A 57671-nucleotide genomic window follows, 5' to 3' on the forward strand; every position below is an offset into this window, starting at 1 on the left:
GATTTTCCTTGGGGTTACTTCTCTCATTTTATCCACCGTATTAAATTGTTAAGAACGGTAATTAACGGTTTCGACGGTTAGTTTTTATATCCTTAAACATGACCTCTTTCGGTGAGAAGAGTGGAGTGGGAAATGGGTCTCCAAGAGGAATATCTCGAGCTAATAAAGGCAGGAAAAAAGAAAATTGAAGGGAGACTGTATGACGAGAAGAGGAGACAGATAAAACCCGGAGACATAATTTCCTTTGAGGGAGGAAGACTTAAGGTTAGGGTAAAGGCAATTAGGGTTTACAAGACCTTCAGAGAAATGCTCGAAAAGGAGGGGATAGAAAACGTTTTACCTGGAGTCGAGAGCATAGAAGAGGGCGTTCAAATATATAGAAAGTTCTATGATGAGGAAAGAGAGAAAAAGTATGGGGTTGTTGCAATAGAAATTGAACCAATGGACTAGACATGCTCCTTTATATCGCTCTTATTCTTTCTCAAGAACTCAAGTGTTGTTTTTATTGCTATCTTAACGGCTTTGACCTCGAGCTCATAACACATGCTTGGAGTGCTCCTTCCAGCCAAAAACGTTTTGTTGACAACTTGATCTGGAGTGTAGGGGACATGGATAAAGCCCGCTTTCTTAGGAAATCCATTGATTTTTGAAAAATGTAACGTTAGAAACATTACATAATTGCAGAGGTATGTTCCAGCACTGTAAGAAAGTCTTGCTGGAATACCATTTTGCCTAAGTTCCTTGACTATAGCTCTAACTGGTAAGGTTGCCATATATGCTAGGGGAGCACCTTCTACGATGGGTTCATCTATAGGCTGATAGCCATCGTTGTCTGGAATTCTTGCATCGAGGATGTTCACAGCTATTCTTTCCACGGCTATATTGCTATAAGTCGGGGCTAATCCGAGGTTTATCACGATATCTGGCTTTATCTCCCTCAAAAGTTCTTCAAGAATTGGTCTAGCTCTCTTCACGGAAACTGGAAGAACTCTTCCAACTATTTCAGCTCCGTCAATAACATTTCCATCGAGCTCCTGGGCAATTCTTTGGGTTGGATTTTTATCATCCCCTCCAAAGGGTTCGAAGCCAGTTATCAAAACCCTCATTAAGATCACCATCGAAATTAAGAAAAGCTATCCAATAAATTAGTTTCTGTTAGCTTTCCTGGACCTCCTCCCTGCCCTGAAGGGCGAGGCTTGAAAAATAAAAAGAGTCATGCTACATATACCTCTAACAGTTCTCCCTCCTTAACACTCCCAAGTGAACCTTCTAGCATTAGGGCAACTTCATCTCCAGGTATTGCAAACTCTACTTTTTCCCTATTTTTCTCTATTTCCATTATGATGCCCGTTCCTTTGCCCTTAATTTTGTAGCCTACTTTTATTATCCCACTCTCCACAGTTCCTATAATGACTTCCCTTCCTAAGATTTTCATCTTCTTCTGGAACTTAACTACAGCAACTGGTTTTTTAGAGACTATCGTAATTTTTTCATTTTTGCCCTCCTTCTTTCTTTTAAAGAACTCAAATATCCCCATTACCATCACCTCATCCTCCAGAGTAAGATTAAAGTCGTGAGAAGGTATGTTGCTCCCAAGAGAATTGTGCTAATTGGGAGTGGTATGAGAAAGAAAACTATGCCAGCTATAACAACAGGAACGAAGACCATTATTAGCAACGCTATTCCATCATATATCCTAAGTTCCGGAATCTCGACTCCCTCTATCTTAAACCCAACATAACTAACCCCAATGCTTGACGTGAGAAAGGGTGTTGAAAGTAAGGGCAGTAGGTATAGAGCACTTAGACCGTTAGACCATGAGGCTAATACAATGAAGACAATTGAGAACGTGAGTGGGCTTAGGGATATTGTGAGTGCTTTGGCAAGTAGGAATTGTCTCTTTGTTATTGGGAGATTTAGGAGAATATCCAACCCCTCCATTTCCATTTTAAAGACAATGTCAAGGAGAATAACACCCAAGGATGAGATAACAACGATCATTAATCCTGTTTCCTCCAGGGGGAAGCCATCCTTGAAGAGGTTCCATATGAAGTATAGACTCATGCCAATTGGAGACAAAAATGCTCCAAGGTAAGAGTTTCTTCGGAATATCATTTTGTAATCCCTTTGGACAAAGGCTAGAATTGGAGATGTTATTGACAATGAATATTCCATTGGAGCTTTCCCGTAAACCTTTATCCCTTCGAGGATCTCGTTTATCTTTTTTATGCTGTATACATACGAAAATGCCGTAGGGATTGCATACAGCATGAACATAATAAATCCTCTTAGGGGCTCTACAACAGTTGCCGCCGCCATCGGGAATATAATCGGGTACTTTTGGAATACTGGAGCGAAGTACTCAACGTTTTTCAGAACGAACCTTGAAACCAGTTGCAGAACAAAAAATATTGCAATGAAGAACATTTGTCCTATTGTCTTTGCAATAGCCTTTATTATACCTCCTTTCCCAACGTGAACACCGCCAAACTTGACTTGAAGAAGCACCCCAATTGCGTGACCAAGTAATATCGCAACTAAAACCCATCCTATGCCCAGCAGGATTGATAGGGGTTTCTTTAAGGCTAAGGCAGATGGAAGGAGAAGGAAAAATGCAGGAAGACATTCCAAAAGCAACGTGGCCGAAACTATTGAGTTGAAGTTTCTTAAGGGTAGTGGTTTGAGAGGGTCAATTGCCCTACTTGAGAGCAAATACCCAGAAGAGAGGGAGGTCGTGTAGAGGGCCATTATAAAGGCCACTATCAAGTAGGAGGAGAACACTATACCCCTGTACTCTTCTTTCGTCATAAATACTCCAATGCCGAACATTGCGCCAAATAGGAGATATGCAAGAGACTGAAGGCCAACTCCGAGCTTTAAGCTCCCTGACCACTTGAGGGATTCTTCTACCTTCTTGGGATCCTTTACTGCGGACGGATTGTCTTTGATCATCTGATAGTGTATCTCTCTGTATATTATCCTGATTATATCTAGCATCATCATTATAGGGCCTCCTTTAATGCCGAAACTATGTGGATTACCTCATCCTTAGCTTGTGTTAGCTTTAGGAAGACGTCTTCAAGACTTTCTTCCTTTGCAAGCGTTTTCAGCTCATCGACCGTTCCCTCTGCCACTATTCTGCCGTTATAAATTACTCCGATTCTATCGCATATCACTTCAGCAAGGGCAAGGATATGAGTGGAGAAAACTATGCTCTTTCCTTCCCTTTTAAACTCCAGAAGTAGTTCCCTGTATATTCTTGCACTCTTTGGATCAAGCCCATTCATGGCCTCGTCCAGTATAAGAACCTTTGGGTCATGGAGAAGGGATGCTATCAAGGATATCTTCTGCCTAGTTCCAAAACTCAGCGTCCCTATAAGCTGGTTCATGTATTCTCTGATTCCAAATGCTTCAACGAATCTTTCGACTCTTTCTTCAAGGACTTCGCGAGGAATCCTTCTAATGCTACCAATGAAGCTGAAGAACTCTGCTGGGGTCAGACTTTCATAAAGGGCTGGTGTTTCAGGGACAAACCCAACTATCTTTTTGACCTCAAGCGGGGATTTGCTTACATCTATTCCCTCCACAAGCACTCTTCCGGATGTTGGAGGAATTATGCCGGCAAGTATTCTCATCGTCGTTGACTTACCACTTCCATTCGGTCCTAGGAGACCATATATCTCTCCATCATTGACACTAAATGATATTCCTTTAATTACTTCATTTGAGCCAAACTTTTTTCTTAAATTAGAGACTTCTATCAAGACCATTCACCATAAGAACTGAAGGTTGGGATATTAAAACATTTTTCATTCATTTTTATTAAACCATGATTAGCCGGGAGAGTTCCTGAAGTTTAGTTCTGAGTTTCTGGTCTAGATTACTTGCCTCTGCCCCTCCTGCAATTGGCCATATTATTGAATCTATATGGAGGGGAGGGACTCCTGATTCTTTTGCAACTTTTCTCCAGAATATTGTGGGTTTTTCTGATGTCAATTTTGATGTAATTTTCTTTATCCTCGAATCCTCTGGAATTGGGATGTCCATAGGGTAAGGGATAAAGTATCCAAATACTATTCTTGCTGCATATCCAAACATTTTTACTGAAAACACTATAGTCTTACTGTCTTCTCTAGCTCCCATTACTCTGGAGAGAGCCTTCCATAGGGATTTCATATTCATATAGTACTTCTCAAGGTCTTCCAGGGAAAGCGAAGCTAAAAATGGCTCAATTTTCCTTATTCTTCTGAGCTTTGACGTTGTTAACCTCTTGTTCGTCCTTGTTGATGGGAGGAATCTGGCATACGCTTCGCTTATGCTTTCAATTTTTCTGATCTTGGAAAAGTACTCTGAAAACTCCCACCACCACTCCTCACCTTTTCCCGTAAGCTGGTAACTAACGAGGGAGTTGGCTATTACAAGCTTTATGAAAGTCTCCCCATCATTCAAATTATCGTGTAGGTTTTTCAAGGCTTTAAACTGTTCATCGACTTTTTCCTCAATCTCTCTTGCTCCCTCTATTCCTATTTCCCTTATTAGTTCTGTGATTTTCATTTAGAGCCCCCAACAGACTTTATCAACCTTTCTAAAAACAGATTCTCTCCTACAATTTCTGCTCCTGTGTTCCTTGGAATTCCTAACTCAACCCTTGCCTTTATCCCATGATCTTCTAAGAATTCTTGAATGCTAGCTTTGATAGGTTCGTACTCACTAATTCTTATGAGTCCATAAACTGTAGGCCCCCAACTGCTTTGACCTGCCCCGTAGGTTTTTTCTTTAAGGAAGTTGACTATTATAGCTATGTCATCTCTGAACTCCCCTCCCTGAAAGGCTGAAAAGTGTCTTCCTACTAATGCCTGTATTTCTGAGAGTGCTTTTCCGAACTCTTTTATGTTCTTCTCAATCAGGGCAGGTAAAAGTTGGAGTAAAATTCTATGCGAGATTTCTTTAGCAGCCTTTTCGTCTCCAAACTTATCTTTCATTATCTCTTCCTCTTCTCTCTCACTTAACCCTCTTTTCACGTTTGGCATCACAAGGATAAATCCCCAGTCGGGGGGTAAAGTGTGTCTGACTATCAATGGAGGGATGTCCTCTTTAACTCCTCCATCGATGACGAGGCCACCATATTTGAAAACGTATAAACCTGCTCCACTTTCTTTGGCCCTTCCTAATGCCTTTGCTATATCTTCTTCTCCTATGGATAAGTGAGACAGCTTTGCAACAGCACTTCCAACTGCTAGAGACAGCTGAGTTACTGATCCAAGACCGACGTGTCTTGGTATAGATTTTCTGACTTCTATGTGATATTCAAAGCCGGTTCCGAATTTAGAATTCATAACCTCAATTACGTTCTTTATGACCTCTTTGTCTTCATCGTTTGCCTCTATCCTCAGAGAATCGGAAGGAGTTATCTTAACCTCGTAACCATCCTCTAACGCAACTCCTATACTACCGAATCTTCTACCGAATGTTCCTATTGGGTCTATGATCCCCAGGTGTAGCCTTTTGGGAGTTCTAACTATCATGACTATCCCCCCGCATTTATTCATTGGGCTCTCTAATAATCCTTTGTATTTACGGTGATGCAAGAGAAACTTTGTTTGGTTGCGAAAACTTTATAAGTGCCATTTAGAGGAAGATATCTCGGGACGGAGCGGGGGTTGCCGAGCCTGGTCAAAGGCGCGGGATTGAGGGTCCCGTCCCGTAGGGGTTCCGGGGTTCAAATCCCCGCCCCCGCACCATTTTCCTTCTGAGTTCGATGTTAAAAGAGGCTTCTCTGGTAATTGTTGCTTCATTTTAATATGCCTCTTGAACCCATCTGAACCGGAGACACTCCTATGTATGTTCTTGAAGATTGGGTAATTTCTCCCTTCACCTAGGTGATTGTGTAATTATTTAAATAATTAATTGCATTATTATGTAGACCTAAGTTTTAATGTTATCTTCCTTATAGTACCCTGTGGTGATTCTCATGAATGTTGACCTGAATTCTGATTTAGGAGAAAGCTTTGGGAGATACAAACTCGGTCTCGATGAAGAAGTTATGAAGTATATAACATCAGCAAATATAGCTTGTGGGTGGCATGCTGGAGATCCAATTGTCATGAGAAGAACTGTGAAACTCGCAAAAGAAAACGGAGTAGCGGTTGGAGCACATCCTGGGTATCCAGACTTGATGGGATTTGGAAGAAGGTATATGAAGCTTTCTCCAGAGGAGGCTAAAAACTACATCTTGTATCAGATTGGAGCCCTCTATGCCTTCGCAAAGGCAGAAGATGTTCCTTTACAACATGTAAAGCCCCATGGGGCATTATATAATGCAATGGTTAAAGAAGAAGATTTGGCAAGGGCGGTTATAGAGGGAGTGCTAGATTTTGATAAGAAGCTCATAATTGTTGCACTCGCAAACTCCAGGGTAGTTGAAATCGCTGAAGAAATGGGAGCAAGGGTTGCCAATGAAGTATTCGCCGATAGGGCATACAATCCAGATGGAACCCTAGTTCCACGAGGAAAGCCAGGGGCTGTTATAGAAGACAAATATGAGATAGCTGAAAGGGTAATATCTATGGTCAAGGACGGAGGAGTTAAGGCGATAAATGGAGAATGGGTTGAACTTAAAGCAGATACAATATGCGTTCATGGAGACAATCCAAAGGCAGTTGAGATAACAGCGTACATTAGAAGTAGACTTGAGGAAGAGGGAATTAAAGTGATTCCAATGGGGGAATTCCTGAGATGAAAGTGAGGCTTGTTGGGGAGTCGTGCATAGCAATCATACTTGGAGAAGAGATTAACGAGCATATCAATGATATGGTACACGCATTGATGGATTCATTAATGGCCAAGAATCCAGAATGGCTTCTTGAAGTTGTTCCTTCCTATTCTACCCTTTACATATATTTTGACCCTCTTAAGGCAACGTACAAGGAGGTACTCAAATTCCTGGAGAATGTTGAGATCCGGAAAGTAGAAAGAAAAGGAAAGAGAGTGGAAATACCGGTAGCATATGGTGGGGAATTTGGGCCAGATATCTCCTTCGTTGCTGAATACAATGGCCTAACGGTTGATGATGTAATAGAAATACACTCGAGGCCACTATATAGGGTTTACTTTCTGGGATTTCTTCCTGGATTCGCATACCTTGGGGGAATGGATGAAAGAATTGCTACCCCAAGACTCGAAAAGCCGAGATTAAAGGTTCCGGCAGGTAGTGTTGGGATAGCAGGAAAGCAAACGGGGTGGTATGCAATTGAAAGTCCAGGAGGGTGGAGGATAATAGGAAGAACACCGTTGAAAACCTTTAACCCAACCAAAGTTCCTCCGAGCATAGTGGAGCCAGGAGATTATGTTAAATTCGTTCCAATAACTGAGGAGGAGTTCTGGGAAATTTACAAGGAGGAGTGGGGAGATGATTGAAATAGTATCGGTGATAACTCCAGCAACGATTCAGGATTCTGGAAGATTTGGGTATCAGAGATTTGGAGTTCCTGTAAGTGGCTTTATGGATTACATCTCAGCTAGGATTGCAAACTACTTAGTTGGAAATCCTGGAGGATTTCCAGTTATAGAATTTACAGTTGGTGGGCTAATTCTTAAGTTCCACGGTTCTACAGTCTTTGCAGTAACTGGAGAGGCTGAAGTAAATTTGAATGATATATCTCTTTCCCCTTGGGAGAGTTATTGGGCCAAGAGAGGAGATGTACTCAGGGTAAGGCTCAGAGAGGGGATGTATGGTTATATTGCCTTTGCTGGAGGAATTGAATGTTCGAAGGTTCTTGACAGTTGCTCAACATATGTAAGGGCTAACTTTGGAAAAACATTAAAGCAGGGAGATATGCTAAAGACTGGTTATGCAATACTTTCTGGAAAGGCTGGGAGAAGTGTTCCTGAAGAACTAGTCCCAAGACTTTGGGGGAACAAGACCGTTAGGGTGATTTTGGGCCCTAACGTTGAAAATTTCTCTCCGGATGGCATTAGAACCTTCGTATCTTCAGAATACGAGGTAACCCCGAATTCGGATAGGATGGGATATAGGTTGGAGGGGCCAGTAATAGAGCACTCGGAGAGAGGGGCTGACATAATTACTGAACCAATAGCTAGGGGTAGTATTCAAGTTCCAGCCAACGGGAAGCCTATAGTTATGATGGCAGATGCCCAAACTACGGGTGGCTATGCTAAGATAGCTACAGTTATAAAAGTAGACCTTCCGAAGGTTGCCCAAACTAGGCCAGGAGAGAAGTTGAAGTTTAGGCCTACGAGTTATAAAAAGGCTGTAGAGGAGTTAAAGAAAGTTGAAACGATGATGAATGCACTTGAGAAGTTCCTCAATGGAAAGCTCAATCTGTTTAGGATTAAAGTAATGGGGGAGAAGTACCTCGCCTTTGCGGGTAGAGAAGACTTATAATCCAAACGATTCCTTTAAAGTTCGGGGGCAGTTATGGCCGGTAAAATGTATGTGAAGGTATACAGGGTTCAGGGTGAAGTGTTGGTTGCCGCTTGTGATGAAGAGTTGCTTGGGAAAACCTTTAGGGAGGGGGAGCTTAAGCTTGAGGTGAAAGAAAGGTTCTATAAAGGAGAACTTGTTGATGTGGATGAGCTTGAAAAATTGCTTGAGGAAGCGACGATTGCGAACCTTACTGGGGAGAGGGTTGTAAAGAAGGCGATAGAACTCGGGTATATAGACGAGCATAGAGTTCTGAAAATCCAAGGAGTTCCCCATGCTCAGATGGCAAGGATGTTCTTCTGAAGTTAAGTCTTGGGATGATCCTAAAAATTGTTCAAAAACAGATATAAGCTGAAGTCTTAGAGGTTAATTTTTATCCCTGTTTCTTCTTCAACCTCCTTAAATCCTCTCTTTATATACTCAGCCAGTTCTTTGTCAATCTCAAGCAGAGCGGCTAGAAATTCTCCAACGTGCTCTTTTTCTTCGTTGGCAACATCATAGAAGATGTGCTTTATCCTTTCATCTTCTATAAGCTCAGCTAACTGTTCGTAGAAACTTATAGCATCCAATTCAGCTTCAATAGCCCATCTTAGAGCTTGTGCAATTTCTTTTTTGGAAAGGGGCTTTTCTCTACTTAAAAGAAAAGGCTTCTCCGCGAGCATGCTTTCACCTTCAATTCTATACTCTTTGCTAAATAAATATCTTCCCCTTATTATTGTCATGGCAAATTTTGAATGAGAGCTGATTTGTTGATAATAAAATTATGACAGGTGTCATTTAATCTTCAATTCATTTAACTTCCTTTTTGTTCCCAAAATCTGGGAAAACCATAACACCTATATGTTCATGTCATAGGAATAGATTCTATGAATCTTAAGCAGGTTATCAAAAGTGGCAAGAGGATCGTAATCTGTGGGATTGGAAACGAAATTAGGGGTGATGATGGCTTTGGAGTTCTACTCGTTAAAGAGTTGAAAAAGTTGATAAAGCGAGAAAATGTTCTAATTCTTAACTGTGGCCAAGCTCCAGAGAGCTTCTTCGGAAAAATCATAAAATTCAAACCAGATTTGGTAATATTTGTGGATGCCATCCATTTTGGTGGAAATCCTGGTGAAATAGTCGTTGTAACTCCGGAGAGCGTTATTGGGGAAGCTTTTTCGACTCATGGTATGCCCTTAAAGCTGATGGCCAAGCATATTGAGAGAGATGTTGATGCCGAGATAATCCTTATAGGATGCCAGCCAAAGAACATCGGTCTCTTTGAGGAGATTAGCCCAGAGGTCAAAGAAGCATTAGAAAAGTTGCTTTCCATTATTGCGGATGCTCTTAATGATCCTTAGATCTTCTTTCCTATTGATGTTGAAAAAGCTTGAGTACCACTCCTTTGGAATTCTGGTTATGTCTATGTAGCACGGTCTTGATGACTCAACTATTGCAGAGAGCCTGTACATTCCCTTCTTAATTGCAACTTCAAGAACTTCCCTAAACTCCCTACGGTAAGCAGCGTGGAGGGGTTCGAGATATCCATTGGGCCACCTAGGGATGCACACTTTGTTACCATAATTATTGAATTGCATAATTATGTAATCAATGAATTCTGGAATTAATGCTGGCATGTCCCCACCGACGACGAAGATATCTCCAAGGGAGAGAGCAGTATAGAGACCACTTATTGGTCCTATTTCCATCTCATCAACAACAACCTCGTATCCAAGCTTTTTAGCCTTCTCAAAGTTCCTACGGGATGCCACTATTACAATCTCGTCTATCATCTGGACTTTTTCAAGAGCCTGAAGTGCATAGAGGATTAAAGGCTTACCTCCTATTTTAAAGAAAAGCTTATCCTCACCAAACCTTCTCGACTTTCCACCCGCAAGTACTGCTCCAATCATCTCTCATTTTTACCTAAATTTCCACTTTTTAGTCTTGTCGGTGAGCAAAGATCTTTAAGATTACATGCTCCCAATTTTAAGCTTAAATATTGGTATCCTTTCACTTAGTGTTCGGTGGGGAATTATGAAAATCTGTTACACTCCAATAGGAATAATCCACACTCCCTTTAAGACTCCAAGGGGAGTTCCCATTCAGCCCTCTGCTGCCCAGGGTGTTAAGGGTGTCGTTGAAGTATTTGAAGAATACTCCCAAGGACTAAAGGATATTGAAGGATTTTCTCATATCATCTTGATTTACCACTTTCATCTTGCAAAGGGAGATGACCTACTAGTAACCCCTTACATGGATGAAGAAAGACATGGTGTGTTTGCGACTAGGGCACCCAGCAGGCCAAATCCTATAGGGATATCGGTCGTTAGGTTGGTGAATGTTGAGAAAAACAGGCTGTATGTTGAGGATGTTGACATAGTTGATGGGACGCCACTGCTTGATATAAAGCCATATGTCCCAGAGTTCGATATAAGGAACGTTGAGAGGATAGGATGGCTAGAAAAGAACGTCAAGAAGCTTAAGAGTACTAGAGACGATGGAAGATTCTCGATGATTTAAATTAAAACAGATAATGGCAAAATTTTAGATGTGGAAAAATTGATTTAAAATTTAGGTCAACCTAATTCTTGGTGGTGATATGATAGCCTTCGGACCTGTTCCATCAAGGAGGCTGGGAAGAAGCTTGGGAATAAATAACATTCCAGACAAAGTCTGTACTTATGCGTGTGTGTACTGCCAGATTGGGAAAACCTTAAGGATGCAAATCGAGAGGCAAGAGTTTTATGAACCAAGGAAAGTAATTGAGGAAGTTACAAAGAAAGTTGAGGAGGCGGTTGAGAAGGGAGAGAGAATAGATTATTTAACCTTTGTTCCCGATGGTGAGCCAACACTTGATGCGAACCTTGGCAAAGAAGCCGATGCATTAAAGTCACTTGGTATCCCTCTGGCAATACTTACGAACTCTTCGCTTCTCTGGAGAAGAGATGTAAGAGAGGATTTAGCTGTATTTGAGTTAGTGTCCTTAAAGCTGGATGCAGTAACTGAAAACCTTTGGAGGAAAATTGACAGGCCTCACAAGGATTTGAAACTTGATAAGATTCTTGAAGGAATGCTTATTTTCAGGGATGAGTTTGAGGGTAAGATAATAACCGAGACTATGCTTATAAACATTGAATATGGAGATGAGCTTGAAAAGATTGCTGAATTCCTAAAAGAGCTAAAGCCGGATAAGGCGTACATAGCTGTCCCAACAAGGCCTCCTGCTGAAAAATGGGTTAGACCTGCGAGTGAGGAAATAATAGCAAAGGCTTATTCTCTGTTTAGTGATGCTCTAGGAGAAGGGAGAGTTGAGTATCTTATAGGCTATGAAGGAAATGCCTTTGCATTTACGGGGGATGTAGTTGAGGATCTTCTAAGCATAACCGCTGTTCATCCAATGAGGGAAGAGGCCGTAAAAGAGCTTCTGAAGAAGGCCAATGCATCATGGGAAATCGTTGAAAGACTAATTGAGGAAGGAAAGCTAATTGTCCTGGAATACAATGGTGTTAAGTTCTATATGAGAAAGTTGAAGAGCAGATCTTGAGCATATGCACAAAACTTAAAAATATTAGGTAAACCTAATCCTCGGAGGTGAGGGAATGCAGATCGCGATCAGTGGGGGAAAAGGGGGAACTGGAAAATCAACGGTTGCAATAAATGTTGCCGTCGAACTCGCCAAAAAGTTCAGGTTAGTTTTGGCAGATTTGGACGTTGAAGCGCCAAATGATCACCTCCTCCTTGGGGTTGAACTCCAGAACGAGAGAGAGGTAAATCAGTTCATGCCAAAGTTCGACTACTCTAAATGTATAAAATGCAGGAAGTGTGCTGAGGTTTGTGAAGAACATGCAATAATAACGCTAAAGGATGGAACGCCGTTTCTTATGCCTACACTTTGCTCTGGATGTAGGGCTTGTGAAATTGTCTGTCCAGTTCCTGGAGCAATCCAAGAGGGTTCAAGGCTTATAGGACACACGTATGTTACTCCAACGCCCTACAATTTTATCCTAGTTACGGGAAAACTGAGAGAAGGTGAGGAAAGGTCGATGCCATTAGTCGTTGCTGCCAAGAGGAGGGCTAAGGAAATTGAGAAAGAGCTTCTAATAGTTGACACAGCTGCAGGAACTGGAAACACCGTTTCAAAGGCTATAGAGGGGTCACAGTTGTTGATAGCCGTAACAGAGCCAACGCCCTTGGGTATTCATGATACTGAGTTAATCTTGCAACTTGGTAAGCTCATGGGCATCGAGACATGGGTGGTAGTTAATAGAGCCGACCTAGGAGATGTTGGAGAGGTGAGGAAACGGGCAGAAAAGTATGGGGCGAGAATCATCGCCGAAATTCCATACAGCGAGAACATAGTGAAAACTTACGTCTCTGGAAGACCTATTGTGACTACTGATTATCCAGAGGCTGAAATATTCAGGAAGATAGCCGATGAGATTTACAGATTTTTGAGGGGGTGAGGGAATGCAGATAGTTATAGCGAGCGGTAAGGGTGGTGTTGGAAAGAGCAGTGTAACGGCTTCGCTGCTTTACCTTCTTAAGGATGAATACAAGCTGATAGCGGTTGATGCAGATGCAGAGGCTCCTAATCTTGGTCTTCTCCTTGGAGTGACGGAGTGGGAGGAGGAAAGAGAGCACATTGGAGCTAAGATTGCCAGAATAAACACTGAAACGTGCATAAGATGTGGGATATGCATGCAGAGATGCCCCTATGAGTGCATTTACATTGACGATGAGGGGAACTACGTTGTTAACGAACTTACCTGTGAAGGCTGTAATGTTTGTGGACTAGTATGCCCTGTCCCGGGGACAATAACTCTAGAACAAGTGAGGTCGGGGGTTATAAGGAAAGCAACCACAAAATATGGGTTCCCAATAATTTCAGCTCAGCTCGATGTGGGGAGGCCAGAGAGTGGAAAGCTGGTAACTGAAGAGAAGGAGTGGGCAAAGCAGATAATGAAAGAACTTAACCTTGAGCATATGATAGTTGATTCCGCGGCTGGAATAGGATGTCAGGTTATAGCAAGTGTGGGAGGAGCCGATGTTGCAATATTGATAGCGGAGCCAACTCCAGCTTCTCTCAGTGACGTTCAAAGGGTATACAAGGTTGTTCAGCACTTCCATGAACCCGCTTACCTTATAATAAACAAAGCTGATATAAATCCTGGATTCACAAAACTCAGGGAGTGGGCCGAGAGTGAGGGGATTCCAATACTCGGAGAGATTCCATATGATTCTTCGATCCCAAAGAGCATGTCAATGCTTAAACCCTTTGTAGAGGCTTTTCCAGAATCAAAGGCCTCTTTAGCAATTAGGGAAATTGCTGAGAAGATCAAGGAAGAGGTCATCCAATGACGCATTTCCCCAAACTTTTTAATATTATAACCTGTTAATATTCTTGGAGGTTCCAATATTGAAGGAAGATTTGAGGGAATACATGAGAAAGGTTATAGAGAATCTTAAGAGCTTGCCTCCAAAAGATGTTCTCAGTTATGCAATCTTTAATGAGGAAGATGAAGCTGAATACTATAGAAAATTGGCTGAACATGCTAGGAGAGAAAGTATAAGAGTCCTTTTCCTCCAGATGTCTGAAGAGAGCCTTCAACATAAAGAAAAGCTGTACAAGCTTTTTAAGAAACTTTATCCTAATGAAGAGCCTAGAAAAATTGAGGCTCCTCCAGTTGAAGTTGTCCCTTTATATCCAAAGTTTGAGACTGTTGAGGATTACCTTGAGGCTCTTGAATACTGTATGAAGAGCGAGCTTTTTGCAAAAGATACCTATGAGATTCTAGCCCAGAAGGCAATAAATGAGGAGTCGAGAGTGATTTTCCTTCAACTGGCTGAAATGGAAAGAGATCACTATGAAAGGCTTAAAAAGGCATATGATTTGTTTACATCGTTGAAGTCAAGAAAAATGATGCCAGAATACCTAAAACCTGGGGGATACCTTTTCTTTGATAAATTCAAGGCCAGATATACTTTTCTGGACTTAGTCTCCAATAATAGGGATGGATTTATATTCTCAAGAGATCCCCCGAACTTAATTAAAGAGTGGATGAAAAATGAAAACTTATCAATAACTTGGATAAGCACAGCGCCACTAAAGGGATCAGTTACTCCTCGTGCCTTTTTGGATTCTAAAGAGGATCTAATAGAGATCATGAAAAGGGGGAGAATGGTTTTCTTAGTTGAGAGTATTGAATTTATAATAGCTAAAGAGGGATTTAAAGAGACATTCGAGCTTATATCAGCCCTCAGAGATGTTGCAATAGTGTCTAACTCACATCTGCTTGTTCACTCTACCAGGGATACATTGAATGAGAGAGAAAAAGCGATTTTAGAAGCTGAACTGCAAGTTATCGAATAAATTTCCTTTTTTCATTTAAAGGTTCAATGAACTCCTGATAGAACTCTCTGAGCCTTCTCGTATGCTCTTCGACCCACTCTCCCTTCACTTTTCTCCTCGCAACTCCATCCTTAACTGCCTGCTCGGCAACTGCCCTTGCCTCTCTTGGATACACATCAGGATGGAGAGGAGTCGGGATTATGTAGTCTTCATTAAGCTCATCATCCCCAACAACAGAAGCTATTGCCTCTGCTGCAGCTATGTTCATATTCATTGTTATATCCCTCGCCCTAACATCTAGTGCTCCTCTAAATATACCAGGGAACCCTAAGACGTTGTTTATTTGATTAGGAAAATCACTCCTCCCAGTAGCAACGATCTTGGCCCCACCCTTCTTGGCTTCCTCAGGCATAATCTCCGGAATTGGATTCGCCATTGCAAACACTATTGCATCATCCGCCATCTTAGACACCATATCCCTCGTAACTATTCCTCCAACGCTGACCCCAATGAATACATCCGCACCCTCCATTGCCTTTGCTAAATCCCCCTGAATTCCATGAATGTTAAACCTGGCCACTTCCTCTTTGTATGGATTCATGTTTTCCTTTCTTCCCTCATATATTATTCCAGCCCTATCAACTAGCAGAATCTCCCGGACTCCAACGTGGTGAAGTAACTTGGCTATTGCAATTCCAGCGGCTCCTGCTCCGCTTATTGCAACTTTAATCTCTCTAAACTTCTTTCCAACGAGCTTCAGAGCATTTATTAGTCCAGCCAGCGTCACCACAGCAGTTCCGTGCTGATCGTCGTGAAAGACAGGGATTTCAAGTTCCTCTTTGAGTCTCCTTTCTATCTCAAAACACCTTGGGGCAGAAATGTCCTCGAGATTTATTCCTCCAAAGCCCTTTGAAATGAGCTTAACTGTCTCAACGATCTTCTCAACGTCCTTAGTATTTATGAGAATTGGAAACGCATCCACACCCGCCAATGCTTTAAAGAGAACACACTTTCCCTCCATCACTGGCATCCCTGCAAGAACTCCTATATCTCCAAGTCCCAAAATTGCTGAACCATCCGTTACAACGGCCACAGTATTCGGAATTATCGTATACTCCTCATAACTTTCCCCACTAGCTATGGCCTTACAAGGCTCCGCAACCCCGGGCGTGTAAGCGAGGCTAAGGTCATAGAAATTTCTCAGGGGAACCTTGGGAATTACCTCAATTTTACCATTTCCAGGAAAATTGTTCCTATGATACTCCAATGCATCCTTGGGAAGCCTTCTTCTCTCTTCTTCGGTAATCTTCTCCATCGGAGCACCCAAATTCAAAAAGAAAAGTGTGGAGAATAAAAAGATTTCTCTCACTCCATAGCTTTCATGAGCTCATCAACGTTCTCAGGAGGTCTTGTGAGCAGGCTGACTATAATGGTTGCCAAAAGTGCAAATATGAATGCTGGGACAAGCTCGTATAGGCCGGTGACTTTCTTCAGATAGAGCTTCCAGACTATTGTCGTTATAGTTCCAACGATCATCCCAGCAACAACACCCCATTTAGTAGTCCTCTTCCAATAAAGCGAGAGCAGAAGTGTTGGACCTATCGAAGCTCCAAGTCCTCCCCAGGCAAAGAGGACGAACCAGAAGATTATGTCCTTTGCATAGTATGCAAGTATCGCTGCTAAGAATCCTATCACTAGAACCGTCAGTCTGCTAATCTTTAAGGCCGTCTTTTCATCGAGCTTTTCACCCTTCTTTATGACCTCCTGATAGAAGTCCTTAACTACCGTTGAGGAGACTACAAGCAACTGAGAATCCGCGGTTGATAAGATTGCGGCAAAAATTCCTCCCATAAGGATTCCGTAGAGCAGAGGTCCAAAATACTGGGCGCTGAGATATGGGTATATCATTTCAGCACTCTTATTTGGCAACATTTCAACGTTTGGAACAAGAGCCCTTCCAGCAAGACCGACGAAGACCGCACCCCAAGCTAAAACTACGTTCCAGAAAGTTCCTATAACAGTCGACTGCCTGAGCCTCTCTGGGTCATTTATTGACATGTACCTGACTATTATGTGGGGCTGTCCGGGAGAACCGAGTCCGATTCCAAGGAAGCCTATAACTACTCCAGCTCCAAAGGCCCATGGATCAACGTACTTTGGATCGAGCTGGTGAAGTATATCAAGCACCGCTCCAACACCGCCAACCTTGGCCACGGCAACGACGGGCAGAACAGTAAGGCCGATTATCATTATAACGGCTCTAATGACATCATTATAAGCAACTGCTATGAACCCTCCAAGCACCATGTAAACGACTATCATCAAAACTGCTATTATAAGGCCTGTAAAGAGGCTAATCCCGAGGGCAGCGCTCAGCGTCTTAGCACCAGCATTGAACTGTGCTCCAACGTATGATGTTAGGAATATCACTATTATTATAGAAACTACAAGCCTAACTATCTTACTACTATCCCTGAATCTTGCTTCAAAGTAGTCTGGGACGGTTATTGCGTTGAATCTCTCCGAAAACCTCCTTAGCCTCATTCCCATATACACGAACTGGAGCATTTCAACCGTTATGTACCCAACTGCAGCCCAAACGGCCGTTACTCCCATCTTGTAAGCCATCCCGCTGAGGCCCAGAACCAGCCAGCTTGATCTCCCCGATGAAACTGCTGAAAGTGCCACCGTTATCTTGTCCATTGCCCTCCCGCCGACGAAGAAGTCTTCTTCAGTTTTGGTTCTCTTCATCACTAAGAAACCAACGAGTATGGGAAGCAGAAGAGTGAAGAGGAACGCTGTGAAAGCTACTGGATTCTTTAGCATTTCATAGGCTGAGCTCATACTTTCACCTCCTTACCGGTTATGTAATAGATGGCTATCGATGCCAACACTATCAACGTTGGTAGCACGAACAGCACAAACTTTGCCCATCCGTACATCAATTCACCTCCATAGACATTGAGCATCATATATGGAGATTTTATGAATATAAACTTTACGAATGTAAAGGGTCAACCTAAAAATTTTAGGAGTATCTAACTACAGATATTTAAACACTACAACAAATATCGAAATGGTGGTCTTCATGAAAGCAGTTAAGGCAACTCTGCTATATGATGGTCTCGGGAACGTCCAGAGGAATGTATATGTTGTTTTTGATAAGGAGATAGTGGAGATTACAAAGGAGAAGCCAAAAGAGGCTGAAGTTGTTGCAGAAGGTGTAGTAACTCCTGCCTTCATAGACGGACACAGCCATATAGGGATGGATCGTTATGGAGAACCATACAGGGAGGGAGAGGCTAACGAGGAAATGGATTCAGTTTTGCCCCTTGTTGATGCCCTTTACTCAATATACATGGATGACAAGGCATTCAAGCACTCAATAGAATTCGGAGTTCTATACTCCTCAGTCCTCCCTGGTAGTGGAAACATAATAGGAGGAAAGGCTGTTTTCATAAAGAATTATGGCCGGGACATAGAGGAAGCATTCATGAAATATGTTGGTGTAAAGGCTGCTTTTGGCTACAACCCACGCTCAACCACGAATTGGAAGGGAACTAGACCAAGCACGAGAATGGGTGCGATAGGTATACTCCTTAACTGGCTGATAAAGACACAGAAAACAATGGCTCTGCTAGAGAAAGGAAAGAAAGAGCCAGAAGAAGTTGAACCAACAATTGAAGCCTTGATCCCAGTCCTTAAGGGAGAAGTTCCCTTAAGGGTTCATGTTCATAAGGAAGATGACATAGCGGCTCTCCTCATGATAAAAAGAAAATTTAACCTGAAAATAACAATCGAGCATGCAGGAGATGTACACAGCAGAGAAACGTTTGAAAAGATAAAGAGGGAAGGGGTTCCAATAATCTACGGCCCATTTGACTCACATCCATACAAAGTCGAGCTCAAGCATGAAGACTGGAAAAACGCAAGATACCTCCTTGAAGTCAAACCGCTTTTCGGCCTAATGAGTGACCACCCGGTAACGCTACAGGCCAACCTATATTTACAGCTGAGGCACTTCATAAGGCTTGGAATGAGTAAAGAAGAGGCAATAAAGATAATAACATACAACAACGCGAAGATTCTTGGAGTTGACGACAAGTTGGGAAGCATAGAGAAAGGAAAATGGGCCTCATTAGTGGTATGGAACGGAGACCCATTCTGCATGGAGAACTATCCGACACACGTCTTTGCCGAGGGTAAGCTCATCCACGAAGCCTCTTGGTGATCTTATCTCTTTTTTATCACATGGATGTCTCTAACTATCTTATGCTTCTCATCCCTGTCAAGTACAGATTCCAAAACCTCAAATCCAAGCTCCTCGAGCCACGGTCTGTTTCTTCTGTAGATACCTCTTTCAGCGAGGTTAAAAGCTGGAAAAACAAACACCACTTTTCCTCCTCTCTTGAGAACATCCCCAAAACTTTCAAATGCTTGATAGTAAAGTCTATCAAGGTTCCTTGCAATTTTTACAGCTTCCTCCCTTGTGGGTTTAGCTTTGAGTGCTTTCCCCATATAAGGTTCCGTTATTATAGCCTCGAATCTAGTCCTGAAGCATTTCTTTAGTCTCCTAACGTCGCAAACCCTCAAGCTTGCCGAGTGTTTAATTCTAAACTCCCTTCTAAGCCACTCCACGTTTTTTCTAGCGTCCCTTATCCTATCCTCACTTATATCACTACCATAAGCTGTTAACCCCTGAAGAAGGAGCTCCATAACAATAGTTCCCGTTCCGCAGAATGGATCAAGAACATTTCCTTTTCTAACCTCAGAAAGGTTAACCATTATTCTAGCGAGCCTTGGAGGGATAGATATCGTTGGCCTCACCACTGGCCTTTCAACATCAATCTTCTTCAACTCAAAGGGATCGGTAATTCTAACCGTTTCTCCCACCAAGATTTTATCATCATTCATAAACAGAAAAACTACATCCTTGGTTTCTGGGAACCCCTTTAACACTAGCTCGCTTGGCATTGCATATACTTTGGCTGGCTTAAAGAACTTACTCGAATCTTTCTCCTTGAAAACCTTCTTCACCGCAGACCCCAACTTCCGCCATAGCCTCCAGTCTTCTCTCCCGTAGAGGCTTACTGTGAAAAGCCTTGCATATTCAAGATTTTCTATTGCATCTATCCCCTCTCCAACTATCCTTACCAGCTTTAAGGAGCCACCTATAAATCTAAAGTATCTCTCGATATCTGTTTTTGCCTGAATTAAGACAAAGGACTTGTTTGGGCCAGATAGGTGCTCCTCAAGAATTCTAACTCCTAATCTAAACCTTCTTGAAAACGATCTAAGCTCAAGCAGGCTTAGCTCTGGATTCTTACCGAGGATTACGGCATACTTCTCCATACAAGATTGGGGCTGAAAGGTAAATATAAGAATTTTTCCTTCCCTTTGTTAGTTCTTTGCTCTTCTCAATACTACTAAGTTCTTCGGAAACGCACAACTGAGGCCGTGCATTTCTTCACCTACAACAACACCAGCTTTCCATACTATTTAGTTCTTCGGAAACGGAGGGCTAACAATACTAAAATATGAGACGGATGAGGAAGTTGAGCTCTTTCCATACTACTAAGTTCTTCGGAAACTTGGTTGGAGGGAGCTTAGTAGGGCGTTTGTTGAGGGCTTTCCATACTACTAAGTTCTTCGGAAACCAAAACTACCCCTTACAAGCAAAGGTGGTGGTTGTGCTTTCCATACTATTTAGTTCTTCGGAAACTTCAGAATACTGTAAGAGGGACACCGAGATTGTCCTAAGGTTCGTCTTTCCATACTATTTAGTTCTTCGGAAACCCTTTCTTTGGGGGTGTTGTTGTGCAGGTGATTTTTCCCTTTCCATACTATTTAGTTCTTCGGAAACAAGTGATGACACCGGACGTTGAGCCACCCAACAACTTCTTTCCATACTATTTAGTTCTTCGGAAACTTGATGAGCTGGGGCCGGTAGGGGCCCCAGACAGCACTTTCCATACTATTTAGTTCTTCGGAAACAAGTTCTAGGTATGAAAGAGATTGCCTTGTCTGTTTGTCTGTTTCTTTCCATACTATTTAGTTCTTCGGAAACAAGGCCAGGGAGGTCGGGAAGCGCTTGATCGGCGGTCTTTCCATACTATTTAGTTCTTCGGAAACATGAGTTATATGAAGAGTTTAATGATTACATTCAAAAGCAAATCTTTCCATACTATTTAGTTCTTCGGAAACTCTTCACTTCAACCCCAGAATACCTAACAAGGTCAGCTTTCCATACTATTTAGTTCTTCGGAAACCTAAATAGTATGGAAAGCACCAGGAGGCGGTAAACTCATAATCACTCGGCAACCCTTTCCATACTATTTAGTTCTTCGGAAACTGTAACCACATAGAATAGTAAAGTGAGCCTGGGCGTAACTTTCCATACTATTTAGTTCTTCGGAAACTTTGGGTTTTTTGGTTGTTTTCCTTCATTACTCCCTCCCCCAGGCTTAAATAATTTACCCCTTCAGGAAACCCGTGCTACTGCACTCTCTTTATAAACCCAACCCTAAAATGAAGAACTCACGAAAACCCTCACACTAACGAGTGGAGGATTGTGAATAGTTAAAACGAGAATTCAAGAAATCGAAGCATGTTAAAAATGAAAAAATTACCTAAAACCAAGAGAATTCAAAAACAATGCTTAACTAGACCTCCTAGACTATCCAATTTTGGGGCTTCTCGCCTTCACTCCCTAATTAGACTTATGAGAACCCCCAGTTTTCAAATGTGTTCAATTGGCGGGGAATTACTACTGGCGGGGTAATCTGAAAACTAAACCCGTTTTCAGGGTCTTATTCTTGTCTTACTCTCCTATCATTGCTTGTTTTTTGAATCTTGACCCCGAGCAGTGCTTTAATCCTCGAGTATTAAATGCATTAACCCCAACTCTACAAATGAAAAAACCAGCATAACACAAAATAACACCAAACAAACAAAAAATAACACAAATATTAATTACTAATTCTATTCCTTTGCTCTTTCATCGAAACCTTTAAGGCCTTGAAGTCATAACAAAAGTTCCGAAAATCAGAGGGGGGTTTTGATGGTAGGCATCTTCCGGAGAGTGTTTTCGATTGTATCTTTTATATTCCTCATGGCCTCATTCGCATATGCCACATATAATGCTGGGTACGATGTTAGAGGGCTAGTTGCGATTTCTGAAAACTCGTATTCGATTTGCGAGAGGCTTAAATATGAAGATCTCAAAGAGCTCGAAGACATTGTGAAGGAAATTAAAGGTGTTAGGGATCCTCTTAAGGCTCTATACCTGAGTTCTACCATTGGAGATTTAGCCGTTTCCTACTTAAGGCGACTTGAGCTCAAAAGGAACAGCCTTAATAAACTTAAGGTTGAGGGTGTCTCTTCCAGGATTGAGTATTATGCTTTGATTCTGGGGGATAGGGAGCTTGTAATAGAGGCTAGAAACGCTAGGAAGGCCTTTGAGAGAGGGGACCTAAATGCCAGTTTAGAGACACTTGAAATTGCAAATTCATTGCTGTTAAAAAAGATCGCTGATCTCCCAGTTTTGACTCCTCAAAGTGATCCATTGGCAAGGATTAAGTTTCTTGAGACAAAATATAATGCAACCCTCCACTATGCGATCCAGGTTGCAATAGCCCTTCCAGAGAATGGAAGTAAAGATGTGAATAATGAAGTGTACTATATTCAAGAGTTACTAGATGATGTTGCTACCCTTGAGGGAGAGGGCAGGTACTTGGAGGCTCTCACTGAGTTGGAAGAGAACGTTGAGAGGATGATAAACTTTCAGAGAAAGTTGAACTACCTGGAAGAGTCAACCTTAAGATCCTTATTTGATAAAGAAGGCAAGATGTTAGTCCTTAGGCTCAAGATAGCTCTAAAGAAATATGAAAAGACGACTTCTGAAGGGATCCTAGTAGAAATTGCCAACAATGAGCTGGAGCTTGCTAAGGTAGATATGAGCCTCGGTAGGAATGAAACGGCTTATCTAAGGGTACTCAGGGCCTCAAGAATAATAGGTTATCTGTACAGAACTAGGGAGGAGTGAGATATCATGAAGGCTTGGAGAAGTTTTGGAATTGTCATCATTCTCACAATCCTAGCCCTTTTTGCACGACCATCTTATGGTTACATAGTCACGGGACTTAACATTACCGTCTGGGAAGATGGGGAAGTAACGGTAAGTGAGAGTATACATGTAGAAGATTATGAAATTGTTATTGATGTTCCATTCCTTGGTAGCAATGTCCATGACATAATGGTTCTCGCTGGGAGGTATTCTCTTCCATATGAGATTGAAAATGGGAGTATTAGGATAATAGTTCCGAATTTGAACGTAACTACGATAAAACTTGTCTACACAGCCTCGGACCTCGTTGAGAGGGAGGGAAGTGTTTGGATTCTCAGGGTTTCATTGGACAGATGTCCAGCTAATATAACCTTTCATGGAAATGTTAAGATTCTAAAGGTATCTGACCTTCCCATAGGGTATTCCAACTCTTCAATAGTCATAGGGCCTGGGAATATAACCATTGCATTCACTTATCCTGACGTGTTCAGCATTAAGGAGAGTAGGAGTTCAAGGTTCATTTTTATTGTCCTCTTAGTTGTTGTTCTGGTGATTCTCGGGATACTTAAACTAAAGAGTAGGGAAGAGGAGGTTCACTATAGGAAGGATAAGCTTGAGAAGCTTGCCGAGGAATACTCCCTGAACGACGAGGAAGTAAATGCAATTCTCTACCTTCTTCAGAAGGGTGGGAGATGTAGCCAGACTGAGCTCAGAAAGGCTCTCGATCTGCCAAAGACAACTGCATGGAGAATGGTCAGAAGACTGGAACAGAAGGGGCTCATAAGGGTTTATAAAGTTGGTAGGGAGAACTGGATAGAGCTCACGGTGGATATGCATAAACTTACATAAATAGCATTAGTCTAAATAACTCCCCGTAATGTTTAAATCCTATGAAAGTTTAACGCCAGCAAAAGGGGGTGGTAAAATGGTTAGGTATATGGTGACTTCTGCTCTTCCCTACGCTAATGGCCCAATTCATGCCGGGCACCTCGCCGGAGCTTATCTTCCGGCAGATATATTTGTCAGGTACCTCAGGCTCAAGGGTGAGGACGTTGTTTACATTTGTGGAACAGACGAGCACGGGACTCCAATATCGTTTAGGGCAATAAAGGAAGGGAGAAGTCCAAGGGAGATAGTGGATGAGTTCCATGAGAACATAAAGATAGCATTCGAGAGGGCAAAAATTAGCTTCGACTACTTTGGAAGGACTGAGCTCCCTGTTCACTACAGGCTTAGCCAGGAGTTTTTCCTGAAGGCTCTTGAGAACGGTCATCTTGTGAAGAAGGTAACAAAGCAGGCCTACTGTGAGCACGATAAGATGTTCCTCCCTGACAGGTTCGTTATTGGGACGTGTCCCTACTGTGGGGCTGAAAACCAGAGGGGAGACCAGTGTGAAGTTTGTGGAAGGCCGTTGACCCCTGAGATACTCATAAATCCAAGGTGTAATCTGTGTGGGAACCCGATAACGTTCAAAGATTCCGCTCACTACTACATCAAAATGCAAGACTTCGCCGAGAGAATAAAAGAGTGGATTGAAAAGCAACCATGGAAGCCAAATGTAAAGAATATGGTTCTTGGATGGATTGAGGAGGGGCTTGAGGAGAGGGCAATTACAAGAGACTTGGATTGGGGAATTCCAGTTCCGCTCGATGAGGAGGATATGAAGGGCAAGGTTCTCTACGTGTGGTTCGAGGCCCCAATAGGATACATATCGATAACGATGGAGTACTTCAAGAGGATAGGAAAGCCCAATGAGTGGAAGAAGTACTGGCTCAACATAGACGGACAGACTAGGGTTATTCACTTCATAGGAAAGGATAACATTCCGTTCCATGCCATATTCTGGCCAGCATTCTTGATGGCATATGGAAAGTATAAGGATGAAGAAGTTGAGGCTGAGTGGAACCTTCCCTATGATATTCCAGCAAACGAGTATCTGAACCTTGAAGGAAAGAAGTTCTCAACTAGCAGGAACTGGGCAATTTGGGTTCATGAATTTCTCGATGTCTTTCCGGCCGATTATCTTAGATACTATTTAACCGCAATAATGCCCGAAACGAGAGATTCAGACTTCAATTTTGCCGACTTCAAGGCTAAAATAAACGAGGAGCTAGTGAACAATCTTGGGAACTTTGTCCACAGGGCTCTAACTTTCGTCAACAGGTACTTTGACGGCATTGTTCCCGAGAGAGGAGAGCTTGATAAGCTGGATAAGAATGCGCTTGAGGAGATAGAGAAGGCATTCAAAGAGGTTGGAGAACTTATAATGAACTACCGCTTCAAGGACGCTCTCAAGAGGGTCATGGCACTTGCATCTTTTGGAAACAAATACTTTGACCACAAACAGCCTTGGAAGACAGCAAAGACGGATAAAGAGAGAACAGCAACCACGGTGAACATATCGCTCCAAATAGTCAAGGCCCTTGGAATCCTCATAGAGCCCTTCCTTCCCGATGCAGGTGAAAAGATATGGCACCTGTTGAACCTTGAGGAAGTTAAAAGGTGGGAATTCACGGAAATTCCCGCAGGCCACAAGGTCAGAAAAGCTGAGATAATGTTCAAGAAAGTCACGGATGATCAGATTATATACTTTATACTGAAATACATGGCCAAGGGCAATCCGGAAGGAGCTAGGTTACTCCTTGAAAAGTACTACAAGATTGATGACGTGGTAAAGGTTGCCCGGGAGAAGTTTGGTGAGGAGGAGGCAGAAATTATCCTCAGAAGGGTTTATGGGGATAAATTTAAGAAAAAGAAGAAGGGGGGAGAAAAAGTGCAGTACGTAAGCTTTGATGACTTCGCAAAGCTTGATCTTAGGGTTGGAAAGATAGTGGAAGTAAAGGATCATCCTAATGCAGACAAGCTGTACGTCGTTAAGGTTGATCTTGGTGGTGAAGTTAGAACCCTTGTTGCTGGCCTCAAGAAGTATTACAAGCCAGAAGAACTTCTCAACAAGTACGTGATAGTTGTAGCAAACTTAGAGCCCAAGAAGCTCAGGGGCATTGAAAGTCAGGGAATGTTATTAGCCGCGGACGACGGGGAGAAAGTCGCCCTACTTATGCCAGACAAGGAAGTTAAGCTAGGAGCTAAGATTAGGTGATTCTTCTCCCTTTCAGCTTGGATATTTTTAGGTTCCTTAACTTCATTTTCTAACCATTTTCGTCCCTCTATTAGTGTTTTTGAACCATTATAGAAACTTTTAGGGAAGTTAATAGGTTCTGAACCTTTGGTTTTAGAAAACCGTATAAACGCTTGGTTCAAAACTTTTGGTGAACATAATTGAACATGTGAACGGAGGTGTTCATTGTGGGTTACCTAATCACAGACAAGAGGGATCTCAGCCCAATAGACTATATGGTCGAGGTTGAGGCCCCCCACGTTGCCAAAAGCTGGAAGCCTGGGCAGTTCGTGGTTTTCATACTACATGAGAAGGGAGAGAGGGTTCCGATGTCAGTATTCAAGGCAGATGATGGCAGGGTTGCAATGTTCATAAGAAAGCTTGGAAAAACGAGCCTTCAGCTCTACTACGAATACAAACCAGGAGATGAGATTTACAGCTTTCTAGGCCCTCTTGGAAGGCCTATAAAGATAAAGAACTATGGAAACGTTGTCTTTGCTTCTGATGCCGTCTGCGGCCACGCAGAGAACTATGCTCTCCTAAAGGTCATGAAGGAGAAAGGAAACTACACCATCTCGATACAAACCTTTGAGGACAAGAACCACGTCTATCCAGAAGAGTTCTTGGCCAAGAGGGTTGCTGATGAGTATTACCTTACAACACTGGACGGCTCGGCTGGAATTAAGGGCCATTATCTCGACGTGCTTAAGCAACTTATAGAAAAGGACAAAGTCGATGTTGTCTTCGCCGGAGGAAAACTTGGCTTTTTAGCAAAGCTAGCTGAGCTTACGAGGCCCTATGGAATACCAACATACGCCACAGTCAGGCAGATAATGGTTGATGGAACGGGAATGTGTGGCTCATGCAGGGTTCTTTACGATGGGAGGATAAAGTTCGCCTGCAGGGATGGGCCGGTTTTTGATGCACACAAGATAGACTGGGAGGATGCAATAAGGAGAAATGAAGAGCGCTTTACGGAGCAGGAGAGGTTAGCTAAAGAGCTCTACCTTAAGTACTTGAAGGAGAAGGGGGTGGTTTGAATGCCCAAGCTTATCAAGGAGAGGGTTCCTACCCCTGAGAGACCCGTTGAAGAAAGGATAAAAGACTTCAAAGAGGTCAATCTCGGCTATACATTTGAACTTGCGATAAAAGAGGCCGAAAGATGCTTACAATGTTCTCCTGAATATGCGCCCTGCATCAAAGGATGTCCAGTTCACATAAACATTCCGGCTTTCATTGCCAAAATAAAGGAGGGCGACATAAAGGGAGCATTAAGGATAATCTGGAAGGATAATACGCTTCCTGCAATTACTGGTAGGGTTTGTCCTCAGGAGGATCAGTGTGAGGGTGTTTGTGTTGTTGGCAAGGTTGGGGATCCAGTAAACATTGGAAAACTCGAAAGATTCGTAGCAGACTACGCTAGGGAGAGGGGAATAGACGAAGAGCTGCTCTGCGAGCTTGCAAAAGAGTGCGACGGGAGCAGAGGAAAGGTTGCTGTTGTTGGTGCTGGGCCCGCAGGCTTAACGTGTGCCGGAGAGCTCGCCAAGATGGGCTATAAGGTTACTATATTCGAGGCCCTCCACAAGCCTGGAGGAGTTCTTGCTTACGGCATTCCAGAGTTCAGGTTGCCGAAAGAGATACTTGATTACGAGCTCGAAAAGCTCAGAAAACTGGGTGTGGAGATAAAGACGGATCATCTGGTTGGAAAGACAGTAACGTTACAAGAACTGCTTCAAGAGTATGATGCCGTCTTTATTGGGACTGGGGCAGGAACTCCAAAGCTCTTGGATATTCCCGGAATACTCCTTGACAGAATATACTCGGCTAATGAGTTTTTGACTAGAATTAATCTCATGAAGGCTTACAAGTTCCCAGAATATGACACTCCAATAGCAGTTGGGAAGAGGGTGATAGTAATCGGTGGAGGGAACACAGCAATGGACGCTGCCAGATCAGCATTAAGACTTGGCGCAGAGGTCATAGTTGCGTACAGGCGCGGGAAGGAGGATATGAGTGCAAGGATTGAAGAGATCAAGCACGCTGAGGAAGAGGGTGTTAAGTTCATGTTTTTTGTGCAGCCGGTGGAGTTCGTTGGTGATGAGGAGGGCAGGGTCAAGGCTGTGAAGTTTGAGAAGATGAAGCCTCTTGAGGAGAGGGATGCTAGGGGGAAGAGGAAGATAGTGGGCACGGGAGAATACATAACCGTAGAAGCAGACACAGTAATAATAGCAATAGGCCTTGAACCCAACAGGATAATTCTAGAAGATTCCGGCTTGGAGGCAAATCCGGACGGCACTTTGAAAGTCGATGAGAGGTTGATGACTTCTATTCCTGGGGTTTTTGCTGGTGGGGACGCAATCAGGGGAGAAGCAACAGTAATCCTAGCAATGGGGGATGGTAAGAAAGCGGCAGTGGCAATACATGAGTATATCTCTAAAAAGAATGCCTAACAGGTAGGCTGATTTAAGTTATGCTCTCTTTTACCATGTTTTCTTTCTATACCCTAAGAAGAATCCCCTAAAGCTCATCCCTATGAAATCATCCCCCAAAAATCTATCGAAAAACTCTCTTGTTTCTTCTTCGTTCAGCCACTCTATGTGTTCCGGGACTCCTTCTTCAAAGTAATATGTTATTTCATCATCTTTTTTGCTGGCTATGTCTATAGTGTAGATCCTCTTCTTGTAGCTTCTGGCCTTCTCGACCTCTCTACAAACGAGCGATGAAAACTTCCCGTAGATTGCCACAGCCACTAAATACTCAGCCTCGGCTATTCTGTCGCTTACATCCTTTATCCCATAATCTGATGGGACTATGACATTTGTTGAGTCAAGTTTCTCTTCAATTATCTCCAGAATTAACTTCTCGGTTTGGGTGTGGTAGAGAATAGTTGGCTCACTTAAATAAACTAAGGGCCCTCTCTTTTCTCTCTTCCTTCGAAGTATTCCAAAGACCATGGGAAGCACCTCAGGTGGGGAATATACCTCATCATCGACCCCGGGTCAGCAGGGATGACACTCTTCATCGGTTACTCTCATTAGATTCCACTCTTTGGGTTTTATCTTTCAAACAGGCCGTTTTACTCGGGCACATTGTCATCGGTTATAATTTACCTCTTGTCCCAGCTTTGTAAAGTACTCCGTAGGGAGGCTTAATAATCTTTTGTTTCCGTGAGCAAGCAAACCTCCAAATTTTCCAATTTTTGAGGCTGTATCTCTAGTTTGACAATATTCGGTTGAACTATCAACCAATATAAATAAAATAAGACCATGCTCCTAACTATTGGCTTTATTTGGTTGTAAATATTGGAAAGGAACCCATACTTTTCAGAAACCCATTGGAAACTTTGGACATTAAAACGAAAAAACGATATGTACTTCATGTTGGGTAGTTATTACATTGATATCTGACCTCCTCTCTACCCTGGAGAGTCCATGGAATCTTTCTTACTAGTGAATGAGGGGATAAGTTAATTTTAAGCTCGACCCTTGGTAGGGGAAAGTTGGAGAGTTATAAAAAACTAAACCGAACGACTTCTAACGAAGGCACCGCTCTTAAGGTTATAGGGAGTGTAGCTGGGCAAAAACCTTTATCAGTATAGAGGCAAGGACGAGGGCAATTAGCAGGAGCATTAAAAGGCCAGCCCTTCTCCTTCTAGGCAGGATTAGGATTTCGATGAGGCCATACAGGATATTCAAGACTGACAGCAACAGGAGGTTCTTGTATAAGTCCCTGTTTACGTAGAATTTTAGGAGAGAGCGGAATACCTCCATTTCTGAGGCTCCATGACGTGCGGATATAAAACTTAAGAGAACCAGAAAACCCTCAGAAACCAGCGAAATCAGCATGATTTCCTTGAAGATAGGCGAGAGCCGTTTTCCAGTTAAACTTTCATAGAGCATCAAAGGCACGTCCATAAGCAATACCACCATAGAGATGATTAACAGGAGCCCGACGGTTATAAAAACCAGTGCAAAGTCAATAGCGAGTATTATCCCCCTCCTGGAACCATCGATCAGAACTCCGGAACTAAAAGCACCCCATACTAAAATAGCACGAAAAATTCCTGACGTCAAATCATTTATAGTCTCCGGGTCAGCCCTCTCAAGAACTTGAGGGAGCTCTTTAAATTTGAGGTCGGTATAACCCACTTTTCTCCGGCGCTTTTTGAGTACAAGGGCAATAAAAGCCAGCACAAGGAATAGGGAAACCACCGTTGTAATCAGCCAGGAAACGTTGAAATTCTCACGCTGAATACCAGATGTTGGACGAATATAGAGAAACATCAATATAACTACCCAAGCCACCAGTGGAACTGTTATATCCTCTATTACCGACCTTTTTTCAGATTTCATCTTAACATCCCCAGCGCTTAACGTTTCAACAATGCCCAGACGAGGAAGAGCATAGCCACCGCAAGTGAAAGCAGAACGATCGTAAGAATCCTCCTTCCAACTCTGTGCGAGAGATAAACCCCAAGAAAGCCAAACAGGGTGTTTAGGATTGAGAGAATCAGGAACTTTTCGGCGTTTACAACCACGGCATTGAACATTCTCAGAACGTCTTCCGGGTAGTTCTTGGTTGAAACGTAAGAGGAAACGGCCCAGATAACGGGAATCGCGAGTGTGATGGCGAGGGATGTTTTACCGATGAACTCAAAGACGTACTCTGCTCTTCTACTCTTGAGAAAGTACAACGGGAGAGCTGCAATCCATACTGCCATTGTGGTGAAGACTGGATATATCACTACCATAAGAAAAGCCATGCCAACGAACGCCATTATGGCAAGGAAAACATCGTGAAACCCCAGGAGAAACGTACTGAAAATTCCCCAGAGAATGAGGTGATGGACTATGCATTCCTGTACGTCGTGCTTTAGGTACCCTGAATCCCACGGTTCCTTCCAGTGCTCCTCAAGAATCTCGTCAATTCTCTTGATGTCACTTTTCTTGTATCCATGCTTCTCTAGAATGCGGGCGAGGAAGAAGATCATTGAAGCTACCATGAGGACAAAAAGAAGTATCGTACTAAGAACCCATTCACGGGTTATGACCCCGAGTTTCACCCAGACGAAGCCAAACAGCACCGCAAAGAGCACCACAGGAAAAACAAAGATCTTAAGAATAATTTTTCTCCTCCTCATTGAGACCACCGGGGCTTTTTTGATAAATTCGAACTATAGTGAGTGCAGTTGGATGAAAACTTTTATCAGTGTAAAGGCGAGGTTGAGAGGCACAGATTTGTGGTACTGATTTTCTCCAGCATTAGAAGTATGGCCGCTACCCCCTTTGTTTGGGTCGCCTAACTTCAATTAAGTACTGTGCTTATAAAGGCTCCCTAGGTTTGATGAATTTCCTCAAACCCAGCTGATATGTATGATGAAGGCGGAATATTAATAGTGATGTCCGATGGTTAGTGAGGGATCTATCGCTGGCCGTTCTGCTGTGAGAACGATAACTGGAGAACTCGTGGAATTTATAGCCAGGGAAACTGGTCTCGATAAAAAGATCATTCTAATGGTCTTGAAAGCTGAGGAAGACTTTCTCATGCTTCAGATATCTAAGAGCTTAGGAAGTGACCAGCCATGAGGAGGGTTAGCCTTATTGTTTTGATGATTCTTCTCGGCTCCCTATTACCTCATAACTTTGTACTCCACGAGAGAGTTCTCGCCCAAGCGGGGCCTTCCGATATAGTCGTTTCGAATCCAAGGTATACCGTGGAGAACGGGAAAATAATTGTTTCCGTTCCTATTGAGAATAGGGGAGGGTCGGGAAGTCCATTTAACCTCACGTTCTCATTCATTGGTTTCATAAGTTCTCCAGAGCCTGAGGAGGTTCCCTTCACATGGTTCAACACGAGCAGGATGCTTGAAAATTCGCGTGAGGTTTCGTCGGGGGAAGTAGTTAATGGTAGTGTCGTGCTAAGGGACGACGATGGCTACATAATATACGAACTTCCCTTTGAGCTGAACTTCTTTGGTATTCCCGTGAAAAAACTCTCGGTCAGCACCAACGGCTACGTGGAGCTGATGACGGAATACGAGGACACTATCTCCGAGGGGGATTACGAGGTATGGGATTTCCTCTCCGAAAGCAGGAGAGACTTCGTAGCTGGTCTCGATGAGGATCTCGAAACCGAGGACGGCTATCTGCTCGTGGCCAGAATAGAAAACGGCGTCGTGATTGAGTGGTTTGGCTCAACATGGGATGAGTACGACTCGGAGAACTACCCCATCAACTTTCAGCTGATAATACTTTCCAACGGGACGCTCATATGGAGCTATGGTCGTCTCAGGGCCCTAAGCTACGGCAAGGCGGGGTACTTCTCAAGGGTCTCACTCGAATCCAGGGAGATTGAGCCTGAGGAAGGAAAAAGCTACTCTCTGAGCCTCCCCCAAGTGACTCCAACAGTTCTGAAAGTTCAGATTCCACCCATGGAAGAGAATGAAACCCGTAACGTCTCCATAATTTCGCCGGTGGACGAGGGATACGTGCGCATTTTTGCTGACTTGGAAGAGACACTAAATGAGGTCGACCGCTCAAACAACTTTGCTGAGCTGTGGCTCTGGCCCGGAAACTACTGGATAGAAAACGTCAGCATTGGCAATGTAACCCCCGGCGAATTCGTCGAGGTAAACTTTACGGTGAAAACAACTTCAAGGCATCCGGAGCCTGTGGCGGTGAGGCTCCTAAAGAATGGGGAAGTAGAGGTAGAACGCCACATCTGGAACCTCCCAGCGGAGGGTCTGACAGGGGCTCTTCACTGGCTTGCCCAGGGCGGGAGCTACAATCTGAGCCTTGAGATAGATGCAATGGGAGATACAAACCTGAGCGACAACTGGGTCTATCTTGGAGAGTACTCCTTCCCGTTGCCGAACTTCAGGATAGTAAATTACTCCATTGAAGTGCCCCACTGCTCTGGCTCCCCGGCGAGGATAAGGGTGAACGTGACCAATGATGGATCGCTGAACTGGAGCAATGTGGGGGTAATGGGGGCACTCATGTACAGCGACGGAACCATGTCACCATTCTGGACCTTCATACCATTCCTGCCTGCAGGAAAAACTGCCGAAGTTCTGCTGGAGCCCGTGGTTGCCCCAGGGAACATAACCGGGGTTCGTATAGAGGTTGATCCCTACGACTGGGTCGAGGAGTCTAGTGAGGACGACAACTCTGTGAGCGTTGACCTTTCTCTGAGCATTGAAATGCCTGACTTTACTGTGGTTGGAATGGAGATTCCTTCAAACGTAACGACTGGGGAATCTTACCTGGTAAACGTTACCCTGGACAACCTGGGAGGCTGCTACGGTGGGGCTGTGGGAGTTAGGCTCTACGAGAACGGTCGCGATGAAGACTCAGAATACGTAGAGATAAACGGAACTACTAAAGTCAGTCTGAGGTGGTCACCTTCGGCGATAGGATGGGTCAATCTCACCGTCGCAGTCGATCCATACAATGTGATAGCTGAGCTTAGAGAGGATAACAACGAGCTAACTGAGAGAGTTTTTGTGAGAGGGCCCGATATAACGATAACGAACGTTGAACTGGTGAGCTTTGACGGGATAGCAGGAAGCCCGGCCGTCTTCAACGTGACGCTCAAGAACCTCGGTGAAACCTTCACCAGCGGGTTTTATATCAAGGCCTACGGGGGCCTCAGTACGAGCACAATATATGTTCCTGGAGGGCTTTCGAAGGGCGAAGAAAAGACCGTGGCGATGGAAATCTACGCTAACGCTGGGAACGTTACCATCTATTTTAAAGCCGATTCCTCCGACAGGATAACGGAGACGAACGAGTCAAACAATGACTTTTCATACGAACTGAATGTTCCCTTGCCAAACTTTAAGGTTGAAGCTATATCCCTCCCCGAAAACACCGTCGGCTACGTTCCGGTAAACGTCACGGTGAGGAACATCGGAGCACCCTACAACGGCACGCGCTTTCCGCTAACGCTCAAGATTTCCATTGGGGGACGTTCAAGATACTATTACATCAGGAATCTTTTCGGAAGCAACGAAACGATAACCAAGCAAGGGACTATAATTATACAGGCTCCAGGAGGGCTTGTGAATGCAAGTGTCTATTCAAACGTCAATGAAACATCTAAATCCGACAACTGGTTGGCCATGAACGTCTCAACCGGCTATCCCGACCTGGTAGTAGAGATTCATCCGCCGGAGGTTTCAGCCGGGAGCTACGTGCGGGTCAACTACACCGTGAGGAACCGCGGGAACGCGACCCTCTTCCTTAAAGGAACCTCCCTACCCGTGAAATACGGAATTGAATACGAGGACGGGAGAAGAATAACCGGAGGGACCTGGATAAGCAACCTTGTTCTGGAGCCTAACGGGACAGCTGAGATAAGGCCCTACCTCAGGTTCAATGGAGGCAGAAACATCTTGTTTGGTGTTATAGATGAGGCGAACCGGTGGGTGGAGAGTAACGAGGACAACAACAATGCCACCCTCCTGCTGGAGCTGGATAAGCCGGATTTCGCAATAGCAAACTATTCGATTCCGGATGAGGTTCTCAACGGCAGTGCGTACCTTTACCATCAGTATGGAATCGAGGTCAACGTCACTAACCTCGGGGGAGAATTTATGGGACATCTGATAATTGCCCTGCTTGTCGATGGCAGGGTGAATGAATTAACCGGATTCTACAACCTTGGAAAGAACGAGACCAAGGAGGTAACCCTCTACTACAGGCCTGAACCCGGGAAACACAACCTAACGATAGCACTCGACTACAGTAACGAGTGGATAGAGGAGAGGAAAAACAACAACAATGCCACCGCTATGACCGCTGAGTTCGGGATGCCCGACGTGACTCCGGTTGGCGTGACATGGGAGCCCTACAACTTCACCTCGGGCGAGAGGGTAACCTTCAAGGTTTACCTGAAGAATCTAGGCCAGGCTTTTGAGAAATCATTCACAACCCGGATTGAAATATGGAACGGAAGCAGCAGGCTGGCGTATGGTACTGCTTATCCCTATCCCTACGGCTACACCTTCCGGGAAAATGAGACGCGGGAATTCAGATGGATCTGGTACGGTGCAGAGCCTGGGAACTTGACCCTCAGGGTAGTGGCGGATTACTACAACTACCTGCCGGAGACCAACGAGACTAACAATAACCTCACCGTTGACCTTGGAAGCATCGGAACTCCTGACTTCGAGTTGAGCAACCTGAGCGTTGGAGAGCTGGCCTTTGGAAGGTGGGTGGATGTTAACGTCACACTCAGAAATCTCGGGGAGAGCATATACAGACCTTTCAACGTGCTCTTCAACCTTAGCGGGAAGACTTACTATGAGACCGTCTACGGCATCGGTGCAAACGAGATGAGGATTCTCAGTAGGCGTTGGTACGTTGATAGAACCGGAGAACTTAAGGTGAGGGTGGGGGTTGATCCAAGGAATGAAATAGTAGAAACGAACGAAACGAACAACTGGATCTCTGCAATCTACCACGTAGAGCCTCCAGAACTTTTCATAGTCTCATACAGGTGGGAGAGGCATGAACTGGCAAGCGGATACTTGGCATTCACGGTGAACGTGACGAACTCCGGTGGAGACACCTACAAGGGCTTCTATCTTGCTATGTACGTTGATGGTTCACTGAAAGCCCGTGTTTGGGTTCCGACGCTTCTTTCGGGTGAGACCTTGGAGAAAACCCTGAGATGGCGCCTTGATACAGGAGGAATGCACGAAGTCTGGCTGGTGATTGATGATGGCAATTTGATTCCAGAAACTGACGAGGACAACAACATCGTGAAGACCAACGTCACCATTGAGCTCCCAGACATTGAGGTCGAGGGGGTCTCGGTTCCTAAGATGCATGCCAATGCACTATTTACTATTAACATTACTCTGAGGAATTCCGGCATCCAAGACATCGAGAGATCATTCTTCGTGGCGGTGTACCAGGACGACAAATACCTCGGGGGAGCATGGGTTAATTCTCTTCCTGCGGGAGATTCAAAGAAAGTTGGGATAGCGGTCAGGCCCTATCCAGGTGATTCCACCATAACAGTCGTAGCGGATCAGTACAACACCATTGTCGAGGCCAGCGAGGACAACAACGAACTCTCGGTGACCGTTCACGTCAGTGCCCCAGATCTGAGGGTTATCTCTTTCTCTCCCGGAAACCCAGGGTACTCCGGAGAGACTGTAAACGCGACTGTTATCATAAGGAACGAGGGGGACTACGAGACGGGAACATTCCAGTTGGCGATTCGCGAAAACAGGAAAACCCTTGGAAGCGTGTACGTTGAAAGCCTTATGCCTGGGGAGGAGCTAAACGTCACGGTACCTTGGAAGGCAGTACCGGGAAGATACAACGTTACCGCGGTCGCCGATCCATACAACGTCATTCGGGAATGGGACGAGAGCAATAATGCCCTGAGCATTCCGGTCGTCGTTCCGGCGCCAGATTTGAGCGTTTTAAGCTTCAGTTACTCTGGCAGGAGGATAGCAGGGGAGAGCATGAGTTTCATCGTAACAGTTGCGAACAAGGGAAACACCACCCTGTTGCCGTTCTACGTGGTTATCTATGCTAACTCCACTGTTATTGGTGTCAAAAGGCTCAACGGACTCCAATCGGGAGAAGTAAGAACCATTTACTTTGAGAATTCCTGGAAAGCCCGCTATGGGAGCTACGTTCTTAGAGCCGTGGTTGATCCCTATAACAAGATAGCTGAGCTGAGGGAGGACAACAACGAGGCCAATGTGTCGGTATTCATAGACGACGAGACTCCCCCGTCAGTAGTTACTCTCTACCCAGCCAACGGAAGCTTCACTAATGAGGCACTCATCGGTGTCCTTCTGAGTGATGAAGGATCTGGAGTTGATCTTGAAAAAAGCCAGTTGAAGATTTATCGCGAAGGTATTCCAGTTGAAGGCTTAGGTGAGGCCTCGTGGGGGTGGCTTATCTTTAGGAACTCAACACCCCTTCTAGACGGAAACTACACGGTAATTCTCACGGCCGTGGACAGGGCTGGTAACTCGATAGAGTACTCGTGGAACTTTGTTCTTGACAGGAAGGCACCAGTGATTTCCAGCAACATCGTCAACGGCACCCTTTACAACGGGAGTGTGGTGCCGGCGATCAACGTCACCGACGAGAACCTGCTGAACTATAGGGTAACCGTTAACGGGAGAGAGTTCCGTGGCGGGGAGATACGGGCTGACGGGAGTTACCTCCTTGAGGTCTTTGCTGTGGACAAGGCAGGTAATAAGGCGAGATATTCAGCCTGGTTTACGGTCAACGGCATTCCCCATCCACCATCGGGTCTTACACTGAGGATGGAAGGAAAGTACGTGGAGCTGAATTGGCTTCCAAGTGGGGATTCGGACATCGCTGGATACTACGTTTACGTGGATGGAAAGAGGCTCAACGAGGAACCGGTGGAGGTCACAACCTTCAGGGATATCTTCAGGGGAAGCCTCAACTACAGCGTAACGGCGGTTGATTTCATGGGCTTCGAGAGCGAACCAGTTCAAGTATTCCCTGTGAGACTTGAAATAGAGACCGAGAAGATGGTAGTGGGCTACCCAACCGAGGTCAGAGTGAATATTGAGAACCTAGATGGACCAGCCAACGGGACGCTGAGGCTTGAGCTAGTGGACGTCTTTGGAAACATCATCGAGGGTATCGTTAGAAACGTTAGTCTCATCCCTGGGAACGGCACCGAGAACTTTGAAGTCGTAGTTCCACAGGGTCTTAGCTCGCTTAGGGCTTCCCTGACCATCAATAACTCTGGAACTTTAGCCGTCCTTCCGGTGATTCCCGAAGAAGCCGAGGCCCCAGTAATTCTCCCTCAAAAGCTTGAAACTGGTCTTCCCGGGCTCGTGGAGGTCAGATTGAGGAATCACGGTTCCAGACCGCTCGACACCTCCAAGGCCACTTTGAGGCTGGGAAACATTACAGGGGAGGCCATTGGAGTTCTCCCAACAATTTCTCCAGGTGAGGAAGCGGTTCTCCGCTACCGTATCGTTCCGCGGGAAAGGGGGCTTCAAAACCTGACTTTCCGTCTGGGATACTTATCAGCAACGATAGAGGTTAATATCAGAGATCCGGTAACGAGTCCAGTTATGGTGTCCACAGAGAACTTCGTGCGTGGGGCTAGAGCAAAGGTTTACGTCACCTTCAGAAACATTGGCACAGCACCGCTGAGGGTTGCGGATGTTGAAGTGCTCGGAATGAGGCGGAGTGTCGGGCTTCTCCTCCCACCAAATCTCTCGGTGGAGCTTCCCTTTGAGTACACGGTACCCCAGAACGCCTCGCGGATTCTCATAAACGCCACCGTCTTTACCGATGTGGGAACGTTCAGGAGGAGCATCGTGGCAGAAACTGCGGAGCCAACTTACAATGCCAACGTCACGGTTAAGCCGGTCTTCACAGTTGGAGAGGATGTGCTCATCGAGGGATTCGCCTACAATTCAAGTGGCCTTCTTGCTAACGTTCCGGTCAAGGTTAGCGTCCTCCGTGGTGACTTCGTGAGGGAATACTACGTGGTCACCGATGGAACGGGACGCTTTAACCTCACATTCCGGCCGTTAAGGGGAGAATACGGGCACTTCATCGTGAGTGCGACCCATCCGGCTGTCGTTGCCCCGGAGAGGGACGGGGAGTTTGATATAGTCGGCCTAACCCTTATCCCCGATGTATATGACCTCACGGTTACCCGGGAGTTCACTGGGGAAATTGAGGTAGAGATAATCAACCACTGGCTCGACTCGAACGTCTCGGTTGATGTTAGTGCTCCGGAGACCTACAACGTTACAGTTCCCCCGAAGATAGAGCTGAAAAGTGGTCGCAACCGCCTGAAGATTGGACTTTCCAGCAAGAGTGCGGTTAATGGAACCATAGTGATAACCTTCAGAGCTGTCCAGCTGGGGATTGAAGTGAAGAAGAACCTTACCGTGAGGGTTAACGTCCTTCCACCCGCTCCAAGAATAGAAATCGAACCCCTCAGCCTCGATGTAGGACTTTTGACTAACGAGAGTGCTAGCAGGACAATAACGGTAAAGAACACGGGATTCGAAGAGCTCAGGAACGTTAGTGTCGTCTCGTCCATAGAATGGGTAAAGGTTGTTTCGGCATTCACCGGGCTTGAAGCCGGAAAATCAGGGGCCATAAGTCTCTACATAGCTCCCCCTGAGAACCTAACCGGGACGTTCGAGGGGAGTATAAGGATATCTTCCTCAAATTACAGGGACATTTATGTTCCAATCAGGATAACTGTAACTCCAAACGCCAAAGGCTCCCTCAGGGTCATCGTCATGGATCCCAACGCCACAAGGCTAGAAAAAGCTGAGGTTACACTCTACAATGGATACGCCCATTTTGAGGGGAAGACGGACGAAAACGGAACGGTGATCTTCACCGACGTTCCAATCGGAGAATACACGCTTATAGTGGGTGAGGAGAGCCACTATACTTCAAGCAGGAAGGTTGTCATAGAGGCAGGACTGGAGAGGAATCTAACTGTAGTGCTTATGCCCTCGGTGCTGGAGATTGAATGGGAGGTCGTGCCTGTAACCATAGAGGACGTCTACATCATAAAGCACGAGATTGGTTACACTACCTACGTTCCCGCTCCAGAGATAAAAACATACGGTGGCGATCTTGAGGTTTACATAGACTATGAAAAGCTGGCGGAGTTGGGGATAGTAGAGTTCCGGGGACAACTCATAATCAGGAACACCCATCGCTACGTATCGGTCTTCAATATCACCTTTGAGAGCGGTGGCAACCACTACATAGATGTAGAGTTTATGGTGGATAGAATAGACGAGCTGAAGCCCGGAGAAACCGTAATAGTACCCTACGTGGTGAGGATTTACTACCAACGCTCGCCGCCTATAAACCCGTGCCTCCACGAGACCAAAGTCTTTATCCTCAAAGCGGGCGTTGTTTGTGTGGAGGAAGCTGGAAAGATAACCTTAAAGGCCCAGAAAGTGCACAGGTTGATAGTCAAGCCAACCTGCGACGGTTGCTGGAAGAGCCTGCTAAACATAGGTGCGCACATACTCTTTGAGAAGCTGAGCGACAAGCTGGGAGACCTGCTTGAGAACAATGAGATAGCCAAAGACTCCGGGGACAAGGCGCTTGAAGCTTTGAAGGAGCTATATGAGGCATACTATCAGATGAGCATGAACCCCACCGATGAGAACATAAAGAACTATGAGAAAACTCTCCAGAAGTTCAAAGGAACTCTTCTGGAGATTGGAAAGACCGCCCTGGCAAAGTACGGCGAGAAGTACCTTGAGAACTATCTCTCCACCGAGGGAATTGAGTTCGACTTGATACTCGATGAAAAGGGTCAGGTCGTCGGGTTTGTGATACCTTCTGATGTCACTCCGATGTACCCAGAGGTCATGAGCACTATCAACGTGCAGAACGGAAACGTTCAAGTGAACTGGGAGGAAGCTGAGAAACTTGCAGACAAGCTAACTGGCGGGGTTATATCGGAACTCAAGGAGAAGGCCGAGAACCTGTGGATAGTCGAGATGATCAACCTAATAGTGAAGCTTGTTGATGATTACACGCCAATGATAGCTGAGGCCGGAATGAACTGTGCTATCTGCCTACTTCACAACAACTGCAGTCCGCCAAATGTCGGGGAGATGAGACCAATCCAGCTCATACGCACGGCCTACTTCACCGGATACGACGGAGGCGGAGCCGGGGGCGTTTCGGGAGGCGGTGTCCAAGGGGAAACCAGCGTTGGAAGGTTCACGTGCGAGGGTCTTCCGAGACCAAAGAATTCCACGTCACAGACATCGCAACCAACGACTAACTCATGTACGGCTTGTAGCATCAAAACTAATCTCTCTGACCCGGGGGAGAGGAAAATCTGCGTTAATCTCCCAGTGAGAAACCTTCCATCCCAGCCCCTCCAGGAGAACGAGAATGGAGAAGCGCAGAACATGCTTCACATGTGCGTTGATCTGGTCATAACCATAGAACAGAGACTCACCTTCGAGAGACAGGCATTCAGGGCTTCACTTAGGTTCACTAATACTAATGCCAACTACAGCCTGGAGGATGTCAACGTTACCTTGGTCTTCTTCGACGATAACGCTAAGGATGCAGGCGAGAGGTTCTTCGTGAGGCTCGAGGAGAGGAGCGGTCTGAACAACGGAGTACTACAACCAAAGGGAGAAGCAAGCTTCAGGTGGCTCATAGTGCCTAAGGTGGGGGCGGCGAGAGAGTTCAGAACGAGATACTACGTAATGGCCAATGTTACCGCAAAGCTCGGCGACTCCAGACTTGTCTTTGAGACCTGGCCGGCTGTGATAGAGGTTAAGCCGGTTCCCCAGTTGGAGCTCGACTACGTGATTCCAAGAAAGGTCTACGGCGATGACCCATACACCCCGGAGATAGAGCAGCCAGTGCCCTTCATATTCGGATTAAGGGTGAAAAACGTTGGGTATGGAGAAGCCAGGAACCTGAGGATAGCATCAGCCCAGCCCAAGATAGAACGTTCCAACTATCCAGGAGTGTACATAGATTTCAAGCTACTAGGAACCATCGTTAATGGAAAGGCAGCCCCCAACAGTCTAACGGTGAACTTTGGGGATCTAAAGCCCGGAGAAAGCTCAACGGCAGCATGGATAATGAGCGCGGAAGTAACGGGAGATTTCGTTTATTACAATGCCACCTTCCAACACAGCGACGAACTAGGTGGAAACGAAACGTCCCTAATAAGGGTTCTGAGAACACACTTTCTCTTTAGGGCCTTCAACGACACCGCCAACGACGATGGGATGATGGACTTCCTAGTGGATGATGATGGGGACGCCATTCCAGAGATGATAATCGACTCCAACGGGGAGGATTATCCCGTTCTGAAGGTCAACTTCACGGAGGAGTATGGGAGAGGCTTTAGAAAGGTAATTCCTCTGGTAAAATCCCCAGGTTGGATCTACATGGCGATACCAGTTAGCGGGTTCACGAGAGCGACGAGGAGCGATGGAAAAGAACCAGTGGCCCAATGGATTGATAACGAAACTCTCCATCTTTTGGATCTTGGAACCTCGGAATTCTACGTTCTAAAGGCTAACCGCCCGCCGGTTCCGGTGGTGAGGGTCAGTGAACCCATTCTCGTCAACAGAACAGTAACCCTTGATGCATCATTGAGCTACGATCCAGATGGTAGAATCATTAGATACCTCTGGCGGATTGGCAACGATACTTTAGAAGGCCCCCTGGTGAGCTATACTTTTAGAGAAGTTGGAAACTATACGGTCATTCTGACTGTCTGGGACGAAGAAAACTCCAGTGCCTCCATAACAAGAAACATCAGGGTCTATCTGGGCCCGAAGTTCGTCGTTGAAGTGGGAACTATTCCGGAGTGGGGAATAGTGCCCTTCAACGTCACCGTTGAGGTTAGCGTTACCAACACTGGGGATACTCTAGGCACATACAATCTTACTATCCTCATCGACAATCAGCTGGAAGTGGTTGAGGAGGTAACACTTCAGGCAGGTGAAATGAGAAATCTAACGTTCCCGGTTGAGATAACGAGCGCGGGTGAGCATGTAATCTCCGTTAATGGAAAGAACGCAACTGTGTTGGCCTACTGGAACATAAGTCTGAGTAAAAACGAGACCCTTAAATACACGAAGGACTTCGGATTCTACGATTCCCTAACCTGGGAACCCTTTGTGAAGGACTTCAATAACTGGACCGCACAATTGCTGGAAAACGTCTCCCTCCCAGAGCTAATGCTTGAAAGGATACTCGACGAAAAGGTCTCCAACTGGACACTTGTGAATCGCTCCGAGAACCTCAATCCTCGGGAAAAGGAGGGTTACATTAGAGCCATATACTTCAGAAACGCCACCATCAGAGGAATATCCGGGTGGAACTACACTACCGTAAGGGTAGCTCAGAGAGTGGTGATCTTCGCGAACGCAAGTCACAGGCTCGATGAGGAGCCACCGACGATACGGGTAACCCCGGAAAGTGGTGTCTATGAGAGAATACCAGTTCTCAACGTTACAGTCATTGATGAAACCAACGTCACGGTCTGGGTGGAGACGAAGAGGGGCAGGAAAAATCTGACGCTTCTGCTAAAGAATGGCAACGTGTCAGTTTGGACCGGTATGCCACCCCTTGGGCTTGGGAACAACACGGTTACTGTCTATGCAGAGGACTACTTTGGAAATCGGGCCAATGAGACGCTCTGGATTTATCTCAACCCCAAAGCTCCCATAGTTACGATAGAGAGCCCGGAGGAGAAAGTTTACAACTCCAGACAGGTCTGGATAAACTACACCGTAATCGATGATGATCTCGTTGGTGTGAAAGCCTACCTTGACGGGAGGCTCATCTCGACTAACTCCTCGTGGAGCGTCAAACTGGTGCTCGACTATGGAACTCACAACTTCACAGTCGAGGCGTGGGATGTCAGCAACAACGTCACGGAGACTGTCATGTTTAGAATAAACGAACCTCCCACAGTGAACTTCACGTGGAGTGCTGAGTATCTAGAGGTGAGCTTCCAAGCCAATTCAAGTGATCCTGACGGCATAATCGAGTATCTATGGGACTTTGGAGACGGCTCAACTGGTCGTGGAGCAAATATTACCCATGTCTATGCTAACGGAGGAGTTTACAACGTCACGTTAATTGTTTGGGACACCTACAACCTCAGCTCAAGCATTACTAAGATGATAGAGGTCTTCGCTAATGTGAGTCTGAGTAGAAACGAGACCTTTGAGTACACCAGGGACTTTGGATTCTACAACTCGACATCGTGGGAATCCTTTAAGAGAGACTTCGAGGAATGGGTTAACGAGATCCTTCGGGAGATTAAAGTTCCAGAAAGCGAGTTTGACGAGGTGTGGATCGTAAAAGCTGATAACTGGAGCCTCATAAACCACACTGAGAACCTCTTACCCGGCTCCGGTAACGGCTGGATAAACGCCACCTATCGCCGTGTGGTTATCATGAAGGGCTTAATTGATCACAACGAGACGACCATGCTTGTAATTCAGAGGGTTGTCCTCTTCGGCAGCGCAACCAACGTGAAGGATGTGGAACCTCCGCTCGTGAAAATAGTCTATCCCGAGAACAGAACCTATGATCACAACGTTACCGAGCTAATTGTGTTCGTCAACGACTCCACGGTAGTGGCGTCAGTGGTAGCGGAGCTCGATGGGGAAGCTGTTACTCTAATCCAAGCCAATGGCTCGTGGCGGGCAGAAATAATGGCAGGGGATGGGAGACACCGGATCGTGGTTATCGCAAAGGACATATGGAACAACACCGCCATTGAATGGGTAAACTTCACCGTCAACACCACAGTTAGGATTACCGAAATCAATGGGACGGAGATAGTCACAATTCCTGGCGAACTTGAAAGCGCGATCATCGTTCATAACGGACTGCTTAGGATAACACTTGAATTGGGAGGAGAGAGTGTCTCCCTAGGATTCTCCCTCAGGAAGCAGGTGCTCATAGACGAACGTCTCTGGGAAATGCCGTGGCTCGCGGTAAGAAGTGGAATGAATATGGGGAGAATTTCAGTTCGGGAGGAGACCATAAGGAAGGCAGGTAAGCTTTATGAGAGAAGAACGTTCAGGATCGAGGCAATGGGACAAGGTTACGCTGTGCTAATGCTTCCGCTGAATGGAATGGAGGTGGTGAGAGTTACCATCGAGAAAAACGGAACAACTTATGAACTCGGCACTACCAATGAGGGCAAAGTCGGCTACTACGGAACCCTCGGAGGATACCTCTACGTTGTCATTAGAGAGGATCCAGTAGTTGAAATTGAGCTTGAAAAAGTGCTCAAAGAAGAGAAGAAAACTCCGAACTGGTTTGCTCTAGGTTTGTTGTGGGAACGCTGGTACCTAGCGCTTAGAAACGAGTTCATTAAATTCCACATGAATTGCACGAACGAGACTGCGCTTGAAAAGGCTCTAAAATTACACAAAACGGCAGAGGAGTACTACACAAAAGGAAAGGAATACTATCCAAATGTCCCTGTATTGTACGCCATATACATGAGAAAGGCATATCTGCTTGAAAAACAGGCGATCGAAATTGTGAGGCCTTACACTTGATTCCCGGAAGGGATTTATACTTCTTTTTTTATAAAGCTCATTGAGGGATGTGTGTGAATACACTTGCCCTGCTTAAGGCTCTCTCCAACGAAACGAATCTTCAGATACTCTCCCTTCTGAGGTCAGGATCATTCCATCCAAGGGAGCTGGCAAGGCTTCTTCAGAGGAGTGAGAGTGACGTGTCGAGAAGACTGAAAAAACTGGAGAAGCTGGGACTTGTGGAGGGGAGATGGATTAGACTCGGGGATAGAAACGTTAGGATATACTCCCTCAAGGTGAACGAAGTAAAAGTTAACTTCCTGCCGGGAGAGGTTCAGGTGGGTATTAAAGAGGCTGAATCCTATAGGCTTCCCATAACATTTGAAGATGTCCCAAAGACTAGCTTCTTCGTAGGAAGGCACGATGAGGTTGAGATTCTCAAAAATGCAAAGGGTAAAGTGGTTGTCGTTTATGGAATTGCAGGAATTGGTAAGACCAGCCTCCTTGCAAGGGTTTTTCCTGAAGCATTCTGGTACTCAATGAACGGCTCGGAGAGCTTCGAATACTTCGCCTGGCAGCTTAGCCTCTACCTAAACTCCCTGGGATATCGGGCCCTCATGGAGTATCTTCGAGGCGGTGGAAAAGAGGAAAAGGAGCTGTTTGAGCTGATTCTCGAAGGAATAGACGAGACAGAAAGTGTCATCGTGATAGACGACCTCCACAAGTGCCAGGACGAGACACTTATGAGAATGCTCTCTTATCTGGCCGGAAGGCTGAAGAAAGGTACCATCGCCGTTGCATCGAGAGTCAAGCCCCTCCTCGGCATCGAGGGAGTAATCTACATAAACCTAAGTGGCCTGGAACCTGGGGAGGCCTACGAACTGGCAAAAAAGATTAAAAAAAGAATCCCTGTGGACAAATTTGCCAAAATCTACCGCATAACCAGAGGGCACCCTCTGGCACTCATCCTTTTGCTCGAAAGCTCAGGGGAGAGCTTGGAAGAGGCTAAAGAGAACATCTTTGAGTTTCTTTTCACGGAGATTTATCGTTCTCTGACCGAAGAGGAGAAGCGGATGCTTCTAATGCTTTCTATCTTTGAAGAACCCCTTGAATATGAGGCCATTAAAACCCTTTATGGTGGCAGGAAAACCTTTTTCATTCTCCACTCTCTACTGAGAAAGGGACTGGTAGAGAGGAGGGGCAGTCAGTACTTCATCCACGACATGCTGAGGGGGTTTCTCAGAGAAAAAGAAACTTTTGAGAGCAGAACCTACTACCTTGAGTATGCGGAGTACCTCATTCAAAAAAATACCCCCAGAGACTTCCTGAAGGCCTTCGAATATATACTCAAAGCCGGAGCCACCGAGAAAATAAGAGAATTAGTGGAACTTCGAATCCGGAGGTTCAAACACCTGCCGGGAGACTTTCCGAAAACATACAGGAGGATACTATCCCAAGCGGGGGATAACCCCTACGCTCGGGGAGAACTGGGTATAATCTACTTCAACACAGGATTCTTCCAGAAGGCCAGAGATATCCTCCTAGAGGTGGAGGACAAAATTGAGGGCCTCTTCAAAGCGGAGGTTGTGAGCACCTTGGCAGATGTTTTCCTCGTGCTTGAGAACCTAGAGATGGCTGAGAGATACCTTCAGAAGACGAAGGAGCTAGCCGAAGAACTTCAAGATCCTGAGGTGTGGCTTTGGTATTACATGGAGAAAACGAAGTACGAGTACTATCGCCGAAACCTTGAAGAAGCTTTGAAGAGTGCGTTTAAGGAGCTAGAAGTGGCACGAGAGCACGGAAGAAGTCCGGAAGACGAGGGGCTAGTGCTCCTTCACATAGGAGACATATACCTCGACCTGGAGCAACCAGAGGAGGGAATAAAATACTACGAAGAGGGCCTAAGGGTAGCAAAAGCATACGGGCTGACCTTTATCGAACACGTTACGTACATGGAGCTATCCAAGACACACTACATACTCGGGAACTACCGGAAAGCCGTCTCCTATGGAAACCGGGCCGTGGAGTACTTTTTGAGAATCAAGAACTACCGCAGGGCAGTGGATGCCCTGGCTTACAGATGCGTATCATGGATAGGGCTCGGCGAGGCGGAGAGGGCAGAGGAGGATGCCAGGGAGCTCATTAGAATCGCCCACAGTACTGGCTATCCTCTTGCGTGGGCTGGCTACATCTTCATGGGAGCGGCAAAGTTTTTGAAGGGAGAGGATGGGTCTAGTTACGTGGAGAAGGGAAGAAAACATTTCCAGGATTATCCCTGGCTTTTTGAGGCTGTAATTCAAGAACTTGAAAGGGTTTTTGAGTTCCCCAAGGAACTAAAACTTAAGTAGATGGTTCTGGGACGTGAAGAATTTAACCCGAGGGGGAGGCTTTTAAAAGGGAAATGTAATACAAAACTTCCTTCTCGATTATCTTGAACACAACTACACTCTATCACAACTCACCTCTCATAACCTGGAGGATTCCAGTTCAATCACTTTAACTTCCCTAACTTCTTCAATCTCCTTCAACTTATCTTCGAGTTCCTTTGTGCTAATTTTAGACTCACTGACATCGACTATTGCAACTATCGCTGAGAGTCCCAAAGATTCCAGCTCCTCTGCCTCGTTGAATAGGATGTTTATCCCAAACCTTCCTAAAAGCCCACTGACCTTGGCTAAAACTCCCGGCTTATCCTCAACGACCATCTCTATCTCAACTAGCTTCTTTCCTGGCAGGGCAACTCTCTCAACGTGCATTTCTTTTATGTCAGTATCAACCTCCACAAGGAAGTATGCTCCCTTAATCAGGCCGAGCTCATAGGCGAACTCTAGGGGGATCTCTATCTTTCCATCTTCCTTTATCTTTACTATGAAGTACTCCCTCATCCTGACACCAAAAGCTTATCATCAAACACTTTTAATAACGTTTGAGGCAATGATGAGTAGCAAGCCACCTGAAAAGTGATGAAGTGAACACCCCCTGAGCCTCACCTCCTTTTTAGTAGAAGAAGGCTAAATAATACTATTATTCCCGGACCACAGATCCCCTTAGTGACAGTAACTGTCTCAATTTTCTCATTCGTGAGCGTTTTACTGTTGGTTTTCTCTGTACTGGGCTTGGTGGATGAAGAGGAAGTCTCCGATTCTTTTGGAGGTACTATAACTTTGATTTCATTTGTGGGTGGCCCAATGAAACCTGTTTCAAGTCTCACCGCGATGGAGATGTAATACACCCCAGGGTTTAGCTGGAGGGTATACTCCTTTTCTCTAACTTCAACCTTGTTCCTTCTCCTTCCTGGCTCCACGTCGTAGTAAAGTATATATCCAACGACTTTTGAAAGGCCTTCCTTTTCAGGGACAATCTGATAGTTATAAACTCTAAACTCGTCGTAGCAGCCAAGCATTGAGTGAGGACCATAAGGCCAATAACCCGGGTTTTGACCTAGCGAAAAGTCCTTATTTGTTTGTATTGGTCCCCTATAATCCCCTTCTCCAATTTTTATCCCGTTGATGTAGAGCTCATTTCCCCTGATCCCCCATGTAACGGCTATATGATACCACTCGTTCGGATCCCAAATTAGCACATCCTTGGAGAAGCTCCATTTTATAAGTACCCCGCTATCACTAACCTTGACACTAACATTATCAGGCCTCGTTAGGAAGTTATTTCCAGCGCTGATCCATTCCTTTCCATTCCATATGCTCCATGAGACCCAAGTTCTTGGATTGTGCGGATCTTTCCAGGATATGGGTACCAGGGGCAGTATAAACGCTCCCTTATCTGCCGCTCTCCAGCCTATGTTGTCGAGCAAGAACCCTCCATCTGGTGGCGTATAGGAGCCATAATTTTTCCATTCATCGTGTCTCCTTGAATAAATCTTGTAGATATCCTTGGGTGGCTTCCAATAGAATTCTATGCTCCCCTCTTTGGCAGGTAGAATTTCTCCCTTATATGTTATATAACCATCATCTTCACCAATGAAGATACACTCTCCCGCTACTCCTGCTCTATATTCTCCTTTAACGCTTCCCTTTGTTTTTCCTTTATCTAGGGGATCATAGAACACGACGCCTTTTCTTGGGGTGCTCTTGGTTGTAGTTTTGGTTTTCTCTTCCTCCTTTATTATTTCCTTTACCTCGAGCCTTGTTTGAAAGTGTGAAATTTTTGTTTTTGAGGCAATAAAGGTTGGCTTCCACTCCTCTCCAGCGATCTTTATGTTTGTCTTTCTCTTTACAATGCTTCCATCTGCCTCTTTTATTGTTATATTCTCACATTTTGAGCAATCCAAATCGCTAACTTCCAAAATAGCAAGCTTATGACCCCATCCTCCAAAATCTCCTGTATACAAGGTTCCAACGATCATGTAGCTTCCATCACTTGCAAAAAAGTCCTTTATCGTCGAGAGTGAGGCCCTTATCCTCTTTGTCCACTTTATGTTGCCCTTTAAATCTGTTGAAAATATCGTTAGACCCTCCCTATCGGCTTCCAGAAATACTAGTGAATTACCAACTTTTATTCCCCTTATAACTGGCTTAACATCATAGCTTTTCTGCCAGAGTATGTTTCCTTTTTCGTTTATCTCCATTAAAAAGAACACTCTCTGAAGGACATCAAATCCGTATTCTATGTCCCCAGTCACTATGTAGCCATTTTTACTTGGAAACACGGTTAGTATTCTCACCCTTTCACCCTTGCTTCCGACTAAATAGAAGGACGTTCTGAGGTGGAAGCTGGAATCTATGATTCCTATAAACCCCTCCCCGTAGCTTTGTCCAAACTGTCCAAATATTGCTGCAGAATTTGCACCTCTAGCGATACCTTTTAAGTATCCCTCTCCAATGTTTGAGTATTTAAGAAGAACTCTAAATCTTCCATCTTTTTCGATTCTCCCAATTCCAAATCCGGAATAAGTAGTTCTTGAAATGGTAAAGCCCACAAGTCCATAGCTATCCCATGGGACAAGTGTGTCTAAATCCATATCCTTTTTCTCTCTGATCCAAAGCGGATTAAGGCTGTCATCAAGTGCAAGAATATAGCTTCCCCCTCTAATTAGGTATCCCCAGCTGAGCCTTTCTATTTCTCTAGCAGGATCGCCAAGTCCATTAATCTTCATACCTTTTCCATTTGTAAATACTATGTATGTTTCACTCCCCTGGAAAAAGGACTGCATGCATAAATTTGCTGCGCAGTTTGCTTCTTGTATTCCTTTAGCTCCTTCAACTCCCGGTGAATATTCCCTTAAACTCATAGCTGACACTAGTCCAGGCAAAAGGGTTAGAACAAAAAGAAAGAATAGCTTTTTCATGTAGTTCTCCTCCATACTTCTAATCAACGACCTTTGACTTAATTCCATAAATATTTTTCATAATAGGAAGGTTTTAAACTGAAAGTTTTGTATATATTGGAATATTATTTTGGTATTTATAAAGAACAAAATTGTCAAACATTAAATAAAGTCTGAAGTTCACCCCTTGGGGTATTGGCACTAAGAGAAATATAAACTAGGAGTAGTTATTTTTTATCTTAATTTATTAAGTGCCTCTGTGTGGCAACATGTGGTGCCAGGAAAATATGGGATGTCGATAAGTTAGTGCCAAGATTCGTTGAGGCGAGGAGGGCCTACGTTGGACCCCTTGCCAAGAAAACTATTCAATACTGCGAAAAATTTCATCCTGGAAGTTATGTCATACTTTCAGCCAAGTACGGCTTTCTACTACCACATGAGAAAATTGAGAACCACGATGCGAGATGCGGTGTTAATCCCAAGATAACGATTGAAAAGCTTAGAGATCAAGCCTATATGAAGAAGATTAACGGGATAAGACTCATTGACTTTGAGAGAGTCATAGTGCTTGCTGGAAAATGCTACTGTAATTGGGCTTACAAAGTGTTTGGGAAGGAAAAAGTTGTTTGCCCTCTCCTTAGGAAAGGTGGCATAGGGCTGTTTCATAGGTAGTTAAAAGCGTAAAGTTTAAGTATTTTCGCTTCTTATCTTGTTTTGGTGGGGCTTGGCGTGAGGCTCTATCGGACAGGAGAGGCATCACAACGCTTGGGCATCAGCAAACCAACCCTCCTCAGAAAAATCAAATCCGGTGAGATTAAAGCCTACCGGGTCGGGAGAGAATACCGCATCCCCGAAAGCGAAATCAAAAGGCTCCTTGAGGGCAAAACCCTTGATAAAGTCGTCATTTACGCAAGAGTCTCAAGCCGAGACCAGAAAGAGGACTTAGAGAGGCAGATCGAATACCTCAAAAACTACTGCACCGCCAAGGGTTATCAGGTCGTGAAAATCATCACAGACATTTCCTCCGGCCTGAACGAGAACAGACGGGGCTTAAAACAACTCTTCAAACTTGTGGAGAGCGGAGAAGTCGGGAAAGTCGTGGTAACTTACAAGGACAGGCTCACCCGCTTTGGCTTCAAATACCTCGAACAATACTTCAACTCTCACGGCGTTGAAATCGAAGTCATCTTTGATGATGAAGAGAAAACTCCAGAGAAAGAACTCGTTGAGGACTTATTAGCCATCGTAACTTCCTTCGCTGGAAAACTCTACGGGATGCGTTCTCACAAGAAAAAACGCCTTGTAGAGGCGGTAAAGAATGCCCTCAGAGACGATTAAACTGACAGCAAAATTCAAGCTCAAAAACCCTCCAAGAGAATTAGACGACCTCTTCTCCACTTACCATAAGATTGTGAATTACCTCATAACTTACGCCTTTGAGAACAACGTAACCAGCTTTTACAGGCTGAAAAAAGAGACTTACAAAAACCTTCGGAAGGAGTATTCAAGCCTTCCAAGCCATTACCTCTACACGGCCTGTCAAATGGCTACATCAATTTACAAGAGCTACAGGAAGAGGAAAAGGAAAGGAAAAGCTAGAGGCAAGCCCGTTTTTAAGAAGGAAGTCATAATGCTGGACGATCACCTATTCAAGCTCGACCTTGAGAAAAGGGTAATCAAACTCTCAACGCCAAGTGGGAGAATTATCTTAGAGTTTTATCCAGCTAAATACCACGAGAAGTTCAAGGGCTGGAGGATTGGGCAGGCTTGGCTCATCAAAACGCCCAAGGGGGTCTTCGTCAATGTAGTCTTTTCGAAAGAGGTTGAAGTTGGTGAGCCTAAAGCCTTCGTCGGCGTGGACTTGAACGAGAACAACGTTACCTTAAGCCTTCCAAACGGTGAGTTCGTGCAAATCATTACCCACGAGAGAGAAATTAGGACTGCCTACTACTTAAAGAGAAGGAGGGTTCAGAGGAAGATTAGGGCCGGGAGAAGGAGAGAGGAACTCCTTGAAAAATACGGTGAGAGGGAGAGGAACAGGGTTAACGACCTTCACCACAAGTTGGCGAACAAAATCGTTGAGCTGGCTGAAAAATACGGTGGGATTGCCTTGGAGGATTTGACGGAAATCAGGGAGTCGATAAGGTATTCTGCCGAGATGAATGGTCGCCTGCACAGGTGGAGCTTCAGGAAGCTTCAGAGCATGATCGAATACAAGGCCAAACTAAGGGGTGTTAAGGTCGTTTTCGTGAATCCCGCTTACACTTCATCCCTGTGCCCGGTATGTGGGGGGAAGTTAAGCCCGAATGGGCACAGGGTTTTGAAGTGTTCGAACTGTGGGTTTGAGGCTGATAGGGATGTGGTTGGGAGTTGGAATATTCGCCTGAAAGCCCTGAAGATGTGGGGAGTAACCGTTCCCCCCGAAAGCCACCCGATGAAGATGGGAGGGTGGAAGCCTACCCGTTACGAGATTAACGCTCCACACACAACTAACGGGTAGGCAGAACGGTAATGATGAAGCTTTTAAAAGAGGCAATAGAGTCGGACACTCCCCTTGTTAGGGGTTGATTTCCCCTCTTCTCTTACTCAGATATGCTCCAAAAGGTTTAAATATGTTCAATATGACACGTGTCATGAGGGAAAAAGAATGAGTGAGTTCCTAAAAAATTTTGATGAAAAGAAGGAAAAGCTGAAAAACTTACTGCTCGAGTTGCATGAAGGAAAGAGCGTGGAGGAGCTTAAGGAAGAATTCAAAGAAGTTTTGGCCTCAATATCCCCACTGGAGATACCTTTAATTGAGCAGGAACTTGTAAGGGAAGGAGTTTCTGTTAAAGATATAGCCAAGATGTGCGACCTTCACGTTGAGGTCTTCAGAGAGAGTGTAGCAGGTTCTGGTAAGTTTGATTATCTCCCAGATGGTCATCCCCTAAAAACTCTTTATCTAGAAAACAAGGAAATTATGAAAGATTCCGAAATGCTAAACCTCTATGCCCAGACTCTCGCAAAGACTAAAGATGAAACAGCTAGATTGCAGATACTTGATGTCCTTGGAGGTATAATATCTGATTTAAGGAGAGTCGGGCCAACACACTACAGCAGAGAAGAAATGTTGATATTCCCTTATATAGAGAGGCTCGGCCTTAGGGCGGTAGCTACCGTACTCTGGACTAAGCACGACGAGATAAGGTTCATGATAAGGCGGCTATGGGAGCTTTTTAAGATGAGAGGCTCTCTCCCATGGAACGAATTCGTCCAAAGGCTAACTAAAAGTGCTTCTGAAGTCTCAAGAGCTCTGGCAGACATGGTTTTTAGGGAGGACAACATTTTGTATCCAACCGTTGAGGCACTCTTAGGAGAAGGAGAGTGGAAGGCTGTCAAGCTTCAGGAGGGAGAGTTTGGGTATTATAAGATTGATCCCCCAGATTGGGACCCTGATATTGAGCCAGTCTTCCCGTGGGAGATTGATACTACCCTCTCAGCCGAGAAAATTCTATCTCTACCAAGGGATGTTCAGAAGGCTATTGAAAAGTATGGTCTCACTCCGGACGAAGCGGGAAGCATAAAGAGGGAAGGAGATATAGAATTGGGGACAGGTTATTTGAGTGTTGAAGAGCTTAAGGCCATCTTCAGAACGCTTCCGGTTGATATAACCTTTGTAGATAGGGATGATAGGGTAAGGTTCTTCTCTCCTGGAGAAAGGATATTTGCCAGGCCACTTAACATACTCGGTAGGCCAGTTCAGCTGTGCCATCCACCGAAGAGCGTTCATATAGTCAATAAAATTCTCAAAGCCTTCAAAGAGGGCAAAAAGGATAAGGCCGAGTTCTGGATAAGGATGGGAGATAAGCTTGTCTACATCCTATACCTACCAGTTAGGGACGAAAATGGTGAATACCTGGGAACCCTTGAGGTGACTATGGACGTTAAGAGGTATAAGGAACTTGAAGGAGAGAAGAGACTGTTAGATTGGAGGGATTAAAATGAGAGGCAAAGAGGAAATATTCAGGAGAAGGGTCGAAAGGTTCCAGGAGGAGCTTAGAAAGAGGGACATAGACGGAGCGGTAATAAGAACGCTCTCAAGCTTCATCTACTTCACTGGAACTAAGTGGCTTAGGCCAAGCCTTCTCATTCCGGCTGATGGTGATCCAGTAGTTTTTGTTGCCAAAAATGAGGCAGAGGAATTCCGAAGGAGAAGCTGGATTGAGGATGTGAGGGAGTATCAAAGGGTCGAAGACCTAATGGCAGGCGTTGTTACGTGGATTCACGGCAACGGGATGGAAAGAGTCGGACTGGAGTTCGGTTTCGAGAGGGATGCTTATCTAGCCTTTCTCAAGATATTTCAGAGGCTCAACCCAACCATAGATATCGTGGATATACTAGATGTTACCATGAGTCTCAGGATGGTAAAGGATGAGTGGGAGCTGGAGAACATAAGAAAAGCTGGAAGGATAGCGGTAAAAGGTATGGAAGTTGCAGAAGAGAGTATAAGACCGGGGGTTAGTGAGCTTGAAGTAGCGGCAGAGATCATGAGAGAACTTATGAGAGAAGGCAGTGAGGATCCAAAGGTTTACGTGTCCACTACTCCAAGGGCCCATGCTGAACCGTTTCGGGATTTAAAGGTTAAGGAGAACTCTGTTGTGACGGTGGTTATAGGGGCGGATTACAACCACTACTATGCTAACATGGCAAGGACTTTCATCATTGGAAATCCTGGGAGGAGAGTTTTTGAGGCTATTAAGGTTAAGGAAGAGGCCTACAAAATTGCAATAGAAGAGACTAGAGTCGGTGTTCCTTTGAATTCTGTTGAAAAGAGGCTGGCCCAATTTTTCAAGGAAAAGGGGTTCGAGAATGAGTATATAACTGGATACACACACGGTGTTGGATTGCTTATAGAAGAGCTCCCCATGCCAACTATAATAGTCCAGACAAGGGCCCAAAAGGTCGTGGAGAACATGGTTCTCAGCATAATTCACGCACCTCTAATGCTCCCTGAAGGGGCAATAAAGCATGAAAACACGTACATAGTAAAGAAGGACGGGCTGGAGAGAGTTACATAACCCTTTGTTTGTCTATATTTTATTCATTTTTTCCTCAATTTTCAATTACTTTGCAAAGTTTTATTCTTGCAAGTAATTTTTAGAACAAAAAATTATGTCGAAATTTATATAAAACTCGGAGTGAATAATTCTCCAGCTAAAATGAGGTGAGGCGAGATGATCGTCATCAAGTTTGGTGGGAGCTCTATTAGGAGTGAGTTCAGGGAAGCTGTAGATCTCACGCTCAACATTTTCGATGAAGAAGATGTTATTGTCGTAGTTTCCGCCCTTAAAGGAATTACCGACAAGCTAATTAAGTACTCAGAAACTCTTGATCCCAGGATTGCCGTTAATATTGCCGCCGAGTACGTTCACTTTGCGAGACTCCATGGAATTGATCCCTCCTTCCTAAAGCCCTATCTAGATGAGCTCTTCCATCTTCCCGAGTTGCGTGGGAATGCTTTCCAGGATTACATACTTGGAATTGGAGAAGTTCTCTCGGCAGTTCTATTTGCAGCTGCCGTAAATGGTGTTTTCGTTCCGGCATGGGAAGTTTTCAGGGGAGAAGGAGAATTTGGAGATGCTTTTATAGATATTGAAGGTAGCAGAAAGAACTTTAGAAAAATATTTGATGTCATTGGAGAGGGCTATATCCCCGTTATTCCCGGCTTTATAGCTGGGAAGAATGGACTCAGAATAACTTTAGGACGGGGAGGAAGCGATTATTCCGCAGTGGCTGCCGGAGTGCTATCGAAGGCAAAGCTCGTTTTGATAATGAGCGATGTCGAAGGAATTTATACTGCCGACCCAAAGCTTGTTCCCAATGCGAGACTGATTCCATACATCTCCTATGATGAGGTAATCTTGGCCTCAAGACATGGGATGAAGGCAATTCAGTGGAAAGCCGCTGAACTTGCAAAGAGGGAGAGGCTTCCAGTTTTGTTTGGAAGAACAAGAAACTGGAGAATGGCAACTGTTTTGGGAGAAAAGAGTAGTAAAATGCCGCTGATGACATATGGAGATGGACTTTTACTGATCAACACTCCCGAGAGGCTGCCTTATCCGGTTATTGATGAAGGGGAGTTCTGGACTCTCTACGATGTTCCCCAAGAGGATGCAGTTAGAATAATCAGGGAACTCCATAAGAAGCTATTTCCACCTGTCATGTCATTATTTCAACATGTACTCTACAAAGATGAAGAAATTGGACATAACTCTACGAACATCATCGAAAAAATGTCGACAGAACAAACTATCTCCAGAAAAATTTATTATGAGGAGGGAGAGGTTGAGCCTTTGGGGTGAACTACGATCGGTGGTGTACAAACCCTTCGTTATTAAGTTTGGAGGAAGCTCAGTAAGATACGCCTTTGAAGAGGCACTTAGCCTTGTAAGGCACATTTCTGAAGGGAGACCAGTAGTTGTCGTTGTTTCGGCACTGAAGGGAGTTACAGATGCATTAATAAGATTGGCAGATGGGGACGAGAAAGCGCTTCTCGAAGTTTTGGAGATACATGAGCAGATTCTTCAGGAGACGGGAGTCAGTATAGACCACTTATTCCAAGAGCTCGAGAAGACGGTAAACGCTAAAAGACTGTTCCCTTCCCGCGAGTCGTACGTTGATGCAGTTGCAACTTTCGGAGAGAGAATTTCGGCCGAGATATTTGCAGAGGGGCTCAGGCTTATAGGAGTCGAGGCAAGGGCGGTGGACTCCAAGGATGTCTTAGTTGCCAAGGGAAACTTTGGAAATGCTGAGGTTGACTTTGAAAGAAGCATGAGAAGGATTCCGGTTCTGATTAAGTTGCTTAGAAAAGGCATCATTCCAGTTGTAACTGGATACTATGGGGATCTCAACGGCCTGAGGGCGACTTTTGGAAGGGGAGGGAGTGACTACTCTGCAACTTCTCTTGCATCACTACTCAACGCTAGGGCGGTTGTTATAATGAGCGATGTGGAAGGAATATACACGGCAGACCCCAGACTTGTCCCAGAGGCTAAGCTTATTCCCTATCTATCGTATGAGGAAGCAAGCACCGCCGCCAAGCTTGGAATGAAGGCTCTTCACTGGAGGGCAATTGACCCAGTAGAAGGGAGGATGCCCGTGATTCTCGGGAAGACAAAGGACTGGAGATTTGGAACCCTTGTATTTGAGGACAGCAGTGAGATGCCGATAGTCGTTCATAGGGTTCTTGGAGACGAAGCTGAAATCTCTGTTGTCTCCAGAAAAGCCCCAGAGATCCCGTATAAACCGGTAGAAGAGGGGCCAAATTACATAAAGATTAGAGTTCCAAGGGAGGAGTTTGTTTATGTCCTTAGAGAAGTTCATAGGATGGTGATTGA

General features: G+C 44.9%; 44 protein-coding genes, 1 tRNA gene and 1 CRISPR repeat array (2 of these 46 running past the window's edge). Of the genes, 28 read left to right on the forward strand and 17 right to left on the reverse strand.

The features are described from left to right. A protein-coding gene (gene panB / locus PY04_RS05025; RefSeq protein ID WP_048056013.1) for a 3-methyl-2-oxobutanoate hydroxymethyltransferase crosses the window boundary here: on the reverse strand, positions 1 to 27 show its beginning. 774 nt of this gene lie to the left of the window's left edge; 27 of the gene's 801 nt are visible here — the first part of the coding sequence; the start codon lies at positions 25 to 27; its stop codon lies off the left edge, out of view. 93 nt (positions 28 to 120) lie between these two features. On the opposite strand from panB, the gene PY04_RS05030 reads away from it, so the two are divergent. Continuing rightward, positions 121 to 450, forward strand: coding sequence for an ASCH domain-containing protein (locus PY04_RS05030; protein WP_048056014.1), 330 nt, complete (start codon positions 121 to 123; stop codon positions 448 to 450). Here the strand turns inward: PY04_RS05030 and PY04_RS05035 are convergent. The 6 genes from PY04_RS05035 to PY04_RS05060 form a co-directional block, all read right to left on the reverse strand. Beyond that, positions 447 to 1106, reverse strand: a complete 660-nt coding sequence (locus PY04_RS05035) for a pyroglutamyl-peptidase I (RefSeq protein ID WP_014734071.1) — start codon at positions 1104 to 1106, stop codon at positions 447 to 449. The two genes, PY04_RS05030 and PY04_RS05035, sit on opposite strands and share 4 nt — an antisense overlap. A 107-nt stretch (positions 1107 to 1213) precedes the next feature. Continuing rightward, on the reverse strand, positions 1214 to 1537 hold the full coding sequence (pbp11, locus tag PY04_RS05040) for a tRNA-binding protein Pbp11 (protein WP_014734072.1): 324 nt from the start codon (positions 1535 to 1537) through the stop codon (positions 1214 to 1216). Between the two features lie 5 nt (positions 1538 to 1542). After that, positions 1543 to 3003 carry a hypothetical protein gene (locus tag PY04_RS05045; protein WP_014734073.1) on the reverse strand — a complete coding sequence of 487 codons (1461 nt, stop codon included), beginning with the start codon at positions 3001 to 3003 and terminating at the stop codon, positions 1543 to 1545. Next, on the reverse strand, positions 3003 to 3764 hold the full coding sequence (locus PY04_RS05050) for an ABC transporter ATP-binding protein (RefSeq protein ID WP_048056015.1): 762 nt from the start codon (positions 3762 to 3764) through the stop codon (positions 3003 to 3005). The genes PY04_RS05045 and PY04_RS05050 overlap by 1 nt, the downstream gene beginning before the upstream one ends. Before the next feature lie 58 nt (positions 3765 to 3822). After that, a complete protein-coding gene (locus PY04_RS05055; protein WP_014734075.1) occupies positions 3823 to 4554 on the reverse strand; it encodes an N-glycosylase/DNA lyase in 732 nt (243 codons plus the stop codon). Beyond that, the gene (locus PY04_RS05060) at positions 4551 to 5525 is read right to left on the reverse strand and encodes a beta-ribofuranosylaminobenzene 5'-phosphate synthase family protein (RefSeq protein WP_014734076.1); all 975 of its coding nucleotides are present in this window, start codon (positions 5523 to 5525) and stop codon (positions 4551 to 4553) included. Before PY04_RS05060 ends, PY04_RS05055 begins: the two co-directional genes overlap by 4 nt. 128 nt (positions 5526 to 5653) lie before the next feature. Between PY04_RS05060 and PY04_RS05065 the strand changes: the two genes are divergently transcribed. The 5 genes from PY04_RS05065 (at position 5654) to PY04_RS05085 (ending at position 8746) form a co-directional block, all read left to right on the forward strand. After that, a tRNA-Leu gene (locus PY04_RS05065) sits at positions 5654 to 5741 on the forward strand. 230 nt (positions 5742 to 5971) lie between these two features. After that, the gene (locus PY04_RS05070; protein WP_048056016.1) at positions 5972 to 6739 is read left to right on the forward strand and encodes a LamB/YcsF family protein; all 768 of its coding nucleotides are present in this window, start codon (positions 5972 to 5974) and stop codon (positions 6737 to 6739) included. After that, positions 6736 to 7416 carry a 5-oxoprolinase subunit PxpB gene (gene pxpB / locus PY04_RS05075; RefSeq protein ID WP_014734078.1) on the forward strand — a complete coding sequence of 227 codons (681 nt, stop codon included), beginning with the start codon at positions 6736 to 6738 and terminating at the stop codon, positions 7414 to 7416. Before PY04_RS05070 ends, pxpB begins: the two co-directional genes overlap by 4 nt. Beyond that, on the forward strand, positions 7409 to 8404 hold the full coding sequence (locus PY04_RS05080; protein WP_014734079.1) for a biotin-dependent carboxyltransferase family protein: 996 nt from the start codon (positions 7409 to 7411) through the stop codon (positions 8402 to 8404). Before pxpB ends, PY04_RS05080 begins: the two co-directional genes overlap by 8 nt. A 33-nt stretch (positions 8405 to 8437) precedes the next feature. Beyond that, the gene (locus PY04_RS05085) at positions 8438 to 8746 is read left to right on the forward strand and encodes a DUF424 domain-containing protein (RefSeq protein WP_014734080.1); all 309 of its coding nucleotides are present in this window, start codon (positions 8438 to 8440) and stop codon (positions 8744 to 8746) included. Between the two features lie 56 nt (positions 8747 to 8802). On the opposite strand, the gene PY04_RS05090 is transcribed toward PY04_RS05085, so the two are convergent. After that, entirely contained in the window at positions 8803 to 9105 is a 303-nt protein-coding gene (locus PY04_RS05090) for a ferritin family protein (RefSeq protein WP_014734081.1), read from the reverse strand. A gap of 204 nt (positions 9106 to 9309) precedes the next feature. Here PY04_RS05090 and hycI point away from each other — a divergent pair, with 204 nt between their 5' ends. Continuing rightward, a complete protein-coding gene (hycI, locus tag PY04_RS05095; protein WP_014734082.1) occupies positions 9310 to 9783 on the forward strand; it encodes a hydrogenase maturation peptidase HycI in 474 nt (157 codons plus the stop codon). On the opposite strand, the gene mobA is transcribed toward hycI, so the two are convergent. Next, positions 9736 to 10335 (reverse strand): molybdenum cofactor guanylyltransferase MobA, encoded by a 600-nt coding sequence (gene mobA / locus PY04_RS05100; RefSeq protein WP_014734083.1) that lies wholly within the window; start codon positions 10333 to 10335, stop codon positions 9736 to 9738. The genes hycI and mobA overlap by 48 nt on opposite strands. Before the next feature lie 124 nt (positions 10336 to 10459). Here mobA and tsaA point away from each other — a divergent pair, with 124 nt between their 5' ends. The 5 genes from tsaA to PY04_RS05125 all read left to right on the forward strand — a co-directional run bounded on the left by tsaA (position 10460) and on the right by PY04_RS05125 (position 14795). Then, positions 10460 to 10945 carry a tRNA (N6-threonylcarbamoyladenosine(37)-N6)-methyltransferase TrmO gene (gene tsaA / locus PY04_RS05105; RefSeq protein ID WP_014734084.1) on the forward strand — a complete coding sequence of 162 codons (486 nt, stop codon included), beginning with the start codon at positions 10460 to 10462 and terminating at the stop codon, positions 10943 to 10945. Between the two features lie 79 nt (positions 10946 to 11024). Beyond that, positions 11025 to 11969 (forward strand): radical SAM protein, encoded by a 945-nt coding sequence (locus tag PY04_RS05110; protein ID WP_014734085.1) that lies wholly within the window; start codon positions 11025 to 11027, stop codon positions 11967 to 11969. 55 nt (positions 11970 to 12024) lie between these two features. Continuing rightward, positions 12025 to 12888: a P-loop NTPase gene (locus tag PY04_RS05115; protein WP_014734086.1), complete on the forward strand. Its 864-nt coding sequence runs from the start codon at positions 12025 to 12027 to the stop codon at positions 12886 to 12888. Between the two features lie 4 nt (positions 12889 to 12892). Then, positions 12893 to 13783, forward strand: a complete 891-nt coding sequence (locus PY04_RS05120; RefSeq protein WP_014734087.1) for a P-loop NTPase — start codon at positions 12893 to 12895, stop codon at positions 13781 to 13783. A 43-nt stretch (positions 13784 to 13826) separates the two neighbouring features. Further along, entirely contained in the window at positions 13827 to 14795 is a 969-nt protein-coding gene (locus PY04_RS05125) for a ferritin family protein (RefSeq protein ID WP_237710109.1), read from the forward strand. On the opposite strand, the gene PY04_RS05130 is transcribed toward PY04_RS05125, so the two are convergent. Together PY04_RS05130 and PY04_RS05135 are read right to left on the reverse strand one after the other, a co-directional pair. Further along, positions 14785 to 16089 carry an NADP-dependent malic enzyme gene (locus tag PY04_RS05130; protein WP_014734089.1) on the reverse strand — a complete coding sequence of 435 codons (1305 nt, stop codon included), beginning with the start codon at positions 16087 to 16089 and terminating at the stop codon, positions 14785 to 14787. The two genes, PY04_RS05125 and PY04_RS05130, sit on opposite strands and share 11 nt — an antisense overlap. 50 nt (positions 16090 to 16139) lie before the next feature. Next, positions 16140 to 17618 (reverse strand): sodium/proline symporter, encoded by a 1479-nt coding sequence (locus PY04_RS05135; protein ID WP_014734090.1) that lies wholly within the window; start codon positions 17616 to 17618, stop codon positions 16140 to 16142. 244 nt (positions 17619 to 17862) lie between these two features. Between PY04_RS05135 and PY04_RS05140 the strand changes: the two genes are divergently transcribed. Continuing rightward, the gene (locus PY04_RS05140) at positions 17863 to 19005 is read left to right on the forward strand and encodes an amidohydrolase (RefSeq protein ID WP_048056017.1); all 1143 of its coding nucleotides are present in this window, start codon (positions 17863 to 17865) and stop codon (positions 19003 to 19005) included. 2 nt (positions 19006 to 19007) lie between these two features. On the opposite strand, the gene PY04_RS05145 is transcribed toward PY04_RS05140, so the two are convergent. Continuing rightward, complete coding sequence (locus PY04_RS05145) at positions 19008 to 20126, reverse strand: TRM11 family methyltransferase (protein ID WP_014734092.1); 1119 nt, start codon at positions 20124 to 20126, stop codon at positions 19008 to 19010. 62 nt (positions 20127 to 20188) lie between these two features. Further along, a CRISPR array of direct repeats spans positions 20189 to 21193; the repeat unit is 29 nt; unit sequence CTTTCCATACTATTTAGTTCTTCGGAAAC. Positions 21194 to 21834: 641 nt separating this feature from the next. On the opposite strand from PY04_RS05145, the gene PY04_RS05150 reads away from it, so the two are divergent. The 5 genes from PY04_RS05150 (at position 21835) to gltA (ending at position 28407) form a co-directional block, all read left to right on the forward strand. Further along, a complete protein-coding gene (locus PY04_RS05150) occupies positions 21835 to 22818 on the forward strand; it encodes a hypothetical protein (RefSeq protein ID WP_014734093.1) in 984 nt (327 codons plus the stop codon). Positions 22819 to 22824: 6 nt separating this feature from the next. After that, entirely contained in the window at positions 22825 to 23688 is an 864-nt protein-coding gene (locus tag PY04_RS05155; protein WP_014734094.1) for a winged helix-turn-helix transcriptional regulator, read from the forward strand. Between the two features lie 76 nt (positions 23689 to 23764). After that, a complete protein-coding gene (metG, locus tag PY04_RS05160) occupies positions 23765 to 25939 on the forward strand; it encodes a methionine--tRNA ligase (protein ID WP_014734095.1) in 2175 nt (724 codons plus the stop codon). A gap of 206 nt (positions 25940 to 26145) precedes the next feature. Further along, positions 26146 to 26997: a sulfide/dihydroorotate dehydrogenase-like FAD/NAD-binding protein gene (locus tag PY04_RS05165; protein ID WP_048056018.1), complete on the forward strand. Its 852-nt coding sequence runs from the start codon at positions 26146 to 26148 to the stop codon at positions 26995 to 26997. Next, on the forward strand, positions 26998 to 28407 hold the full coding sequence (gene gltA / locus PY04_RS05170) for an NADPH-dependent glutamate synthase (protein WP_014734097.1): 1410 nt from the start codon (positions 26998 to 27000) through the stop codon (positions 28405 to 28407). Positions 28408 to 28437: 30 nt separating this feature from the next. On the opposite strand, the gene PY04_RS05175 is transcribed toward gltA, so the two are convergent. From PY04_RS05175 to PY04_RS05190, 3 genes are all read right to left on the reverse strand, one after another. Continuing rightward, a complete protein-coding gene (locus PY04_RS05175) occupies positions 28438 to 28911 on the reverse strand; it encodes a hypothetical protein (protein WP_014734098.1) in 474 nt (157 codons plus the stop codon). 603 nt (positions 28912 to 29514) lie between these two features. Then, positions 29515 to 30309 carry a hypothetical protein gene (locus tag PY04_RS05185; protein WP_014734099.1) on the reverse strand — a complete coding sequence of 265 codons (795 nt, stop codon included), beginning with the start codon at positions 30307 to 30309 and terminating at the stop codon, positions 29515 to 29517. A gap of 17 nt (positions 30310 to 30326) precedes the next feature. Continuing rightward, positions 30327 to 30959 (reverse strand): hypothetical protein, encoded by a 633-nt coding sequence (locus PY04_RS05190; protein ID WP_237710110.1) that lies wholly within the window; start codon positions 30957 to 30959, stop codon positions 30327 to 30329. 403 nt (positions 30960 to 31362) lie between these two features. On the opposite strand from PY04_RS05190, the gene PY04_RS05195 reads away from it, so the two are divergent. From PY04_RS05195 to PY04_RS05205, 3 genes are read left to right on the forward strand one after another with little or no spacing between them, the layout of a single operon-like run. Further along, entirely contained in the window at positions 31363 to 31542 is a 180-nt protein-coding gene (locus tag PY04_RS05195) for a hypothetical protein (RefSeq protein ID WP_014734101.1), read from the forward strand. Further along, the gene (locus PY04_RS05200; protein ID WP_237710111.1) at positions 31539 to 45032 is read left to right on the forward strand and encodes a CARDB domain-containing protein; all 13494 of its coding nucleotides are present in this window, start codon (positions 31539 to 31541) and stop codon (positions 45030 to 45032) included. Before PY04_RS05195 ends, PY04_RS05200 begins: the two co-directional genes overlap by 4 nt. Before the next feature lie 47 nt (positions 45033 to 45079). Then, positions 45080 to 47359, forward strand: a complete 2280-nt coding sequence (locus PY04_RS05205; protein ID WP_014734103.1) for an ArsR family transcriptional regulator — start codon at positions 45080 to 45082, stop codon at positions 47357 to 47359. Between the two features lie 117 nt (positions 47360 to 47476). On the opposite strand, the gene PY04_RS05210 is transcribed toward PY04_RS05205, so the two are convergent. Together PY04_RS05210 and PY04_RS05215 are read right to left on the reverse strand one after the other, a co-directional pair. Then, positions 47477 to 47896, reverse strand: coding sequence for an ACT domain-containing protein (locus PY04_RS05210; RefSeq protein WP_014734104.1), 420 nt, complete (start codon positions 47894 to 47896; stop codon positions 47477 to 47479). A gap of 101 nt (positions 47897 to 47997) precedes the next feature. Further along, complete coding sequence (locus PY04_RS05215; protein WP_048056020.1) at positions 47998 to 50316, reverse strand: LamG-like jellyroll fold domain-containing protein; 2319 nt, start codon at positions 50314 to 50316, stop codon at positions 47998 to 48000. A gap of 240 nt (positions 50317 to 50556) precedes the next feature. Between PY04_RS05215 and PY04_RS05220 the strand changes: the two genes are divergently transcribed. The 7 genes from PY04_RS05220 to PY04_RS05250 form a co-directional block, all read left to right on the forward strand. Continuing rightward, positions 50557 to 50967, forward strand: coding sequence for a DUF6884 domain-containing protein (locus PY04_RS05220; protein WP_052306420.1), 411 nt, complete (start codon positions 50557 to 50559; stop codon positions 50965 to 50967). A 57-nt stretch (positions 50968 to 51024) separates the two neighbouring features. Next, a complete protein-coding gene (locus tag PY04_RS05225) occupies positions 51025 to 51633 on the forward strand; it encodes an IS607 family transposase (protein ID WP_014734105.1) in 609 nt (202 codons plus the stop codon). Then, positions 51614 to 52795, forward strand: coding sequence for an RNA-guided endonuclease TnpB family protein (locus PY04_RS05230; protein WP_014734106.1), 1182 nt, complete (start codon positions 51614 to 51616; stop codon positions 52793 to 52795). The genes PY04_RS05225 and PY04_RS05230 overlap by 20 nt, the downstream gene beginning before the upstream one ends. A 147-nt stretch (positions 52796 to 52942) precedes the next feature. Beyond that, a complete protein-coding gene (locus PY04_RS05235; protein ID WP_014734107.1) occupies positions 52943 to 54274 on the forward strand; it encodes a DUF438 domain-containing protein in 1332 nt (443 codons plus the stop codon). A gap of 1 nt (position 54275) precedes the next feature. Next, a complete protein-coding gene (locus tag PY04_RS05240) occupies positions 54276 to 55352 on the forward strand; it encodes a Xaa-Pro peptidase family protein (protein ID WP_014734108.1) in 1077 nt (358 codons plus the stop codon). Positions 55353 to 55508: 156 nt separating this feature from the next. Beyond that, positions 55509 to 56636 carry an aspartate kinase gene (locus tag PY04_RS05245; protein ID WP_014734109.1) on the forward strand — a complete coding sequence of 376 codons (1128 nt, stop codon included), beginning with the start codon at positions 55509 to 55511 and terminating at the stop codon, positions 56634 to 56636. A 10-nt stretch (positions 56637 to 56646) separates the two neighbouring features. Further along, a protein-coding gene (locus PY04_RS05250; protein WP_014734110.1) for an aspartate kinase crosses the window boundary here: on the forward strand, positions 56647 to 57671 show its 5' portion. The gene runs 52 nt beyond the window's last position; 1025 of the gene's 1077 nt are visible here — the first part of the coding sequence; the start codon lies at positions 56647 to 56649; its stop codon lies beyond the right edge, outside the window.

This window comes from Pyrococcus sp. ST04 (assembly GCF_000263735.1).
GTDB lineage: Archaea > Methanobacteriota_B > Thermococci > Thermococcales > Thermococcaceae > Pyrococcus.

What these genes read in the sequence shown, in the direction of transcription:
- pxpB (WP_014734078.1), top strand. Translation starts at nt 6,736, where the DNA reads ATGAAAGTGAGGCTTGTTGGGGAGTCGTGCATAGCAATCATACTTGGA.
- PY04_RS05235 (WP_014734107.1), top strand. Translation starts at nt 52,943, where the DNA reads ATGAGTGAGTTCCTAAAAAATTTTGATGAAAAGAAGGAAAAGCTGAAA.
- PY04_RS05115 (WP_014734086.1), top strand. Translation starts at nt 12,025, where the DNA reads ATGCAGATCGCGATCAGTGGGGGAAAAGGGGGAACTGGAAAATCAACG.
- PY04_RS05155 (WP_014734094.1), top strand. Translation starts at nt 22,825, where the DNA reads ATGAAGGCTTGGAGAAGTTTTGGAATTGTCATCATTCTCACAATCCTA.
- PY04_RS05130 (WP_014734089.1), bottom strand. Translation starts at nt 16,089, where the DNA reads ATGGAGAAGATTACCGAAGAAGAGAGAAGAAGGCTTCCCAAGGATGCA.
- PY04_RS05035 (WP_014734071.1), bottom strand. Translation starts at nt 1,106, where the DNA reads ATGAGGGTTTTGATAACTGGCTTCGAACCCTTTGGAGGGGATGATAAA.
- PY04_RS05135 (WP_014734090.1), bottom strand. Translation starts at nt 17,618, where the DNA reads ATGAGCTCAGCCTATGAAATGCTAAAGAATCCAGTAGCTTTCACAGCG.
- PY04_RS05110 (WP_014734085.1), top strand. Translation starts at nt 11,025, where the DNA reads ATGATAGCCTTCGGACCTGTTCCATCAAGGAGGCTGGGAAGAAGCTTG.
- PY04_RS05145 (WP_014734092.1), bottom strand. Translation starts at nt 20,126, where the DNA reads ATGGAGAAGTATGCCGTAATCCTCGGTAAGAATCCAGAGCTAAGCCTG.
- tsaA (WP_014734084.1), top strand. Translation starts at nt 10,460, where the DNA reads ATGAAAATCTGTTACACTCCAATAGGAATAATCCACACTCCCTTTAAG.
- PY04_RS05230 (WP_014734106.1), top strand. Translation starts at nt 51,614, where the DNA reads ATGCCCTCAGAGACGATTAAACTGACAGCAAAATTCAAGCTCAAAAAC.
- PY04_RS05200 (WP_237710111.1), top strand. Translation starts at nt 31,539, where the DNA reads ATGAGGAGGGTTAGCCTTATTGTTTTGATGATTCTTCTCGGCTCCCTA.
- mobA (WP_014734083.1), bottom strand. Translation starts at nt 10,335, where the DNA reads ATGATTGGAGCAGTACTTGCGGGTGGAAAGTCGAGAAGGTTTGGTGAG.
- PY04_RS05120 (WP_014734087.1), top strand. Translation starts at nt 12,893, where the DNA reads ATGCAGATAGTTATAGCGAGCGGTAAGGGTGGTGTTGGAAAGAGCAGT.
- PY04_RS05055 (WP_014734075.1), bottom strand. Translation starts at nt 4,554, where the DNA reads ATGAAAATCACAGAACTAATAAGGGAAATAGGAATAGAGGGAGCAAGA.
- PY04_RS05210 (WP_014734104.1), bottom strand. Translation starts at nt 47,896, where the DNA reads ATGAGGGAGTACTTCATAGTAAAGATAAAGGAAGATGGAAAGATAGAG.
- hycI (WP_014734082.1), top strand. Translation starts at nt 9,310, where the DNA reads ATGAATCTTAAGCAGGTTATCAAAAGTGGCAAGAGGATCGTAATCTGT.
- PY04_RS05245 (WP_014734109.1), top strand. Translation starts at nt 55,509, where the DNA reads ATGATCGTCATCAAGTTTGGTGGGAGCTCTATTAGGAGTGAGTTCAGG.
- gltA (WP_014734097.1), top strand. Translation starts at nt 26,998, where the DNA reads ATGCCCAAGCTTATCAAGGAGAGGGTTCCTACCCCTGAGAGACCCGTT.
- PY04_RS05045 (WP_014734073.1), bottom strand. Translation starts at nt 3,003, where the DNA reads ATGATGATGCTAGATATAATCAGGATAATATACAGAGAGATACACTAT.
- PY04_RS05090 (WP_014734081.1), bottom strand. Translation starts at nt 9,105, where the DNA reads ATGCTCGCGGAGAAGCCTTTTCTTTTAAGTAGAGAAAAGCCCCTTTCC.
- PY04_RS05085 (WP_014734080.1), top strand. Translation starts at nt 8,438, where the DNA reads ATGGCCGGTAAAATGTATGTGAAGGTATACAGGGTTCAGGGTGAAGTG.
- PY04_RS05185 (WP_014734099.1), bottom strand. Translation starts at nt 30,309, where the DNA reads ATGAAATCTGAAAAAAGGTCGGTAATAGAGGATATAACAGTTCCACTG.
- PY04_RS05240 (WP_014734108.1), top strand. Translation starts at nt 54,276, where the DNA reads ATGAGAGGCAAAGAGGAAATATTCAGGAGAAGGGTCGAAAGGTTCCAG.
- PY04_RS05070 (WP_048056016.1), top strand. Translation starts at nt 5,972, where the DNA reads ATGAATGTTGACCTGAATTCTGATTTAGGAGAAAGCTTTGGGAGATAC.
- PY04_RS05150 (WP_014734093.1), top strand. Translation starts at nt 21,835, where the DNA reads ATGGTAGGCATCTTCCGGAGAGTGTTTTCGATTGTATCTTTTATATTC.
- PY04_RS05190 (WP_237710110.1), bottom strand. Translation starts at nt 30,959, where the DNA reads ATGGTAGCTTCAATGATCTTCTTCCTCGCCCGCATTCTAGAGAAGCAT.
- PY04_RS05215 (WP_048056020.1), bottom strand. Translation starts at nt 50,316, where the DNA reads ATGAAAAAGCTATTCTTTCTTTTTGTTCTAACCCTTTTGCCTGGACTA.
- pbp11 (WP_014734072.1), bottom strand. Translation starts at nt 1,537, where the DNA reads ATGGGGATATTTGAGTTCTTTAAAAGAAAGAAGGAGGGCAAAAATGAA.
- metG (WP_014734095.1), top strand. Translation starts at nt 23,765, where the DNA reads ATGGTTAGGTATATGGTGACTTCTGCTCTTCCCTACGCTAATGGCCCA.
- PY04_RS05195 (WP_014734101.1), top strand. Translation starts at nt 31,363, where the DNA reads ATGGTTAGTGAGGGATCTATCGCTGGCCGTTCTGCTGTGAGAACGATA.
- PY04_RS05205 (WP_014734103.1), top strand. Translation starts at nt 45,080, where the DNA reads ATGTGTGTGAATACACTTGCCCTGCTTAAGGCTCTCTCCAACGAAACG.
- PY04_RS05140 (WP_048056017.1), top strand. Translation starts at nt 17,863, where the DNA reads ATGAAAGCAGTTAAGGCAACTCTGCTATATGATGGTCTCGGGAACGTC.
- PY04_RS05060 (WP_014734076.1), bottom strand. Translation starts at nt 5,525, where the DNA reads ATGATAGTTAGAACTCCCAAAAGGCTACACCTGGGGATCATAGACCCA.
- PY04_RS05175 (WP_014734098.1), bottom strand. Translation starts at nt 28,911, where the DNA reads ATGGTCTTTGGAATACTTCGAAGGAAGAGAGAAAAGAGAGGGCCCTTA.
- PY04_RS05080 (WP_014734079.1), top strand. Translation starts at nt 7,409, where the DNA reads ATGATTGAAATAGTATCGGTGATAACTCCAGCAACGATTCAGGATTCT.